Consider the following 56,299-nt stretch of genomic DNA (forward strand, 5'->3'; position numbering starts at 1 on the left):
GAAGAAGCGATGGCGATCGGCCTGCAGATCAATGCCGGCTCCGTGTTCATGCAGGATACCTTCCTGACCTTCGCCAAGAACCGCACGGTCGGCAGCAATGCCTTTGGCGCGTCCGGCGTGGGCGGGGGCTCGCGCACCGGCCCGGAGGCGATCCTGCGCTATGTGCGCCGCAAGGCTCTGCTCACCAATCATGGCGAGCCGGCCGATATCCAGAACGATCACCATCTTGGAAAACCGGGAGGACACTGACATGGCATGGGAACTGAGCGCACTCGACCGGCTCGAAATTCAGGAGCTTTATTCGCGCTACGCCTGGGGCATCGACCTCGCCGATGAAGAGACGGCGATGTCGACCTTCGCGCAGGACGCCTGGTTCGATCATCTCTGGCAGGGCCGGGTGCAGGGCCATGAGGCGATCCTGGAGAATCTGCGCTCGCTTTGGAACGACCGGCAGAGCTGGTGGTACGGGCGCCAGCACATCATGAACACGCTGATCATGGACCCACGCCCGGAGCAGGGCGAGGTGGACGTGCGCTGTTTCTTCCAGATCCTCCAGTTCCAGACCGATTACCACACCAACTTCGTGTTCGGCATCGGCACACGGCAGGACCATGTGACCAAGAAGGAAGGCGTGTGGCGGTTCCAGTCGCTGCACGTCAACGCCTGGACCGCCGCCGATCAGGTGCCGTGGAAAGGCGAGATCCTGCTCAAGAAAAAGCCGAGCCATCAGGCTCCGCCGGTCGCGGGGAAGAAGTGATGCAGATCACCGCTGCCGTCAGTCGCGGCAATCAGCCGGCGCCGGTGCTTGAAACGCTGGAGCTGGAAGCGCCGCGCGCGGGCGAGATGCTCGTGCGCATGGCCGCGGTCGGCATCTGCCACACCGATCTGCATGAGCATCCCGGCCGTCACGCGCCGCATCCCATCGTGCTGGGTCATGAGGGCGCGGGCGTGGTCGAGGCGCTGGGTGAGGGCGTGCGCGGGTTCGCCGTGGGCGACCATGTGCTCCTCTCGGGCAGCAGCTGCGGCGTGTGCCCCAGTTGCGTGGCCGGACGTCCGACCTATTGCGATCTGGCGATGCCGATGAACTTCGGCGGCAAGCGCCTCGATGGCTCGACGGCGCTGGCGTGCGGGGATGAGCGCATCCACTCGCATTTCTTCGGCCAGTCTTCGTTCGCGACGCACAGCATCGTGCCGGAGCGCACGGCGGTGAAGGTGGACAAGGATATTCCGCTGGAACTGCTGGCCCCGCTCGGCTGCGGAGTCATCACTGGCGCCGGATCGGTGATCGAGGCGCTGAAGGTGGGGGCAGGGGATACCATCGCCATCTTCGGGGTCGGTGGCGTCGGCCTCTCTGCGGTGATGGCCGCCAAGCTGGTGGGCGCGAAGCGGATCGTCGCGGTGGACATCAACCCAGGCCGGCTTGAGCTTGCGCGCGAACTGGGCGCGACCGATGCGATCCGCTCGGACGGCGAGGACGTCGCCAAGCAGATCCGCGCGGTTACCGGTCGCGGCGTGGATTTCACCTTCAACACCACCACCGTGCCGGCCGTCCACACCATGGCACTGGAATGCCTCGCCATGAACGGGACCGCCGGCTTCGTCGCGGCGCCTCGGGGGGAATGGGCGCCCGCCATGTTCCCCATGCTCGCGGGTGGCAAGCAGTTGCGCGGCATCCTCGGCGGCGACGCCAATCCGCGCACCTTCCTGCCGATGCTGATCGATTACTGGCGGCAAGGACGCTTCCCGTTCGATCGGCTGATCGAGACCTACGCCTTCGATGAGATCGGCAAGGCGTTTCATGATTGTGAGGCGGGCACGGTGATCAAGCCGGTGCTCAAGGTTGGAGATGCTGCATGACCCCCGAAATCCGCAAACAGCTTGAAGCGTTCGGCACGGAACTGACCCCGGACATGATGGGCGGCACGCAGGGAATCTACCGCGCCCTGCAGCCGGGCTTGCCGGCGGGCGCCAAGGTGACGCGCGACCATCAATATGGTCCCGATGCGCGCAATCGGCTGGATATCTTCACGCGGGACGGGCTTTCCGGCGCGCCGGTGCTGGTGTTCGTCCATGGCGGCGGCTTCGTGATGGGCGACAAGACCACCGAAGGCTCGCCCTTTTACGACAATATCGGCAGCTTCGCCGTGGATGAGGGCTATGTCGGCGTCACCATGACCTACCGGCTCGCCCCTGCCGCCACCTGGCCGGCCGGCGGCGAGGACGTGGCCAATGCCGTCATCTGGCTGCGCGAGAATGTGGCGCAATTCGGCGGCGATCCGGACCGCATCTTCGTGATGGGGCAGTCGGCGGGCGCGGTGCACGTGGCCGATTGCGTCGCGCGCTTCTCCCCACAGATCGCCGGCGCGCTGATGTGCTCGGGAATTTACGACGTGGCCGCGGCCGAGCCGAACCAGTTCCAGAAATCCTATTATGGCGAGGACCCGGCCGGCTGGGCGCAGGCGTCCACCGTGGCCGGCCTGCTCACCAGCAAGATCCCGCTATTCTTCTCGGTCTGCGAGTTCGATCCGGTGCCGTTCCAGCAGCAGGCCGCGAGCCTGGCTGCCCGCTACGCCATAACCAACAAGGCCTTTCCAAGGCTGCATTGGCTGGGAGGCCACAACCACCTGTCACCTGTGCTCGAGATCGGGACGCCAGACAGCGACCTTGAGCATCACATCATGAACTTCATCGCCACCGTCTGAGGCAGATTCTTCAGGAGGACCCCATGGTCGAACCCATTCAATTTCCGGACGTCGAGCTCTATCGCGGCTGGGGCGAGCCGATGCGCGCCAATATCGAGTTGCGCGGGCTGGAGCTGATCTCCGGCGCCATCCCCGATGGGCTGGAAGGCGGCCTGTACCGCGTCGGTGCCGACCGGCAATATCCCTCCGGCCGCACCGATGACATCTTCATCGATGGCGAAGGCCAGATGCACATGATCCGCTTCAAGGACAATCAGGCGGATTATGTCGTCAAATGGGTCGAGACGGATCGCTACAAGGCGCAGAAAGCCGCCCGTCGCGGGCTCTTCGGCAGCTACCGCAACCGCTATACGGCCGATGAAAGCGCGAAGGACATCCATCTCGGCACGGCCAACACCACGGCGATGTTCCATGCCGGCCATCTCTATGCGTTGAAGGAAGATGACCTCCCTTACGAGATCGACCCCGACACGCTGGAAACAAAGGGCCGCGTGGACTTCGACGGACAGATATTGTCCGAGACGTTTACGGCGCATCCGAAGGTGGACCCGATCACCAACGAACTGCTGGCGTTCGGCTATCAGGCCAAGGGCGATGCGACCAAGGATTTCGTGTTCTACGTCTTCGGGCCGGATCGCAAGATCAAGACCGAGATCTGGTTCGAGATGCCCTATGCAGCCTGCGTCCATGATTTCGCGATCACGGATGAATGGGTGGTCGTGCCGTTCTTCCCGCTCATCACCGATCTCGACGTGGTGAAGCAGGGCGGGCCTTATTATCAGTGGCATCCCGATCAGCCTGTGCATGTCGCGCTGGTGCCGCGTTATGGCAAGGCGGAGGATATTCGCTGGTTCAAGGGGCCAACCGGCAGCGCCGGTCACATGATGAATGCCTATCGCGAGGGCACGAAGGTCCACCTCGACCTGTGCTATTATGATGGCAATTGCTTCCCCTTCTTTACCACGCCGCACGGCGAGGAAACAGCGCCGGTTCCGCCTTTCCTGACGCGCATGACGTTCGACCTCGCCAGCAATGAGGACAGCTTCACCACGCAGCGTCTGCTGAACATTCCGGGCGAGATGCCGCGCACGGACGATCGCTATCAGGGGCGGCCCTATCGCTATGGCTTCCTGCTCGCACGCGCACAGGATGGATCGAGCGGCACGGCGCGGTTCGACAACCAGACAGGCGAGTTCCAGATCTGGAAGCCGGGCCCGGGCGATAGCGTGCAGGAGGCGCAGTTCGTGCCGCGCACGCCGGATGCGCCGGAAGGCGATGGATGGCTGCTCGTGCTGGTCGCACGTGGTGCGAAGAATCGTAGCGATCTGGCCATTCTCGACGCGCAGAATCTGGCGGCTGGGCCGGTTGCGCTGCTCAAGCTGCCCGTCCGCGTTCGCTCGACCTTCCACGGCACCTGGGTGCCGGAGGAGACGCTCAAGAGCGGCCAGTATAATATGAAGCTCAGCTCGGCAGCCTGATCGCTTACACCTATCGGCTGACCGGTTTCCTGTAGACCGGGCGGACCTCAAACAGAAAGGGCGGCCCTCGCATCATAGCGAGGCCGCCCTTTTCCTTGTCGCCCGACAACCGTCGAGCGCGTATATCAATGCGCGAGCGTGACGGGCTCTCTATCCTTCGCCTCTTCCTGGCGGCGGATATAGGCGAGGGCGAACATCAAGATCGCGGTGCCAAGCGGCAGCGCTGCCGTCAGCGCGAGGGTGAGTTGCAGCGAGTAGTGCTGGGCGAGTGCGAAGCCGCCGGCAATCGGCGCCACGATGCCGCCAATGCGCCCGGCGCCACCGGCCCAGCCCAATGCCGTGCTGCGCATCCGGGGCGGATAGACTTGGGCGATCATCGTGTTGAGGCCGGACTGTCCGCCGGTCTGGAAGAACTGCCAGGTGAGCAGCGCGACCACGAAGAAGGCGGAGTAGAAGGGCACCCAGCCCAGCAGGTTGATGGTCACGGCCAGCATGACATAGAAGCAGGCGATGAGCAGGGCAGGGCGCATCCGGTCCATCAGCCAGCCGATGGAGAGCGTGCCCGCGACCCCGCCGAGATAGCCGATCATGGCGACCTTCGCGAAATCCTGGATGGGGACGCCCGCCATTTCGAGGAAGAAGGTCGGCATCCAGGCGCTAAGCAGGGCCGTGTTGGTCATGCTGAGGGTGCAGGCAGCCCAGACCAGTGCCGTCATGGTCAGGCGACCCTCGGAGAACACGTCGGACAGCTTGGCCTTGCGCCCCTTGGCGCCACCGCTCTCGATCACGAACAGTTCGTCGCCCCGCAGGTCGACATTGCGGTCGATCTTGCGGATCGTGGTCGCGATCCGCTGGTCGGACGGGTTGCGCTCGGCCCGGAACTTGAGCGATTCCGGCACGATCAGGAAGAGCAGCACCGCGCAGGTAATCGGCACAAGGCCGCCGATCCAGAAGCCGCTTTCCCAGCCATAGCTGTCCAGCAGCCACGCCGCGACGACGCCGCTGGCGGCACTGCCGGTCGAGAAGCCGACAAGCGCCAGAGAGATCAGCGTCGAGCGTTTGCGTTTGGGGGTCAGCTCGGAGATCAGCGCCATGGCCATGGGCAGGCCCGCCGCCATGAACACGCCGGCAATGCCGCGCAGAACAGCCAGTTGCGTGAGCGTCTGGGCATGGATGCTGCCGATGGTGATCGTGCCGAAGATGAGGCAGGAGACCGTGAGCATGAACCGCCGTCCGAACCGGTCCGCCAGCGGGGCGATGCTGAAGGCGCCAATGGCGAGGCCGATCTGCTGGTAGACGAATACCTTGGTCATTGCCTCGGAGGTCTCTCCGAAATCCGCAGCGATGGCTGGCGCGATCTTACCGATCATGAAGATATCGAACCCGTCGATGAAGCAAACCAGAACGCAGACGAGCAGCGCCATGATCTGGGTGGCGCTGATCCGCGACCGATCGATGAAGTCTTCGACGTCAAACCTGTTCATATTCAGCCATCCCGCATCCATCCGGCCGACCAGCCGGGCTTTTTATCGGATCGCACCAAAACACGGTGTTGATGGGGAATCAACATCCTTATAGAGCAAAGTTGCAGATTAGCGGTTGTGACGGGCGGCGATGTCGCCCATGGGCGCCGCGTAAGAGCGGGCGCGACGCGGTTTCGACGGGATCGGAACAAGGGGCGCCATCGGTCCGCAGGCAATGGCCCATCGTGGCATGGATGCGACACTTTCTGACAAAGTCATCAGTATTTCCTGCTCGATGAGAAATTTTCTTGTTTTCTCATCGGTAGTCTCCCAATGGCGCAGGCTGGAGTATCGGGCAAAGTCAATATCTCGGAGTATTGGCGATGCTCGGCTGGTCTTATGCCAGCGGGAGAAGGATGCAATACAGGCGAAGCCCGGTGGCTTCGATCAGGCCCCTCATCGTGCCTGATCGGCTCACAGGCAAAGGCGATCTCGTTCGTCTTGGCGCATAAGTCCACTCCCTGCTGATCACTCCAATAACGCGGTGAAGCTGCGTGGTGTCCTCGCCTGTTCGCGGGCGGCGCTGTCTCCGGGCGGCGCGGGGATGCGGCGAGGCATTCACCCATCGATCAATGGGCCTGCGCCCGCGTTTTGGGAGATTTGGAATGTCGTTTTCGTTGAGGAACAAGCTTCTGGGGATGGCGGGTGCGTCCGTCTTTGCCATGAGCATCGCAGCGCCCGCACAGGCGCAGGACGATGCCGCTGCCCAGGCGCAGCCCCAGCGCGCCGGTGTCGAAGAGATCGTCGTGACCGCGACGCGCTCGGCCACCAACCTGCAGGAAACGCCGCTGGCCATCACCGCCGTAACCGCTAATGCGCTGACCGATCGGGCGATCAACAACATTCAGGACGTTGCGGCCATCGTGCCGAACGCCAGCTTTGCGGCAGCGAACGCCTCTTTTGGCCGCGCCGTGCAGGCCTATATCCGCGGCATCGGCCAGTATGACTTCAATCTGGCGTTCGAGCCGGGCGTGGCCTTTTATGTCGATGACCAATATTATGCGCTGCTCGCCGGCTCGACCTTCGATCTGCTCGACCTTGAGCGCGTCGAAGTGCTGCGCGGCCCGCAGGGCACGGTGTTCGGCCGCAACGCCATTGGTGGCGCCGTCAACCTGATCTCCAAGGCACCTGACGCGACGCCTTCGGCCTATGTCGAAGCGACCGTGGGCAGCTACAACCGCACCGACCTGCGCGCCGGCTTTAACGTGCCGCTGTCTGAGAACCTCTTCTTCCGCGTTTCGGGCGTGTCGAAGAAGCGCAAGGGCTACCAGAAGCTGCTCGACTTCCGTTGCGATATGGTGCGTCAGGGCACGCCTGGCCTCGCCGGCAGGTTCCCCTCGCTCGATCCCTCGGACGGCTTCCTCTCCGGCGCCTCGCAGACCGATTGCGAACTGGGCCGCTATGGCGGTGAAAGCGTCGTCGCCCTGCGCGGCGCGCTGCGTTACGCCGGCACCGGCATCGACCTGACGCTCTCGGCGGACTACACCAACGATGATTCCCCGGCGGTGGCGAACAAGCAGCTCCGCATCGTGCCGAGCGCAGCCACGCAGGCGCTTGATGCGGCCGTTTATCAGCCGCTTTGGGGGGTCAGCTATGACAGCCGCTTCCTCACGAACAGCCCTTACACCACCTATGCCACCTATTGCGATCCGATCCCGGCTGGTACCAACATCGCCGGCACTTATTATAACGGTGGGTCGGACCGTGGCGGCCAGTGCTTCGATCGCAAGGCTGTGATCGAGAATTACGGCTTCAGCGGCAAGGCCGTGGTCGATCTGACGCAGGACCTGACGCTCACCGTGCTGGGCAGCTATCGCAATGTCTTCACGACGGCCATCAACGATACCGACGGGTCGCCGCTGAGCCTGCAGACCACCAAGTCCATCATCACGCATGAGCAGTGGACGGTCGAACCGCGCCTCAACTACACCAGCCCGTTGTTCGATGTGACCGCCGGTCTGTTCTACTACAAGGGCAAGGGCCTCACGACGTCCAACGTCTCGATTCCGTTCCTCAACTTCCAGCAGAACGCCCGCATCAGCGTGGATAGCGAAGCCAAGGCGGCTTATGCCCAGGCGCAGGTTCGTCCGCTCGATCGCCTGCAGCTCACCGCTGGCCTGCGCTACTCGGAAGATACCAAGGACACGCTTTTCAATAACGGCCAGGGCGGCATCATTCGCCCCGTGCTCGTCAAGGACGACCGCATCGATTACCGCTTCGGCGCGGATTACAAGCTGACCGATTCCGTGATGGTCTATGGCTCGATCGCTTCGGGCTATCGTCCCGGTGCGTTCAACCCGCGTCCGTTCCAGGCCTCGCAGCTCGTGCCTGTCGCGGCCGAGGAAATGGTCGCCTACGAACTCGGCTTCAAGGGTGACTTCTTCGACCGTCGCCTGCGCCTGAACGTGGCCGGCTTCTATTCGGACTACTCCTCGCGCATCGTCTCGCAGAGCGGTTCGGAATGCATCAACAACGGCACGACCGGTGTCTGCACGCTCGCCGGGACGCAGGTCGATCCGGCTGTCACGGGTGGGAATGAACTGTGCCGTGCCTATAATCCGGCCACGGACGGTGCGGTCAACCTGGCGCAGGGCATTGGCGTGGCTTGCATTTCCAAGACCAACTACGTCAATTCGCCTGGTAAGGTGAAGGGCTTCGAGGTCGAGCTGGAGGCCCGTCCGGTCGATGGCCTGACGTTCAACCTCGCGGGCGGTTACACGCACTTCGATGCGCCGGAACTGCGCAACGATCCGCTCGTGGTGAACCAGACGCCGGTCTATGTGCCGCAGTGGACGGGGTCGGCTGGCATCCAGTACGAGATCCCGGTCGAGCAGCTGGGTGGCTCCATCACGCCGCGGATCGACGGCTTCTATCAGTCGAAGATCTCGTTCAACTCGCGCAGCCCGATCGCCCAGATCCCCGGCCGCGCCGTGTTCAACGGGCGGATCAGCTACCAGAACGATGCGGGCGACCTGACCGTGGCGGTCGGTGCGACCAACCTGTTCAACAAGCAGTATTACTACAACATCTTCGATCTGGTGCCCTTCGGCCAGCCCACCACGGAAGCCCAGCCGGGCCGTCCCCGCGAGTGGTATCTCTCGGTGCGCAAGAGCTTCTGACGCGCCTGACAGCGTCAGGCTGACATAAGGAAAGGCCGCCCCGGAGACATCCGGAGCGGCCTTTCTCTTTTGGTGCGTGTGGGGACAGGGGGGCAGGGCGGCCGCGCCGCCCCATCCTTGCGCCTCAGCGGCTGGCGACGGGCGTAACGCCCATTTCCTTGAGCAGCCGCTGCGCGCCGTCGACCTTGTCCATCGTCCAGAGCATGAAGCGGCTGTCGACATGGATCGTGCGATTGCGCTCGGCCACATAGGCCCAGTCGGAGATCACGCCTTCCAGCGTGCCGTCGAACGCCAGACCGACGAACTCTCCACGCGCATTCAGCGTCGAAGAACCCGAATTGCCATTGGTGATGTCCACATTGGACATGAAGTCCACCGGCAGCGTGCCCAGCTCTGGCGCGACATAGGGGCCGTAGTCCTTGGCCTTGATCGCATCGATCGCGCCCTGCGGGGCATTGAACTCGCCCTTGCCGGTCTGCTTGGCGAGAAGGCCCTCGGCGGTGGTGAAGGCGGTCCAGATCTGGCCGTCCTTCTCCTTGCCCATGACCTTGCCCCAGGTCAGGCGCAGCGAGCTGTTGGCATCGGGATAGAGGGGCAGGCCGGCCGCCTGCTTGTAAGCCATCAGACCCTTCATATAACCAGCCCGCGCGGCCTGCGTGCGACCCGAGCGAGCCTTGGCGGCCTGCTCGCTCTCCATGTCGCCGGCATAGAGCGCGATGGCGAGCTTGATGAACGGATCGTCCGAGGTCTCGAAGGCGGAGGCCGGCTTGTCCAGCCAGCCCAGCCGGGTCGGCGTGTCGCCCAGCTTGGTCTCGCCATAGAGCCGGTCGAAGCCGATCTGTGTGAGCGCGGCCTCGAACTTGGCATCGCGATCGGCGGCGTCGAGCTGGCGATATTCGGCGAGGGCAGCCTCGAACAATTGACGATCGATCTTGGGCAGGAAGCGGCGCTCGACCTGACGGAGCCGGTCCACGATGCTCTCGCGGTCGCGCTGCTGGAATCCGCTCTCGCGCTGGGCGTTGGGCTTTTCCTGCTCCTTGGCCCAGCGATACAGGGTGCGGGCTGCGCCGAGCAGTTGGGCGCGGTTGAGCAGGGACGTGCGCAGGCCGGTGAGCGACGCCTTGTTATTCTCGATGACCACCGCATCCAGCGCCGCAATGTCCGCGCCATAGCGCGCCTGACGGGTCGCGTCGGCAGCGACCCAGTCGCGGAAGGCCTTTTCCTCGGCCGGCTTGCGCTCATCAAGGCGGATGGCATCGGCACCGACGAGGTCGCCGGCGAGCTTCTTCTCGTAGTTCTCGGCCCCCGCAAGGATGGAGGCGTAGCGGATCTGCGCCTCCCGATCGCCTGCCGTGACCTTGTCGATCTGCGTCGCATAGTCGCTCAGCAGACGCTGCCAGAGCGGCTCATATTCCGCGAAGTTGAACAGCACTTCATCGCTGGTGCGCAGGCGGTTCGTGGTGCCGGGGAAGCCGGCGACCATCACGAAATCGCCTTCCTTCACGCCCTGCGAGGCAATGCGCAGCCAGGACTTCGGGCGGTAGGGGACGTTCTCCTTGGCGAAAGGCTTTGAGCTGCCGTCCGGCCCGACATAGGCGCGATAGAAGCCGAAGTCGCCGGTGTGGCGCGGCCACATCCAGTTGTCCGTCTCGCCGCCGAAATTGCCGAGCCCTTCGGCCGGCGCATAGACGAGGCGGACGTCCTGAATCTCGAGTTGCTGCTGGAGATAATAGGCCGCGCCGCCATAATAAGGCCGCACGTCGCAGCGGCGGTTGGCCTGCTTCTCGCATGCCGAGATCAGTGCCTTGCGATTGGCGTCCAGCTTCTCGTAGCGGGCGAGGCCATCCAGGCGGGGCGTCACGCCGCGCATCATCGCGCTGGTCACGTCGCGCAGATCCTCGATCACATAGATGCGCGATCCGGGCGCGGCGGGCAGTTCCTCGCCCAGCTCCTTGGCGAGAAAGCCATTGGTCAGATAATCCCGGCCTTCGCCGCTGTTATACTGGATGGACCCTTGCACGCAGTGATGGTTGGTCGCGACCAGCCCTTCGGGGCTGAGGAATGCAGCCGAGCAGCCGCCGAGCGACACGATGGCGTTAAGCGGCGCGGCATCCAGCCGTCCGAGCTGATCGGGTGAGAGTGCCAGGCCATCGGCCTTGAGCGCGGCGCCAATGTCCTTGATCTGGCCCGGCATCCACATGCCTTCATTGGCAGCGGCCGGAGCGGCAAGGGCGAGGAGGGCGGTGCAGCCCGCGAGAGAAACGATATGATGGACACGCCGAGGCATGAGGCAAGGCTCCTGCAAATTTTGAGGTTGCCCTGCCTATCGCGCCATGAATGGGTGAACGCAAGCCGGGGCAGCCCGTTCGACCGGGCCACCCTGAGCTGACGCTACGTCACCGGCAAGGTCGCCTCAGGCCTGCAGGCCGTTGTCCGCCTTAATCATGTCGGCTGCCTTCTCGCCGATCATGATGCTTGCGGCATTGGTGTTGCCGCCCACGATTCGCGGCATGATGGCGGCATCGGCCACGCGCAGGCCCTGGAGGCCGTGGACGCGCAGGCGCGGATCGACCACCGCCATGTCATCCTGCCCCATGGCGCAGGTGCCGACGGGGTGCAGGGCGGTGTTGATGGCGCTGCGCACCCAGGCATCGATCTCCGCATCGCTCTTCACATTCGGGCCGGGCATCACCTCGCCGCGCAAGACGTCGCTCAGCGGTGCGGTGGAGAATATCTCGCGCAGTTGCGGCACGAGGCGGCGGAAGAAGGCGCGATCGTTCTCGGTGGAGAGCACGTTGGAGAGGATGCGCGGCTTGTCCGTCGGGTCTGCCGAGCGCAGCTTCACCCAGCCGCGACCCTCGGGCCGTAGCAGCACGCAGGCCATCGCCACCACGTCCGCCTTGGGCTTGCGCCAGCCGGGGAACCACGTCTGCGCGCCGATCATCGTCGGCTGGAACAGGCACTGCGCATCCGGGCGCTCAAGCTCGGGCCGGGTCTTGATGAAGCCGTTGGCGGTCACCGGCATATCCGCGATCATGCCGCCGCGCGTCAGCAGCCACTGCAGCGCAGCAAGGGCGGAACGGTCGATGCGCAGGCTGTTGGTCAGCGTCACGCTGCGCGCCGCTGCATTGACCATCGCCACAGAAGGGTGGTCCTGCAGGTTCATACCGACGCCGGGAAGGTGATGCACTACATCGATGCCCTGCTCGGCGAGATGCTCGGCCGGGCCGATGCCCGAGAGCAGCAGCACCTGGGGCGAATTATAGGCACCGCCCGAAAGGATGATTTCCTGTCCGGCGACGACCCTCTTGTCCCGGCCTTCGCTGTCGCGATAATGGACCGCGACGGCGCGGCCGTTGGCGACTTCGATCCTCGTCACAAGCGCGCCGGTCTCAACCGTCAGATTGGGCCGCGCCATCGCCGGAATGAGGAAGCGGGCGGCGGTGCTGGCGCGCGTGCCCTCATGGATGTTCAGCGGCGGCGGTCCCCAGCCTTCCTGCTCGGCGCGGTGGAAGCTGTCGCGCTCGTCATAGCCGAGCGATTTTACGGTGCTGATGAACCGTTGGTAGAGATCGTTGGTCTTGGGCTGCTGCTTGACGCTCAGCGGGCCGCCCTTGCCATGCCAATGGTCCTCAGGGCCCCAATGATTTTCCGATTTTTTGAAGTAGGGCAGCACATCGTCATAGCTCCAGCCCTCGTTGCCGAGCTGGCGCCACTCGTCATAATCCCGCGCATGGCCGCGCGCGTAAAGCATGCCGTTGATCATCGACGAGCCGCCCAGCGCCTTGCCGCGCGGCTGGCGGATCTGGCGGTTGTCGGCGAACGGTTCCGGCTCGCCCATGTAGCTCCAGTTGAACTTGGGATCGGCCATGACGAACGGGAAGAGGATCGGCATGGTGAGGCGGATGTCGCGCTCGCGGCGTCCGGCCTCCAGCACGAGGACCTTGGCATTGGGGTCTTCCGACAGGCGGGCGGCGATGACCGCGCCGGCCGAGCCGGATCCGATGACGATGAAGTCGGGCGTGGAGCTGTTGGCCAAGACTCAGAGTTCCTTGAAGCGGGCGGATTTGATGTGCGTGAACTTGCCGTTCGCGATGCGGTACAGGATGATGCTCTCGATCTCGCGCACATCGCCCTTCTTGGTCGGCCACATTTCGAATTCGGGCCAATCCTTGATCGTCTCGAAGCGCGTGTGGACCCGCAGCGCTGCGCCGTCATCGGCGAGAATGAGGTCGAGGATCGTCAGCGTTTCCTCGAAATGCGCCTTCACGCCGCGATAGAAGTCGCCGATCTTCTCCCGGCCGACGATGTGCATCCGGTCCCCCAGCTGAAAGTCCACGTCATCTGCGTAGAAGCTGGTGAAGCCATCGAAATCATTGGCGTTGAAGGCGTTGATATAGCGCTCGAAATCCTCGCGGGTCATGCAGCATACTCTCCTGTTTGAACCAGTTCGTCAGCGGGCAGGACCTTGCCCTTGAGGATGTCCGCCGCGCGCTCGGCGAGCATGATGGTGGGGGCGTTGATGTTGCCGCCGGTCTCGTCCGGCATCACCGACGCGTCGATGACCCGCAAGCCCTCCATGCCGATCACCCGCAACTGCGGATCGACCACCGCCATCGGGCCGGTGCCCATCCGGCAGGTGCCGAGCGGATGCTGCGTGGTCGTTGTCGTAGCGCGGATATGCTCGTCCAACGCCTCGTCGCTCACCACATCGGCGCCGGGCGAGATTTCCTTGCCGGTGATCTCGGCCTGCGGCGAGGTGGCATAGATCTTCCGCGCAATGCGGATGCCCGCCCGCGCCGTCGCGAAATCGGCCGGCGCGCTGAACAGGTTGAGGAAAATGCCGACATGATCGTCGGCCTTGGGCGATTTGAGGAACACCCGGCCGCGGCTCTCCGGGTGGAGCAGGATGACGTCGGCGGTCAGCTTGTGCGGCGGACGCTTCTTGATGCCGGGGAACCACAGATGCGCGTCCAGCGTCACGGGGTTGCACCAGAGCTGAATGTCCGGCTGGGCGAGGCGCGGGTCTGTGCGCAGCACCGGGTTGGCGCTGTTCACCTGCCGCGCAAAGGGGCCGGTGCCCATGAAGTACCAGCGCAGCACGGAGAGCGTTGCCCTGTCGAAGCGCAACTCATTGACGAAGGTGACCGGGGCGGCTTCGAACAGCACCGGCGTGCGCGGATGCTCCGAGAGATTTTCGCCGACGCCGGGCAGGTCATGCACGACCGGGATATCCATCTCGCGCAGATGCTGCGCCGGGCCAATGCCGGAGAGCATGAGCAACTGGGGCGAATTGTAGCTGCCGCCCGAGAGGATGACCTCGCGTCGGGCAAGGGCGGTCTTGAGAATGCCGTCGTGGCGATACTCCACGCCCGTCGCCCGCTTGCCTTCGGTCAGCACGCGCTGGGTCATCGCGTTGGTCAGAACCGTCAGATTGGGCCGATCCATAGCGGGCTTGAGATAGGCGGCATAGGTCGAGGCCCGGCGGCCATTCTTGTCGATGGTCAGCTCGACGCGGCCTACGCCTTCCTCATCGCCATCGTGAATGTCGTCGGTGATCGGGAAGCCGGCGTTCTTCGCGGCGGCCATCAGTTCGTCATGCAGCAGCCATTTCGTCGCGTTCGGCGTGACGCTCAGCGGGCCGTCGGCGCCGTGCAGATCGGACGCGCCGCGCCAGCTGCGCTCCATCTTGCGGAAATAGGGGAGCACATCGGCATAACTCCAGCCCTTGCAGCCCATCTGCGCCCAGCGATCGAAATCGGCGCTGTGACCGCGCATAAACACCATGCCGTTGATCGAGCTGGAGCCGCCGAGCAACCGTCCACGCGGCAGGATCAGCTTGCGGTTGTTCATGTGCGGCTCCGGCTCGGTCCAATAGGGCCAGGTGTAGCCGGGCTTGAACAGCGCCTTGAGGAAGCCGAGCGGCATCCGAATCAGCCAGTCATCGCCACCGCCGCCTGCCTCCAGCAGCAGGACGCGCACATTCGGGTCCTCGGTGAGTCGCGCCGCGAGCACCGACCCGGCGGACCCCGCGCCGACAATCACATAATCAAAGGAATTTTCGGACAAAGTCACTCTCCATGGACTTCCGGCGCGCTAGAGTTGGCGTGGACGCATGTCTGCTGTTATTGAGGAGATCATGATGATTCAACATGATCTCTGCCGTCAGGGTACCGACGGCTGCTGGAAAGGATGTCTGTTTCGATGAATGCGCCTTATAATCCCGGTCTGCTTGAGCAACTGCGTATGCGCTACGCTAACGGCCCGGTCAAAATGTTGATCGGCGGGCAGTGGGTCGAGGCCGCATCCGGCGAAACCTTCGAAACGCTCAATCCCTCGACCGGCGAACTCATCGCTAATGTCGCCAGCGCCGGCGAGGTCGACGTGGACCGGGCCGTTGCCGCCGCGCGCAAGGCGTTCGAGGGTGCCTGGTCGGGCGTGAAGCCCACCGAGCGGACCAATCTGCTGCTCAAGCTCGCCGATCTGCTTGAAGCCAATGCCGAGGAACTGGCTCTGCTGGAGACGCTGGACGTAGGGCGGCCCATCCAGTTCTCGCGGATGATCGACGTCGCGGGCGCCGTTGGCCAGCTGCGCTACAATGCCGGCTGGGCGACCAAGATTTTCGGCGAGACCGCAGAGATCAGCGCACCGGGCGAATGGCTCTCCTATGTGCTGCGCGAGCCGGTCGGCGTGTGCGCGCAGATCGTGCCGTGGAATTTCCCGCTGGTCATGGCCATGGGTAAGCTGGCGCCGGCGATCGCGGCGGGCTGCACCGTGGTGCTCAAGCCAGCCGAACAGACTCCGCTCAGCACGCTGCGGCTGGGTGAGCTGGTGCTTGAGGCGGGTTTCCCCGAAGGCGTAATCAACATCGTCTCGGGCTTCGGCCGGACCGCTGGCGCGGCGCTGGCTGCGCACCGCGATGTCGACAAGGTCTCGTTCACCGGTTCGACGGTGACCGGCAAGGCGATCATCGAAGCCTCCAAGACGAACTTCAAGCGCGTGCAGCTCGAACTGGGCGGCAAGTCGCCGACCTATATTTTTGCAGATGCGGATCTTTCCAAAGCCATTCCGGCAGCGGCGATGGGTATCTTCTTCAATGCCGGTCAGGTCTGCGCGGCGGGATCGCGCCTGTTCGTGCATGAGAAGGTGGCCGATGCCGTGCTGGAAGGCGTGGTGAACATGGCGCGGGGCATGAAGGTCGGCCAGACCCTCGATGCCTCGACCATGATCGGCCCGCTGGTCAGCGCGGCGCAGCTTGACCGCGTGACCGGTTATATCGAGTCCGGCCGCCAGGAAGGCGCCAGCGTGCTTGCCGGCGGCGATCGCCTCTCCGGTGAGGGCTATGAGGGCGGCTATTTCGTCCAGCCCACCGTGCTGGTGGATACCAAGCCCGACATGCGCGTGCGCGCCGAGGAAATCTTCGGCCCGGTGCTCTGCGCGATGCGTTTCAATGATGAGGACGATGTCGCGGCGCTGGCCGCGCGGGGCAATGAGACGGAGTTCGGCCTGTCCGCATCCATCTATACCCAGAATATCTCCACCGCGCACAAGCTGGCCCGGCGCCTCAAATCCGGCACCATCCGCATCAACGGTTCGGGCGGTGTCGATCCCGCACTGCCGCTGGGCGGCTACAAGGCATCCGGCTGGGGCCGTGAGAATGGCAAGGCCGGCGTCGAGGCCTATACCGAGCTCAAGGCGGTCAGCGTCGCCCTCTGAGGGCGCGCTGCGAATTATAGTGCCGCCTCGGGTCTAACCGGGGCGGCCCGAGGAGAGGGGGAGCGCAATTGAGCGCAAAGGATAACAACAATGGGGCGGCGGGCCCTCTCGAAGAAGCCTGGCGCATCTTCGATTCCCGCCACCTTCCTTATCGTCTGCTGATGCTCGGCAAGATGCTGGACCGGCTTTCGGTCCAGCACATCCGGGACAATGCGGGTGTCTCGCTGGCGGAGTGGCGCGTATTGGCCCATCTCGCGGTGATGGGCACCAAAAGTGCCAGCGAAGTGTCGGCCGCGGCGCTGGTGGACCGGGCGGAAGTCAGCCGCGCGGTGCGGGTTCTGGAAGAAGAAGGCTTCCTGCGGCGCGAGGAAAACCCCCGAAACCGCAAGAGCAGCCTATTGGTGCTGACCGAAAAGGGGCAGGACAGCTACAAGCGGGTCCATATGGACCGGCGCAAGTTCTTCAGCATGTTGACGGCCGATTTCAGCGAGTCCGAACTGTCGGACCTGGACGGCATGTTGCTGCGCATGGCCAAACGGGCCGATCAAATGGGGCGTGAAGGCGTTCCTTCAGCGAGGAAAAAGCCTTGAATTACGACGATTATGTCGCCGACTTCAACGAAGGTCAGGATGATCGCCTTGTCGAGCGGTGGTTCGCGCCGGATTGTGTGATGTATAGCAGCACCCGCGTCTGCCGTGGGCGCGATGGCCTGCTCGATTTCCTCGACTGGGCCCATGACGGCGTACGCGAGATCATCCGGCCCAGGCTGGTGCTGCAGGAGGGCAACCGGCTGTTCGTGGATGTGGACATGGATTTCATCTGCCACGCGCCGCGCCCCGATTTCCCCTTCGCGCCCTTGCTGCCGGGCGATATTCTGACGGTGCGGTTCTTCGTGACCTATCTGTTGAACGAGGCCGGGCAAATCCAGGAACTGTGCTCCATGACCTGGCCGGCGGAGCAGGGCGTCACCAAGGCGCCGATGCTTTCATCCCATGCGGGCGGGCGGGCGGCCTATCATGCCTATGCGGCGGCGTTCAGTGCTGGCGATATGGAGCGGGCAGGGCGTTACTACACAGAGGACTGTGTGCTGCGGCTGCCATCCGTGCCTGTCATCAACGGGCGCGATGGCATCTGCGACTTCTATCGCACCATGTTCCAGACGGTACGCGAAGATCTCACCATCCATGGGCTGGTGATCGACGACAATGGGATTGCGGTGGACTGCACCAGCACGTTCACGGCGCAGCAGGACGCGCCCGATTTCGTGGTCGCGCCGCTCAAGCAAGGCGAGAGCGTTCAGGTGCGCGTTTTCGTCGTGTATGGATTGCGCAATGGGCAAATCGCGACGATCGACGTGGCGCGGGCAGGCGCCGTGGCACCGCCCGCGTCCATCTGATCGTCAGGTTATCGACGGCTGAAATGCCGGCGGGTCGCTGGCGGGAAAGGATTCGTCCGAGGCTTCGTCAATCTCGTCCCATTTGCCCGGGGCGGGCTTGTGCTTCATCGCATCCGGCCCGGCATCGCGGACCTCGGGGTTTTCGTCCGTCTCGGTTTTCGTTTTGGGATCTTCGGGCATCGACATCTCAAATCCTTTCGTGATTTCCTTGTCGTCTGATTGATGAACGCCTGCGTGCGCCAGCAGTTGCATGGCCCTGTCGGAAGCGGAACGCGTCCTGCCGCGTTAGGCAGCTATGAAGGCATCCGGTTTTTATCGCGCGATCCGCTGGCTCGTCTGGGCGGGCGTTGTGATTCTGGCAGCGTTGCTGGCGTTCGCGCTGTTCCGACCGGCCCCGCAGGATCTCCCTTGGACGCCGCTTTCGCTGGATCAGCCGATCGGCCTGTTCACGCGGCACAAGCTCTCAGGGTTGCGGGATGATGCGCCACAATGTCGCGCCTTGCTGCATCGTGCAGGCTTGGAGACGACGGCGGTCCCGGCTTTCGGTAATGAACAATGCCGGGTCACGACCGCCACCCGCCTTGCGGCTGGGCAGGACATGCTCGACCTTTCGCCGACGGACGTGGCCCCGGCCTGCACCGTTATGGCCGCTACCGCGCTCTGGACCTGGCAGATTGTCCAGCCTGCCGCGCAGCAAATCCTCGGCGCGTCTGTGGTGCGCATCGAGCATTTGGGCAGCTATAGTTGCCGGCGGATGTACGGGCGCGGCGAAGGCGCATGGAGCGAACATGCCACCGCCAATGCGCTGGACATCGCCGGCTTCATGCTGAGCGACGGCCGCCGGATCTCGGTGCTGCGGGATTGGGACGGGGAGGGCGAAGAGGCCGCCTTCCTGCGAACCGTGCGCGATGGCGCATGCCGCGTGTTTTCGACCGTGCTCTCGCCGGATTATAACCGCCAGCATGCCGATCACTTCCACTTCGATCAGGCGGATCGGGGCGGGGTCAGCTGGGGCGTTTGCCGCTGATCAGCCTGCCTCGACCTGCTGCTCTTCCAGCCAGGCGATCAGGCCGCGTTCGGGGCGGCTGAGCCATTTGGTCTGGCGCGGCAGGCGCGTCTGCTTGCGGAATTCGCTCGCCCCCTCGCGCGCAAGGGCGATGAGATTGGGGTGGATGTAGGATTTGCGAGCGATGGCTGGCGTATTGCCGAGATGTTCCGAGACATGGGTCAGCATCGCCGTGAGGGTGGAGACCTCCTGCTCGTGCAGAAGCCAGTCGAACGCGAGCACGCTCGCCCGCCATGTCCGGAAGTGCTTGGCGGTGAAGTCCGCGCCCATCGTCTCGCGCAGATAGCCGTTCACATCCGATGATGAGACCGGCGAGGCGGTGCCATCGTCGCGCAGATACTGGAAGAGGTGCTGGCCCGGCAGGTCCTGCATCTGGCGAACGAAGCGAATGAGGCGGCGGTCCGTCATGCTGACTTCGCTCAGCTTGCCCGACTTGGCCTTGAACCGCAGGGTGAGGCGGCTGCCGGTGACCTTGGCATGGCGCCGGCGCAGGGTGGTGGCGCCAAAGCTGCGATTGCTCTTGGCATAGGCCTCGTTGCCCACGCGGATGCGGCCGCTGTCGAGCAGCTGCACGACGGAGGCGATGGCCCGCTCGGCCGTCAGACTGCGCCCGGCCAGATCATCCTCCACCCGGCGGCGCAGCAATGGCAACAATGCGCCGAAAGCGGCGCAACCCTCATATTTGCGGGCGTCCCGCTCGGCTGTGAAATCCGGATGGTAGCGATATTGCTTGCGCCCGCGGGCATCGATGCCCGTTGCCAGAATATGGGCATGGGCATTGGGCGCGAACCAGGCATCCGTATAAGCCGGCGGCAGGCCGATGCGGTTGAGCCGGTCGATCTCTGCCCGCTCGGTGATGCGCGCGCCTTCCGCATCGAAATAGGCCCAGCCGCGTTTTCCACTCGGTCGGCGGCGGATGCCCGGCATGCTGTCGTCGACGAAAATCAGCGCGTGTATCATGCTCGGGGCCGCTCCTTGCCTATCCACGGGGCCTATCCACGGGACTTGTCCATGGGCATGGACGAGCGCACAACGCGCAAGCTGCGGGTTTGGAGCCAGCCGGCAGCGCACGCAGACAGGCCCGGCAGATGGCAGTGGAGAAACCGGTGACGAAGATGCGGGAAGAACGCGACAGCCTGGGTCCCATCGACGTGCCTGACGCGGCCTATTGGGGCGCCCAGACCCAGCGCAGCATCGAGAATTTCCCGTTCGGCCCGGCCGAGCGAATGCCGATCGGCATCGTCCATGCACTGGCCATCGTGAAAAGCGCCGCCGCGCATGTGAACCGCGCGCACGGACTGGCCCCGGACATCGCCGATGCCATCGAGACGGCAGCGGCGGAGATCGTGGCCGGCAAGCTGGACGATCAGTTCCCCCTGGTCATCTGGCAGACCGGCAGCGGCACCCAGACCAACATGAACGTGAACGAGGTGATCGCCGGCCGGGCCAACGAGGCGCTGACGGGCCAGCGTGGCGGCAAGGCACCGGTCCATCCCAACGATCATGTCAATATGAGCCAGTCGTCCAACGACAGCTTCCCGACGGCGCTGCACATCGCAGCCGCCCGCGCGCTGGTCGAACGGCTGCTGCCCGCGCTCGATCATCTTGCCGATCTGCTCGGCGCGATGGCGAAGGCTTGGTCCGGCATCGTCAAGATCGGCCGGACGCATCTGCAGGACGCGACACCGCTTACGCTCGGGCAGGAGTTTTCCGGCTATGCTCAGCAACTGCTCAACTGCCGCAACCGTCTCTCCCGCGCCCTAGAAGAGGAGCTGATGCCGTTGGCGCAGGGCGGCACGGCCGTCGGCACAGGCCTGAATGCGCCGCAAGGGTTCGGCGAGGCGGTGGCGAAGCAGATCGCGGCGTTGACCGATCTTCCGTTCAGGACCGCGCCCAACAAGTTCGAGGCCTTGGCCTCCAACGATCCGCTGGTCCAGCTCTCCGGGTCTCTGGCGACACTCGCTGTCGCGCTGACCAAGATCGCCAATGATATCCGCCTGCTCGGCTCGGGGCCGCGTTCGGGGCTGGGCGAACTGGAATTGCCGGCCAATGAGCCAGGCAGCTCGATCATGCCCGGCAAGGTCAACCCCACCCAGTGCGAGATGCTGACGATGGTTGCCGCGCAGGTGATCGGCAATCATCAGGCCGTGACGGTCGGCGGCTTGCAGGGGCATCTCGAACTTAACGTCTTCAAGCCGATGATCGGTGCGGCGATCCTGCGTTCCATCGATCTGCTGAGCACGGGAATGGAGAGCTTTGCCGAGCGCTGCGTGGAAGGCATCGTGCCCAATGAGGCGCGCATCGCGGACTTGGTCGAGCGCTCGCTGATGCTGGTCACCGCCCTCGCGCCTGAGGTCGGCTACGACAACGCCGCCAAGATTGCCAAATATGCCCATGAGCAGGGCCTGAGCCTGCGCGAGGCGGCCTCTGCGCTCGGGCTTGTCGATGCGGCGACCTTCGATCGTCTGGTGCAGCCGCAGTCCATGATCTGACCGAACCGGCCTTCTGGACGCCGATGCGACACGGCGTGACTCGCTATCGATCGGTTTGCCGCTTTACCCGGAACCCCTGCGCTATCTGGCCGTTGGTTTGGCAGATGGCGTCGCGCTGACGCGCCGCCTCAAGACCCAGGGCCGGCATAGTCCGGCATTGGCACCTTGGTCCCGGTTGGATCGGCAAACCCCTTCCGTGGATCGAGGCCTACCTTCAACAGGAAGAGGACCAGGCTCATGGCTACCGAAATCGCAATTGACGAAACTCAGCGCCTCATCTCCTCCGACAAGGTCGAGGGCACGACGGTGTACAACCGGCAGGGCGAGAAGCTCGGGACGGTGCGCAACTTCATGGTCGATAAGCGGAGCGGCAAGGCTGAATATGCCGTGATGTCGTTTGGCGGGCTGTTCGGCCTTGGTAGCGATTATTATCCGCTGCCGTGGGACATGCTCGATTATGATACCGAATATGGCGGCTATGTCGTCGATATCGAGAAATCCCGTCTCGAAGGCGCGCCGCGCTATGCGCAGGAAGACCCCATCTATGACCATGGCTACGGCCGGCAGGTCTACGGATATTGGGGCATCCCTTATCCCTTCGTCTGATCGACAGGCACAGGCCGCCCGGCACGAACGGGCGGCCTTTTAATTTGGAGGCTTACTCATGCCAGCCAAATCCAAAGCGCAGCAGAAAGCCGCCGGGGCAGCCTTGTCCGCCAAACGCGGTGACAGCGCCAAATCCGACCTCAAGGGGGCCTCACGCGAGATGTATGACTCGATGAGCAAGAGCCAGCTTGAGGATTTTGCCTCCGGCACCCGCAAGGGCAAGCCAGACCACGTCAAGTGACGTGCTGAACGGAAGAATGATCCATGACTGACACAATCGACATGATCCACGAAGACAATCTGCCTGGTGACGAGCACAAGCTCGATCCCCAGCCGGAGTTCATGCCGCGCTACCCCGGATCGGGCCGACTGAAAGGCAAGGTCGCGGTCGTGACCGGTGCGGATAGTGGTATCGGCCGGGCGGTCGCGGTGCTGTTCGCGCGTGAAGGCGCCGATGTCACCATCGCCTATTTGTGCGAGCATGAAGACGCCGCCAAGACGCAAAAGCTGGTCGAGCAGGAAGGCGCTCGCGCGCTGGTATTCGCTGGCGATCTGGGTGACAAGGCTGTCTGTCAGGACCTGATCGATCGCACAGTGGGCGCGTTCGGGCGTCTCGACATCATCGTCAACAATGCCGGCGAGCAGCACCCGGACAAGGCGATCGAGGACATCACCGAGGAACAGCTCAAGCGGACCTTCCAGACGAACATCTACTCGATGTTCTTCGTCGTGCAGGCGGCGATGCCGCATCTTTGCGAGGGCGCTGCAATCGTTAATTGCACGTCCGTCACGATGTATCAGGGCTCCAAGGAACTGCTCGATTATTCGAGCACCAAGGGCGCCATCACGGCGTTTACCCGCTCGCTCAGCGAAAACCTCATTGAGAAGGGCATTCGCGTCAACGCGGTGGCGCCGGGGCCGATCTGGACGCCGCTCAACCCGTTCGGCGGTGCCACCAAGGAGAAGCTCGCGCATTTCGGCGAGAGCACGCCGATGGGTCGCCCGGGCCAGCCGAACGAAGTCGCGCCGTGCTTCCTGTTCCTCGCCTGCGAGGATTCCAGCTATATGAGCGGGCAGGTGCTCCACCCCAATGGCGGGATGGTCGTCGGCTCCTGAGTTCAGCGCCTCTGCCTGTCCGTTCGCGCCGCTGTGAGCAAAGCCTTGTCCACAGCGTCGTGACGGCCGGCAGCGTCCTGCTCAAGGGCAGCACAATGGACGCTGCTGACTGCGCCGCATTCCAACCAGCCGTTCCGCACCTCGCATGCTGTCGAGATCGCTGCGGATGACCCGAACATGCCGGAAAAGCTGGCCGTTGATCGCTGACGTCGGGAAACCCGGCGCTGGTCTCTTGCCTTTGTCCGGCTTGACCCTAAGAACAGGCTCTTAGAACAGGCAAAGTCAATTTGGGTGTCGCGGGCTAGGCGCGCGATGTGCCCGATAAGAGAGGAATGCAGGCATGAAGATCGCAATCATGGGTGCCACTGGCAATGCAGGTCAGCGTCTGGTCGATGAGGCCGTGAGTCGCGGGCACAATGTCACGGGCATTTCGCGTAGCGCAGACATCCAGGCCCCGCGCGAGGGCGTGACGTGGGTGAAGGCCGACATCAATGATGTCGACGACATGGCGAGCAAGATTGCCGGCCATGATGCGGTCATTCTCTCCATGCCGTTCAAGTCGCTGGATGCGGACAATGTGTTCGCGGTGGCACGCAAAGCCGGGTGCTGGCTGCTGGTCGTCGGCGGCGCGGCGAGCCTGCAGACCGAGGACGGCGTGGTGCTGCTCGATACGCCGGGTTTCCCGGACTTCATCAAGGTCGAGGCCGCGCCGGCGCGCGATTTCCTTAACCAGTTGAAGGCCGGACCGGGCTTTGATTGGACGTTCCTGTCGCCGGCCATGATGTTCGGACCGGGCGAGCGCACCGGCACCTTTCGCCTCGGCACCGAGACGCTGCTGACGGCGCCGGATGGCAAAAGCTCGATCAGCTATGAGGATTTCGCCGTCGCGATGATCGACGAGATCGAGACGCCCAAGCACAAGAACATGCGGTTCACCGTTGGCTACTGACGGCGGTGTCTTCCATGAAGGGTGAGGGCCGGGGCGTTCAATATCTCTTTGGCATAGATGGACGCTTAGGCCGTTGGAAAGTCTCGACGACTGCTGTAAAGAGTCGCGGTGACTAGCTGCCAACAATGTGTCGTGCGGAACCGCGCGATCTGTTCATCTTTGGATACCTCCGAGCTGGAGGTGCTCAACAAGATCGGTCGTCGCGTGCCCGTGCATCGCGGGCAGACGCTGATGTGGGAAGGCGATGACAGCTTGCTGGTCGCCAATGTGATCGACGGGGTGCTCAAGCTGTCCACCTCGACAGCGGACGGCCGCGAACAGATCGTCGGCGTTGTCTATCCGTCCGATTTCATCGGGCGTCCGTTTGGCAGCACGACTCAGCACAGCGTCACTGCCCTGTGCGATGCGCAGGTGTGCCTGTTTACGCGCTCGTCCTTCGACGATTTCGCCCGCACGCATCCGGAGCTGGAGCACAAGCTGCTCCAACGGACCCTCACCGAATTGGATCGCGCGCGTCACTGGATGCTGCTGCTCGGGCGCAAGAGCGCCGGAGAGCGTGTCGCGACCTTCCTGCTCGAAATGGCGCAACGGCTTGCCGACGCGAGCTGTAGCGGCAGCGATCTTGTCGAGCGCTTCGAACTGCCGCTCACCCGCCAGCAGATGGCCGATCTGCTGGGCCTGACCATCGAGACTGTGAGTCGCCAGCTCACCCGGCTCCGCCAGGCCGGGATCATCGATCTGCCGGATCGGCGGACTGTCGTCATCCTAGATCATGACGCCATGGAGGCCGAAGCCGGCAACGGCTGAGCACCGCGCTCCTCATCGGCGCGCATCGTGGCGCGCCGGCCACCCCGCAGACCGCATTCTTCCCGTTGACCCATGTCAATGATGCCGAGCCCCCGCTGATCCACAGCGACAGCACAGTCCCAGGACTGTGCTGCTCAAGGGGTTTCTATGACCGGTCTAACAATGAAGGCGGGAGGCTGGCTCCTGCTTGCCATTCTCGCGATGCTCGCCTCCGCGCTCGCCGTGGATTCCGGATTTGCCATCCACATGGTCATTGCGTCGCTCGCGGCGCTGCTCGCCATGATGGGGACGCTTCGCTCCGCCGATTGGGGCGGCATGGCGCGCGGCATTTTGCGCATGCCCGATCAGGGGCATTATGATGACGATCCGGTGCGCTGGGGCGTTATCGCCACCGTGTTCTGGGGCATGGCCGGTTTTCTCGCCGGGCTCTACATTGCCTTGCAGCTTGCCTTCCCGGCGCTCAACCTGGGGCTGGAATATACCAGCTTCGGGCGCTTGCGGCCGCTGCACACCTCGGCAGTCATCTTCGCCTTCGGTGGCAATGCCCTGATCGCGACGAGCTTCTATGTCGTGCAGCGCACCTGCCGCGCCCGGCTTGCCTTTCCCTCGCTCGCGCGCTTCGTCTTCTGGGGCTACCAGCTGTTCATCGTGCTCGCCGCGACCGGCTATCTCCTCGGCATCACCGAGGCGAAGGAATATGCCGAGCCCGAATGGTATGTCGACCTGTGGCTCACCATCGTTTGGGTCGCCTATCTCGCGGTCTTCGTCGGGACGATCGTCAAGCGCAGCGAGCCGCATATCTATGTGGCGAACTGGTTTTACCTGAGCTTCATCCTCACCATCGCGATGCTCCACATCGTCAACAACCTGTCGATGCCGGTCAGCCTGCTGGGCTCCAAGAGCTATAGCGCCTTTGCTGGCGTGCAGGATGCGCTGACCCAGTGGTGGTACGGCCATAACGCCGTGGGCTTCTTCCTCACCGCCGGCTTCCTGGCGATGATGTACTATTTCGTGCCCAAGCAGGCCGAGCGGCCGATCTACAGCTATCGCCTGTCGATCATCCACTTCTGGTCGCTGATCTTCCTCTACATCTGGGCCGGCCCACACCACCTCCACTACACCGCGCTGCCCGACTGGGCGCAGACGCTGGGCATGGTCTTCTCGGTCATGCTGTGGATGCCGAGCTGGGGCGGCATGATCAACGGCCTGATGACGCTGAACGGGGCATGGGACAAGGTGCGCACCGATCCGATCATCCGCATGATGGTGATGGCGCTCGCCTTCTACGGCATGAGCACCTTCGAGGGGCCGATGCTCTCGATCAAAAGCGTGAACAGCCTCTCGCACTATACGGACTGGACCATCGGCCACGTTCACTCGGGCGCGCTCGGCTGGAACGGCATGATCACCTTCGCGGCGATCTACTATCTCACCCCGCGCCTGTGGGGCCGCAACCGGCTCTACTCGCTGCGCATGGTCAACTGGCACTTCTGGCTCGCGACCGTCGGCATCGTCTTCTACGCCTCGGCCATGTGGGTCGCCGGCATCATGCAGGGGCTGATGTGGCGGGAATATGGCGCGGACGGCTACCTCGTCTACGCCTTCTCGGACACCGTCCGTGCGATGTTCCCGATGTACGTACTGCGCGCCTTTGGCGGACTGCTCTACCTCTCGGGCGCCGTGTGCATGACCATCAATGTGTGGCGCACCATCCTCGGCCACCAGCGCGTCGAAGCGCCCATGAGCGACGCTGCCTATGACGCCGCCAAGGACCGGCCGATCACCCACAAACCTGCTGCGGTTCCCGCGGAATAAGGACGGAAAACCATGTCGAGCTTTGCACAGAAGCACAAGAAGCTGGAGCGCAACGTCACGCTCCTTGCCGTCGCTGCCTTCGCCGCGGTTACCGTGGGCGGCATCGTGGAGATCGCACCGCTCTTCTGGATCGACAACACGATCGAGAAGGTGGAGGGAATGCGTCCCTACACGCCTCTGGAGCTGGCGGGCCGGAACATCTACATGCGGGAGGGCTGCTACAACTGCCACTCGCAGATGATCCGCCCATTCCGCGACGAGGTGGAGCGCTACGGCCATTACAGCCTCGCCGCCGAGAGCATGTATGATCACCCATTCCAGTGGGGCTCCAAGCGGACCGGGCCGGACCTGGCGCGCGTCGGCAAGCGCTACTCGGATGAGTGGCACGTCCAGCACCTCATCGATCCGCGTAGTGTCGTGCCGGAATCGATCATGCCGACCTATGCCTTCCTCACCAAGCGTGAGCTGAAGGCAGGCGACATGACGGCCCATCTCACGGCGCAGCGCCGGGTGGGGGTGCCCTATAGCGATGAGGACATCAAGAAGGCGAATGCCGATCTGATGGCGCAGGCCGATCCCGAGGCCGACACCGCCGATCTCCTCAAGCGCTACCCCAAGGCGCAGGCTCGCGATTTCGACGGCAACCCGTCCAAGCTGACCGAGATGGATGCGCTCGTCGCCTATCTCCAGATGCTCGGCACGCTTGTCGATCTGGAGAGCGCCGCCCCGCAGGAGGTGGAGCGATGAGCTATAACGATCTGCGCCATTTCGCCGACAGCTACGGGCTGACGGCGATGGTGATCCTCTACTTCGCTTTGTGCGCATGGGCGTTCCGCCCCGGCTCGCGCGGGCGCAACCAGGACGCCGCGCACCTGATCTTCGCCGAAGATGGCGAGGCCGCAGCCCATGACAGGAAGAACAACCATGGCTGAGAAGAAACGCATCGACGCGCCGACCGGCACCCAGACCGTCGGCCATGAATGGGACGGGATCGAGGAACTCGATACCCCCATGCCGCGCTGGTGGGTCTGGACTTTCTACGCAACGATCGTGTTCGCGATCGGCTATGTGGTGGTTTATCCCGCTATTCCCTTCGCGCATGAAGCCAGCAAGGGGCTGTTCGGATGGTCCAGCCGTGGGCAGCTCCAGCAGGTGATGGATGCCGAGACCGCGCGCCGGACGCCGATCCTCTCGGCCATCGCTGCCACGCCCATCGAGAAGCTGGTCGCCCAGCCAAAGCTGATGGAAGCGGCGATGCAGGGCGGTGCTGCCGCGTTCAAGGTGCATTGCGTGCAGTGCCATGGCTCGGGCGCAGCCGGCGCCAAGGGCTATCCGAATCTGGTGGATGACGACTGGCTGTGGGGCGGCGACCTGCAATCGATCGAGTATACGATCACCCATGGCGTCCGGAACCCGGATGAAGCGCAGACCCGCACGAGCCTGATGCCGGCTTTCGGCAAGGACGGCATCCTCACCAGCACGCAGGTTCAGGATGTAGTGAGCCATGTCCGGGTGATCAGCGGGCAGGAGAAGGCCAGCGCTTCCTCACGGCGCGGAGACGTGCTGTTCCAGCAGAACTGCGCGGTGTGCCATGGCCCGGCGGGCAAGGGACTGCGTGAATTCGGTGCGCCGAATCTGACCGACCCGATCTGGCTCTATGGTGGCGATCGCGAGACGCTGACCCAGACGGTGACGAACAGCCGCCGGGGTGTGATGCCCGCCTGGGGCCATGCCCTCGACAAGGCGACGATCCGAATGCTCGCCGTCTACGTCCACGGCCTTGGCGGTGGCGAGGCGACGCCGGTCGCGGCGAAGGTTGCTGCTGCAACGGAAGCGCAAGCGCTGGGCAACGCCGTAAATCCCTAAGATGCCGCCGGCCCTTCCTCCGTCCACCGGGGGAGGGCCGGCTGCCATTCATTTCGTTGATCCTGCTCAATGTCGATTGAGCTGACTGCGCCTAAGCGAAGATCGATCGGAGGCAATCTGATGCCGAAGACGCCAACAACGGACGCTGCCATGTCCCCCGTGAATGATGTTACCGCGCCAGCGGAAAGCCTCTACGCCAAGCGCAAGTCGGTCTTCCCCAAGCAGGTCGATGGGCCGTTCCGCCGCTTCAAGTGGCTGGTGATGGCCGTCACCCTGACGATCTATTGGGCCACGCCCTGGATCCGTTGGGATCGCGGCCCGCACGCGCCCAATCAGGCGGTGCTGGTCGACCTCGCCAATCGCCGCTTCTTCATGTTCGGCATCGAGATCTGGCCGCACGAATTCTATTATGTCGCCGGGCTGCTCATCATGGCGGGCGTCGGCCTGTTTCTGGTGACCTCGGCCGTCGGCCGCGCCTGGTGCGGCTATGCCTGCCCGCAGACGGTCTGGACCGATCTGTTCCAGCATGTCGAGCGCTTCCTCGATGGGGATCGCAACGCGCAGATCAGGCTGGAGAAAGCGCCCTGGACCCCGATGAAGGTCTGGAAGCGGCTGCGCAAATGGGCGGTCTGGCTGGCCATCTCGTTCCTCACCGGTGGCGCGTGGATCTTCTACTTTGCCGATGCGCCGACGCTGCAACACCAGTTCTGGACCGGGCAGGCGCCGTTCGTTGCCTATGGCACCACCTTCGTGCTGACCATGACGACCTTCATCTTCGGCGGCTTCATGCGCGAGCAGGTGTGCATCTACATGTGCCCCTGGCCGCGCATCCAGACTGCGATGACGGACGAGAAATCGCTCATCGTCACCTACAAGCACTGGCGCGGCGAGCCCCGCACCAAGGGGCTGAAGAAGGCGCAGGATGAAGGGCTGCCGACCGGTGACTGCATCGACTGTCTGCAATGCGTGCAGGTCTGCCCCACCGGGATCGACATCCGCGAGGGGCCGCAGATCGGGTGCATCACCTGCGCTTTGTGCATCGATGCCTGCGACAAGGTGATGGCGCAGATCGGCCGTCCGCGCGGCCTGATCGACTATGCGACAGAGATCGACTGCGAGGCCGAGATGAAGGGTGAGGCGCCAGCGCCCGTGCGCAAGCGCCTTTTCCGTCCGCGCACAATTGCCTATTTCGCGATCTGGGCGAGCATTGGCCTCGCCATGCTGTTCGCGCTGGGCGTGCGTTCGCGCATCGACATCGCGGCCAATGCGGAGCGCAATCCGGTCTATGTCCGCCTGTCCGACGGGTCGATCCGCAACAGCTATCTGATCAAGGTGCGCAACATGCAGAGCCGCGCGCGCCCGATGGCCATCGGCCTCGATGGGCTGGACGGCGCGCTGATGTGGCGTGAGGGGCAGACCCGCGATCAGGCGAGCCGGACCCTGCAAATCGACGTGCCGCCTGATCAGGTGCTCAAGGAGCGGGTGCATGTCGTCGCGCCGGCGGAGGGCATTGCCCGCCAGGATTTCGCCTTCACGCTGCGCACGCTCGACGAGCAGAAAGAGGCAGCGCAGGATGATGAGAGCTTTGTTCGACCGGAGGTAGGCCAATGACCCGCAAGTTCACCGGACGGCACATCACCGTCATTCTCGTCAGCTTTTTCGGCGTGGTCATGGCCGTCAACTTCACCATGGCCTTCCTCGCCAGTTCCACCTTTGGCGGGCTGGTCGTGCAGAACAGTTATGTTGCCAGCCAGGAGTTCAACAAATGGCTGGCGCAGGCCCGCGCCGAAAATGCGCTGGGCTGGGCGCTCACCCTGAATCGAACCGCAGAGACACGGCTGAGCGCGACGCTGCGCAGTGCAAACGCGCCCATGAACGATGTCGCGCTGACCGCCACCGCCCGTCACCCGCTCGGCCGCAAGCCGGATATCGCGCTGCAGTTCCGGGCGCTCGGCGATGGCGTGTATGAGAGCCTGCAGCCTTTGCCGCAGGGCCGCTGGATCGTTCATGTGCGGGCCCGCGCCCATGGGCGGGAGATCAACCGGGTGGTCGATCTGTCATGACCTATGTGGCGCCAAGGCCCGATTGGTCGGCGGACGCGGTGGAAACCCGCCTCGCCGTGCCGGACATGCATTGCGCCGGCTGCATTTCCAAGATCGAGCGGCTGTTGCCATTGCAGCCAGGAGTCCACGCCGCCCGCGTGAACTTCTCGGCCAAGACGGTGATCGTCTCGCATGCCGCCGATCTGGCCCAGCCTGACCTGCTGCGCGCCTTCGACGCGATCGGGTTCGAGGCGCAACCGCTCCACAGCGCGGCGGCGCATGAGCGCAGCCAGGCGCTGCGTAAGTTGATCCGCGCCCTTGCCGTGGCAGCCTTTGCGGCGATGAACGTCATGCTGCTCTCGGTCTCGGTCTGGTCCGGGGCGGATGGCAGCGCGCGCGAATTGTTCCACTGGATCTCGGCGCTGATCGCCATCCCGGCGGTCAGCTATGCGGGACAGCCCTTCTTCCGGTCGGCCTTCAAGGCGCTGCGGGCGGGCACGACCAATATGGATGTGCCGATCTCCATCGGCGTCATTCTCGCCACCTCGATGAGCCTCTATGAGACGATCATCGGCGGTCGCCATGCCTGGTTCGATGGCGCGTTGATGCTGCTCACCTTCCTGCTTGCGGGTCGGGTGCTGGACGAGATGATGCGCGCGCGCGCCGCCAGCGGAGCTGAAGCGCTGGTACGCCGCACCGCGCCCGGTGCCATGCGGCTGGCCGAGGATGGCGCGAGCCAATGGGTCGCGGCCGATGCGCTGGCCGTGGGCGACCGCGTTCTGGTCGCCGCCGGCGAGCGGCTCGCTGCGGACGGCGTGATCGAGCAGGGCAGCAGCCGGTTCGATCTTTCCTTGCTCACCGGGGAAAGCGCGCCGGTGACGCTGCGTGCGGGGGACGTTGCGACCGCCGGCACGCTCAATCTCGACGGCCCGGTGACGCTGCGCGTGACAGCCGTAGGCGAGGGGCGGGCGATTGCCGAGATTGCCCGGCTGATGGAAAGCGCCGGCCAGGCCAAGTCCCGCTATGTCCGCCTCGCCGACAAATGCTCGCGGCTTTACGCGCCGGTGGTGCATCTGCTCGCTGCCATCACCTTTGCCGGCTGGATGATCGCCGGGGCGGGCTGGCACCAATCGCTGCTGGTCGCCATCGCCGTGCTCATAATTACCTGCCCCTGCGCGCTCGGCCTCGCCGTGCCGGTGGCGCAGGTGGTGGTCTGCGGCGCGATGATGCGGGCCGGGCTACTGGTCAAGGATGGCAGCGCGCTTGAGCGCCTCGCGCAGGCCGATCAGGCGCTGTTCGACAAGACCGGCACCCTCACGCTCGGTCGCCCGCGCGCCTTCGGTGTCGAGGCGCTGGACGAGGAGGAGCGGAGCATTGCCCGCGCGCTGGCCATGACCAGCCGCCACCCCCTCGCGGTGGCGCTCCGGCAGGCGCTGGGCGGCGAGCATGTCGGCCCGGCGGTTCTCACCGACGTCGAGGATATCCCGGGCGAGGGCGTGCGCGCGCTCTGGCAGGGGCAACCCGTGGCGATGGGCAAGCCGACGCCAGAGGATCTGAGAGATCAAGCCGGAACAAGCGACGACCCGACCATGACTGTCGCATTGGATCTGGGGAATGGGCGGCGCCATATCATCCGCTTTGCCGACGCATTGCGCCCGGATGCGGCGCGGGCGCTGGCGGACCTGCGCGGCCTCGGTCTGCCGCCGGCAATCATGTCGGGCGATCGGGAGGAGGCGGTCCGGTCGCTGGCCGATCAGCTCGGCGTGCCGGCCGAGGGCGGGATGCGCCCGGCCGACAAGCTGGCGCGGCTGCAGGCGCTGGCCGAGGCGGGGCACAAGCCGCTGATGGTGGGCGACGGACTGAATGACGGTCCGGCGCTCGCTGCGGCCCATGTCTCCATGGCACCCGGCTCGGCGAGCGATGTCGGCCAGCAGGCGGCGGACATCGTGTTTCTGGGCGACAGCCTCTCCGGCATCCCCAAGTCCGTGCGGGCCTCACGCGCCACCATGCGCATCGTGCGGCAGAATATCGGTCTGGCGATCGGCTATAATGCGCTCGCCGTGCCGCTGGCGATTGCCGGCTATGTCACACCGCTGATTGCTGCCGTCGCGATGTCGAGCAGTTCGCTCATCGTGGTGGCCAATTCCCTCCGTCTGCGCTGGGCTGTCAAATGAACGGATTGATCTTCCTCATCCCCGTCGCCCTGCTGCTCGGCCTGACCGGCTTGGTCGCGTTCATGTGGTCGCTGCGTAACGGCCAGTTCGACGACCCGGACGGCGCTGCCATGCGCATTCTGATCGAGGATCAGGATAAGCCGGCGTCGTAGCGAACCTGTGGCATTACGGACAGTGACCGCCGTTCGTCCTGAGTAGCTGCTGAGTTTGTCGAAGCGGCGTATCGAAGGATTGGCCCCTGCGCTGCGATGCTTCGATACGGCTCTTCGATATGCGCCTGCGGCGCACCTCAGATCCTACTCAGCACGAACGGTCGGGATTCGAACACCAAAAAAACGGGCCTGCTCCGGGAGAGGGAGGAGCAGACCCGCCTTGCCGGCGCGTGCCGGTAACTGGGCTTAGAAGCGGTAGCTGACGCCGCCGCTGACCACCCAGGGATCGAGTTCGTGCCGCGTCGCCAGCACGGTGGCGCCGGAGGCATTGTAGAATTCGGCAGTCGGCCGGACGAAGTAGCGCTTGGCGTCGAACGAGATACCAAGGCCCGTATCATTCACCGGAATGTCGATGCCGGCCTGCAGCGCGAAGCCCACCTTGCTCTTGAGCTTGGCGCTCGCGGCGCCCAGCGCGGCAGTGCCGCCCGCGCCCACCTTGGAGTCTACCACCCAGAAGTAGCTCGGCCCGGCGCCGATATAGGGTTTGATGGGGCCGGCATTGAGGTGATATTTCAGCGTCACCGTCGCCGGCACGATCTTGATGTCATCGAGCAGCCGGTTGACGCCCTTGATCGCGCCCGCGCCATCCACATGATGCGCGGTCATGCAGCAGATCGTCTCTACCGAGACGGCATCGCTCAGGAAATATTCGATTGCGGCGGTCGGCACCCAATTGTCGCTGGCGGCGGTGTCCGTGCCCGCAGGCAGCATCACCGTGGCGGATTTGACCGTATCGATCTTGCCATTCGGCAGCACGCCGGTTGCCATCAGCTTGACCTGCACCTTGCCTTGCTGCGCCTGCGCGACCCCGGGGGCAGCGAGCATCGCAAGACCGGCGACACAGCTGAGTAAACGAGCATTCATGGGTTCTTTCCTTTCTTTCCCTGAACCTGCATCGCTCATTAGGATCGGGGTGGGCGCCGCTCATTGACCCAGCGCAAGACTTGGCTTGATCGAGGTCAAGGGCAGCCAAGGCTCGACAAAGTAGAGCCATTTCCATGTGGTCCTATTATCCCGATCTGCTCGCCCGGCCGGTGCCGCGCTACACCAGCTATCCGACGGCGGCCGAATTCACGGACCGGGTGGGGGAGGCCTATCTCGGCCATGCGCTGGATGCGGTGCAGCCGGGGCAACCCGTCTCGCTTTATGTGCACATCCCCTTTTGCGAGGAGATCTGCTGGTATTGCGGGTGCAACACCGGGCGTTCCAACAAGGCGCAGCGGCTGACCAGCTATCTCGATGCGCTTCATGCCGAAATTCGCACTGTCGCCCAGCGCCTCGGCGGACGCGCCCGCGTCGAGCGCATCGCCTTTGGGGGCGGCAGCCCCAATGCCATCCCGCCGCTGGAGTTTGCCCGGCTGGTCGATGAGATGATGCTGGCCTTCAACTGCGGCGCGCCGGTGCTCTCGGTCGAGATCGATCCGCGCGGGTTCGACCAGCGCTGGGCCATGACGCTGGGCGTCTCCGGCACCAAACGCGCCAGCCTTGGCGTGCAGACCTTCGATCCCGCCATCCAGGCCGCAATCGGGCGGGTCCAGCCGCGCGATCTCATCGTCAGCGCGGTTGATCGCCTGCGCAGCAACGGCGTGCGGTCCATCAATTTCGATCTGATGTACGGCCTGCCGGGGCAGGATCGCGCGTTGCTCGAGCAGACGCTGGACGAGGCCATCGCCATGCGTCCAGACCGGATCGCCCTGTTCGGCTATGCGCATGTGCCGCATATGCTGCCCCGCCAGAAGCGGATCGATGCCACCCATCTGCCTGATCAGGCCGAGCGTTTCGCCATGGCGGCGCTGGGGCATGATCAGCTCGTTGCGGCTGGCTATGTGCCGGTGGGCTTCGATCATTTCGCGCTGCCCCATGACGATCTCGCCAAGGCGCAGCTGCAGGGCACGCTGCGCCGCAATTTTCAGGGCTTCACCGAGGATCGGGCCGATGTGCTGATCGGCATCGGCGCGACGGCCATCGGCCAGTTTCCGCATCTCATCGTGCAGAATGACAAGAATAGCGGCCGCTACCGGATGCGCGCCGGCGCCGGCCGCCTGACCGGCGAGCGCGGCATCCTGCGCGACGCGGATGATCAGCGGCGCGGCGCGATCATCGAGGATCTGCTCTGTGGCCGGGCCGCTAACGTCGGCACCGATCTGCACCGGACGGACCTGCGTGCCGGACTTGCGCCTTTCCTGGAGCGCGGCCTCGCTACGCTGGAGGGCAATAGCCTGCGCATCACCGAAGAGGGGCGGCCTTATGGACGCGCCGTCGCGGTGCTCTTCGACCGCCATCGCGCCCTGTCCCAGCAGCGGTTCAGCAGCGCGATCTGAGCGATGGCCGATCCGTGGACCTTCGGCGGCGGATTTCTGCTCGGCTTTGCCTCCAGCCTGCATTGCGTGGGCATGTGCGGCGGCATCGCGCTGCTGCTCGACCAAGCGCGGGGAGAGGGGGACCATCCCGCAGCCTTTGCGGCCCGGCTCCATGCCGGTCGTATCGGGGCCTATATGGTGATGGGCGGCGCGGCGGGCGCGCTTGGTGCACTGGCGCTCGGCGGATTGGATGCGACACTCGGCCATCTGCTGCTGCGCTGGGCCGCGGCGATGAGTCTCGCCTGGGTCGGCTTCTCGATGCTGGGCCTCATGCCGAGCCCCGCCGTGGTCGGTCACGCGATCCGGGGGCAGGTGCATGTGCCGGCTTCCGTCGCAGGCGCGGCGCGATCGATGCTGCCGCCGCGCCTGCGCATGGTCGCCACCGGCTTTGGCTGGGGCATGATGCCGTGCGGAATGGTCTACGGCGCGTTGCTTTATGCGGCCTTTGCCGGATCGCTCGTCGGCGGACTGCTGGTCATGGCCGGCTTTGGCATCGGCACGCTGCCGGCGCTGCTGGCGGTGCAGGGCGGCGCCACGATGCTGGCCGGGCTGGCCCGCAAGCCCGGCGTGCGGACGCTCGCAGCCCTCGCGATCCTGCTCTGCGCGCTGCTCAGCCTCGGTGCCGGGGAGGCCGGCCTGCTGGCCCTGTGCCGCGCGAAATAAGCGTTCGACCGGCTTGGGCGGGGTTGCAAGAATCAGTCTCAGGTTCCAACAAGCGGCAACTGGCGCGCGAGCGCCGTTCCTTGCTGGAGAGATGGGGCATGAAAACGCGGGCTGCGGTAGCATTTGAGGCGAAGAAGCCGCTTGAGATCGTCGAGCTGGATCTGGAAGGGCCCAAGGCGGGCGAAGTTCTGGTCGAGATCATGGCGACGGGCATCTGCCATACCGACGCGTACACGCTCGACGGCCTCGACAGCGAAGGCATTTTCCCCAGCGTGCTCGGCCATGAAGGCGCGGGCATCGTACGCGAGGTCGGCGCGGGCGTCACTTCCGTGGTGCCGGGTAACCATGTCATCCCGCTCTACACGCCGGAATGCCGCCAGTGTAAGTCCTGCCTCTCGGGCAAGACCAACCTGTGCACCGCGATCCGCGCGACGCAGGGCAAGGGCCTGATGCCGGACGGCACGACGCGCTTTTCCTACAAGGGCCAGCCGATCTACCATTATATGGGCTGCTCGACCTTCTCGAACTTCACCGTTCTGCCCGAGATCGCGGTCGCCAAAATCCGCGAGGACGCGCCGTTCAAGACGAGCTGCTACATCGGCTGCGGCGTGACGACGGGCGTGGGCGCGGTTATCAACACCGCCAAGGTTCAGGTCGGCGACAATGTCGTGATCTTTGGCCTCGGCGGCATCGGCCTCAACGTCATCCAGGGCGCGCGCCTGGCTGGCGCCAACAAGATCATCGGCGTCGACATCAACCCCGATCGCGAGGAATGGGGCCGCAAGTTCGGCATGACCGACTTCCTCAATTCCAAGGGCATGAGCCGCGAGGATGTGGTGGCGAAGATCGTGGCGATGACCGACGGCGGCGCGGACTATACCTTCGACGCGACCGGTAACACCGAAGTGATGCGCACGGCGCTGGAAGCCTGCCATCGCGGCTGGGGCACCAGCATCATCATCGGCGTAGCGGAAGCGGGCAAGGAGATCGCGACGCGGCCATTCCAGCTCGTTACCGGACGCAACTGGCGCGGCACCGCGTTTGGCGGCGCCAAGGGCCGCACGGACGTGCCCAAGATCGTCGACATGTATATGACCGGCAAGATCGAGATCGATCCGATGATCACCCACGTCATGGGCCTTGAAGAGATCAACACCGCCTTCGACCTGATGCATGCCGGCAAGAGCATCCGCTCCGTGGTGGTGTTCTAAGGTTATCAGGGCGGCGGTTGCGCTCGGGAGCGGCACCCATGTTCAGGCATCTGGTCCTCGGCACCAACGACATCGAGCGCGCGCGCATCTTCTATGATGCGACGTTCGCGGCGATGGGCATCGCGCCGGCGCAGGCCGACGCGAAGGGGCGGCTGCTCTATCGGGATGGTGGTGGTTTGTTCATCGTTGGCCACCCCATCGATGGCCAACCGGCCTCCCATGCCAATGGCGGGACTGTCGGCTTTCTGGCGCCGTCACCGGAGGCGGTGAAGGCCTGGCATGCCGCCGGCCTGGCGCATGGCGGCCAAGCGTGCGAGGGAGAGCCGGAGAACCGGATTTCGCCCGCCACGGGGCGGGGCATCTGGGTCGCATATCTGCGCGATCCGGATGGCAACAAGCTTTGCGCGGCCTGGGACGAACCCCAGTGATGCTCCGGCGCGCGCAGGATTTTTGAGTAACCAAGAGGAGAGTTACAATGTTTACGCATATCATGGTTGGCGCGAAGGACCTCGCGCAGAGCGCGAAATTCTATGACGCCGTGCTCGGCGCACTGGGCGCTGGCGCTGGCCACAACATCGGCGATCGCGCTTTCTATTCGCACAATGGTGGCACCTTCGGCATCATCTCGCCGATCAATGGCGAGCCGGCCACCCATGCCAATGGCGGCACCATCGGCTTTGCCGCTGCCGACAAGGATCAGGTCGACGCGTTCCATGCTGCCGGTGTGGCCAATGGCGGCACCAGTGAAGGCGAGCCGGGCAAGCGCCCGCAGGCGCCGGGCAATGCCTATGGCGCCTATCTGCGCGATCCGACCGGCAACAAGATCTGCGTCTTCTGCCAGCTGCCTGAAGGCGCCTGATCGATGACGCTGGAGACGCTCTCGACGAACAAGGCCTATGGCGGCGTCCAGGGCGTCTACCGGCACCAGTCTTCGGAGACGGGGACGGCGATGACATTCGCCGTCTTCGTCCCCGAGCATGAGCCGGGCGAAACCTTGCCCGTGCTCTTCTACCTCTCCGGCCTCACCTGCACCCATGCGAACGTCATGGAAAAGGGCGAGTATCGCGCGGCCTGTGCGGCGGAGAAGATCGTCTTCGTGGCGCCGGACACCAGTCCGCGGGGCGAAGATGTGCCCGACGATGCGGAGGGCAAATATGATTTCGGCCTGGGCGCGGGCTTCTATGTCGACGCGACCCAGGCGCCCTTCGCGACCCATTATCGCATGAAGAGCTATATCGAGCAGGAATTGCCGGCGCTGATCGCCGCAAATTTCCCTGTCGATATGGCGCGGCAGGGCATCACCGGGCACAGCATGGGCGGCCATGGTGCGCTGACCATCGCGCTGCGCAATCCCGAGCGCTTCCGGTCCGTCTCCGCCTTCGCGCCCATCGTCGCGCCGAGCCAGGTGCCGTGGGGCCAGAAGGCGCTCGGTGGCTATCTGGGAGACGATGCATCGGCCTGGGCGCGGCATGATGCCGTGGCGCTGATCGAAAGCGGTGCCCGACTGCCAGACCTGCTGGTCGATCAGGGCGGTGCGGACAATTTCCTCGAGCAGGAGCTGCGTACGCATCTGCTGGAAGAGGCCTGCGCCAAGGCCGCTCAGCCCGCGACAATCCGCATGCAGCCGGGCTATGACCACAGCTATTATTTCATCTCGACCTTCATGGCCGAGCATATCCGCTGGCACGCCGAACGCCTCAAGGCCTGATCTTCGCGGCCTCTTCGGCGCGCAGGCTTAGACGGAGCGTGCGCGCCCCTGGGTGAGGGCGGCCTCTTGCCGCTTGAGATAGGGATCGTTGAGGAACGTGCCGAACGGGAAGAACGCCGCCAGCGTCGTCCGCAGCCAGCCTATGACACCAAAGCCCTTGCCCGGCAGCACGAACAGCATCGCGCCGATGTAGAGCAGGAACGCGATGCCATGGGTCATCCCGACCGGACGGATCAGCGCCGGATTGTCGAAGCCATATTTGAGCGGCATCGCGATCAGGAACAGCGCGAGGGTCGTGATGCCTTCCACCAGGGCGATATAACGGAAAATCCTGAGCATGGTGTCTCCTGAGCGGTCGATGACCTGTCGCGTCGCGATCACAGCTCTGTCGCAAGACTCACACGATATCGTCGCGCCGGTTGCCTGATCGGGTTCGATGGGCTTTATCATGCAGATGACAGCATGCCAGGGGCGAGGAGCAAAAATATCGTGACGCAAGAGGCGGATATCGGTCCCGCCCAGCTCGATGCCGGGCTTCTGGGGATGCGCCTCATGCTGCTCATGCGCGCGATCCGCGAGGGCGGCCTGCCGCTGTTCGAGGCGGAGGTGGGCTATAAGGAAATCCATCGCCATTTGCTGCTGCTGCTCGGGCTCTCCGGCGGCATGACCTCTCAGGACATCGTCGGTTTCGCCGGCTACGAGAAGGCGCAGGTCAGCCGCGCGATCAAGCCGCTGGAGCGGGACGGACTGATCGTGCGTGAGAAGCTGCGCGCCAAGCTCACCCTCTCCCCGGCGGGGCGGGTGCTCTTCGAAAAGATCCGCGCCATCGTCCGCGCCCGTGACGGCCAGTTGGTAAGCGGTCTGGGGCGGGATGAGCTCGAACGCTTCGGCCTGCTCACCGACCAGTTGGCGCAAAAGGCCGCCCGTATCTACAATCAGGAGCGCTGCCTGAGTGTCCAGGCCGGGATCATCGGCGCGTCACCGGGCGGGGCGGGCACGCCCTCATGGCCTGTGGGACCGGAGGGCAAGAAGATCGAGCCGCCGCCGGACCTCATCGCGCCCAAGCTGGTCGGACTGGTCGCCTATCTCAAGCGTAGCGCCATGCTTTCCTGCCAGCGGATGCACGGCCTGTCGAACTTTCAGGGTCAGGTTCTCGCGCTCATCGGCCTGTACGCGCCGCTGCCGATGGCGCAGCTGATCAAGGCGATGGGGCGGGACAAGAGCCAGATCGGGCGGACGGTCTCGGCGCTGGAAGAGAGCGGGCTGATCGAGCGATTCAGGCCGACCCGCCGCCGCGATATCGTCCTGCAACCGACCGAGGCCGGTGCCGTGGTGTACAAGGCGCTCCACCACGAGGCCTCCGTGCGCGATGCCAGCCTCTGGAGCGAGGCAAGCGCCGAGGATCGGGCATTCTATCAGGGCATTGTGAGCCGCCTCATGGTCCGCGCTCGGGCATTGAGCGGCGAGAGTTCGGCTGCGGCGTGAACGCTGGTCTGCTATCCCAGCATGTCAAGCGAGGCCTGTTCCTGATCGAGATATAATCCGAACGGATCGAGGCACGGGACGCCGAGCGCGGCCTCAAACTCATCCTGCGATGAGGCGCCGGCGCGGGATCCAGCCTCCGCATCGGCGAGATTGGAGCGAAAGATGCCGGCGGCACTGACCGGCAGGAAGTCCTCATAGGTGATCGGGCTCGCTTCCAGCCAGCCATCGGCGACCAGCTCGTCCGGCGCGCCGGATGGCAGCTGGCGTCCCGCAGAAAGCATAGCGGCCTTGGGCGTCGGCGTATAAGTGAAATAGGCCAGCCCCTGTTCGCGGATCGCATCCAGATCGTCGGGAAAGCGCTGGAAGATCTCCGCCAGGTGTGCTTCATAGCCTTTGCCGCCCAGGCCGCGGGCCTGCTCGGCTTCCGCGAGGATTGCATCGTAAAGCGCGCGGCCATGTGGCGTCAGCGCAATCCCGCGCTGCTCGATCTCGCCGAAGCGCGCGGTGTGGACGCCGGCCACGCTCTCGTCGCCATCGCGGAACAGGATGGCCTCTTCCAGCGCCTGAAAGCTCGTCTGGCGCAGCAGGATCGGGACAGACCGGCGTGGCGGGCCTTCGATCACGGCCTTGGCCTTGATGCCGCGCGCGATCATCTCGGCCTGAACCGCATCGATGTCGAGCGCGCGGGGCGTCAGGTGATTGATGTGCGGACCACGGAAGCACACAATATCGGCGATCAGCCGGTGTGCGCGACTGAAGGCTTCATAGGTTGCATGGTCCACCAGCGCTTCGCCATGCCAGCGGAAGGTTTCCAACGCCTCCAGCACGAAGGCTTCTGCCTCTTCGGTACCCAGACCGCCCTCCCGCTCGAAGCGGTCGATCAGCGCCAGCGCGCCATCGGTGACGATGCTGCGTCGGGCGAGCAGCGCCTGGGCCTGTTCGCGCAACGCAACATCCTCGATCAGCTCAAGCCGCAGCAGCGAGCAGAAGATACGGAAGGCGCAGCGGTTCAGCGATGCCGTGTCGATCGGCCGAAATGCAGTCGAATGCACCGGCAGCCCGGCTACGCCCAGATCATAATAGCCCACCGGCACCATGCCCATCACGGCGAACAATCGCCGCATGAGATGCAGTTCTTCTGGCGTGCCGACCCGGATGGCGCCGTGGCGCTCGACACCGAGCCGGTCGAGTTCGCCCTGCGCTGCGAGCCGTTCGTTCAGCGCGGGATTGTCCTGCAGCACGCGGGCATTGCTCGTGGCGACGATCTCCAGCAGCGTGCCGTATAGCGGCACCTCGGCCCGGTACATCGCGGACATCGCCTCCGAAAAGGCGAGGCGAATGTCAGCAGGATCGACGAAGCGGGTCATGGCAGGGCTTGCTCCAATGCATGGCGCAAGGCCGTCCGCGCCGCCTGTGCCTGCGCCCAGAGGTCGGGCAGGCCGAGATCGGACGGGGCGAGGCGCTCGGGCCAGTGATTGCCGACAATGGTCTCCAGGCGGTCCAGTCCGCGCTCGTCGAGCAGATGGGCAGGGTGAACCGCCAGTTCCGCCTCACGCGAGAGCAGCACGCGCAGGCGCAGGCAGGCAGGGCCACCGCCATTGTGCATGGATTCGCGCACATCAACGAAATGAGCCGCGTGGATCGGGCCGTTGGCGCCGACATTGCTGTCCAGCCAGGCTTTGACGGCGGGGGTTTCCCGGCACTCCATCGGGAGAATCAGCGCTCGCTGCCCGTCCGGCAGTGTCACCAATTGGGAATTGAACAAATAGGAGGCGATGGCGGCTTCCAGCGAGACTTCGCTGGCCGGCACCTCCAGGATGATCAGATCCGGGCAGCGCTGCGCTAGCCCGGCATAAAAGGCCGCCTTGTCCGCAAAGGCTTGTTCATGCGCAAAGAGGATGTTCTCGTGCGCGAGGGCGACGACATCATTGTGAAACGCGCCCGCTGCGATGGCGTCGGCGGATTGCTGTACGGTCAGGCCGTCCTCAATGCCGTGCCGACGGAAGATCGCGCGGCAGGCTTCGGCCGATTGGCGGGCAGGAAAGCGCCCGCCCGGTTCGCCATAGACCATGACCTCGACGCCGGGGCCGTTCACGGGGGAGGCCAGCCGCATGAAGTTCGCGGCGCCCTCATCGCCGAAGCGAGCGGGGACCGGATCATGGACCGCGAAATAGCGTTCGTCCGCGAAGATGTGCCGCAACTGCCGCAGCGTTTCGGGCCATTCATGGCTGCGGTGCGCCATGGTCGCGAGATTGGCGACGGTGAAGTGCGTCCGCCCGTCCGCCGTATCCGGGGCAGGGGAGACCGTCGCCGCATTGGCTGCCCACATCGCCGATGCGCTGGTGGCTTGAGCGAACAGCAGCGGTTCTTCCGCCCATGCGCGGGCATAGACCTGCGCATCCGAACCGTCGAAGCCGAATTGACGCAGCCAGCCCGCGTTCGGGCGATCGTGCGGCAGGAAGATGCCCTGTCCCAGCCCCAGCCCGTGCAGAGTGCGCATCTTGGCGATGCCTTGCAGGGCTGCCTTGCGGGGCTGTGAGACCTCGCCCGCGTGGTGCGTGGCGGCAAGATTGCCGAGGCTGAGGCCCGCATAATTGTGGGTCGGGCCGATCAGACCATCGAAATTGACCTCGCGAAAGGCGGGCGCGGTGCTCATGCGTGCAGCCCGGTGGAAAGCGCGCCGTCCAGTGCCGGGGCCTCCATGCCCGCGACGGGGAAGGCGCAATAATCGGCGGCATAATAAGCGCTGGGGCGCAGATTGCCGCTGTCGCCGATGCCGCCAAAGGGCATGGCGGAACTGGCGCCGTTGGTGGGCCGGTTCCAGTTGACGACGCCGGCGCGCGTGGCTGCGCGAAACTGCTCGAACTGTGCCCGGCTCCCACCCAGCATAGCGGCGGACAGGCCAAAGCGCGTGGCGTTGGCGCGGGCGATGGCGCGGTCGAAATGCGTCTCGCGCCAGAGCTGGACCACCGGGCCGAAAATCTCCTCGTCAGGGGCAATCTCGATACCGGTCATGTCGATCAGCGCCGGGGAGAGGAAGGGCAAGCCGGAATCCCTCCGGACCAGCGGACGGATCGGGCGTCCGCCGAGCGCAAGCAGATCCGCGACGCGCGCCTCGACCAGATCGGCCGCGCGATTATCCACCACCGGCCCCATGAAGGGCTGCGGATCGTCAAAGGGCGCGCCGACGATCAGCCTGTCCAGTGTCGCCGCGACCCGCTCGGTGAGCGCGTCGGCGATCTCGTCCTGCACGATCAGCCGACGCGCACAGGTGCAGCGTTGCCCGGCGGAAAGCCAGCCGGACTGGACGATGAGCGCAACGGCAGCGTCCATGTCCGCCTCAGCTATCTCCCAGGCGAGCAGCGGATTGTTGCCGCCCATTTCCAGCGCGAGAATACGCCCCGGCGTATCGGCGAATGCGCGGGCGAGGAGTTTGCCGGTGGTGGAACTGCCGGTAAACAGCAGGCCATCCGTGCCGGAATTCGCGGCTACTGCCTTGCCGGTTTCGCCACCGCCCTGCACGATCTGCAGCACGTCGTCGGGCAGGCCAGCCTCCCGCCACAGCTGGCCCATCAATTCCGCCGTGGCAGGCGCCAGTTCGCTGGGCTTGAAGACGACCGCATTGCCCGCCAGCAGCGCCGGAACGATGTGCCCGTTGGGCAGATGCGCCGGGAAATTATAAGGCCCGAGCACCGCCAGCACGCCATGGGGCCGGTGACGCAGCGCCAGCGCGAATCCGTCTCCATCCCGCAGCGTCTCGCCCGCCCGCTCCGCCTGCGCAGCGATGGAAATCTCCACCTTGGCAGCGACGCTGGCCGCCTCGGTCCTGGTTTCCCAGAAGGGCTTGCCCGTCTCGCGCGAGATCACCCGCGCGACCTCATCGGCATGGGCCTTCACCGCCGCGGCATAGGCGCGCAGGATGGCGATGCGCTCTTCCAGCGCCGTGCGCTCCCAGCCCGGTTGGGCGGCGCGGGCCTGCGCGACGGCGGCATCGACGGCAGCGGCATCCGCAGCAACGCCCCGCCAGACGACGTCTCCCGTGCACGGGTCGGTGGAAATCAGGTCGGTCATGGCTCTTCCGCTCGTTTCGTCTTTGGTCTGTTCGGTCAGTCGGTCGTCAGATAACGGGCCGTTGCGCCCTCGCTCAGGCGGCCGAGCGCCATCGCATCCGCTGGTAGGGTCAGGCGCTCTGCTTCAGCATCGATCTGTCCGGCGGCGCGCCAGGCGCGAAAATCGAGCAAATCTCCGGCGGCCAGCAACATCGGGCGGGCCTGGGTCTGAGATGGAGGTGCATCGCTGAAGGCAGCCGCCTCGCGGCTTTCTTTCACCGCCCGCAAATCATCGACATCGGCCTGCATGGTTGGCCCGGCGTCGAACAGATCGACATAGCCATCATAGCGGAAGCCCTCGGCCGCGAGCAGCTTCATGGCTGCGGCGCCGCTCGCGTGCGGCTTGCCGATAGCTGCCTGCGCCTCGGGTGGCAGCAGCGTGGTGTAGATCGGGTGTTTGGGCATCAGGTCGGCGATGAACTGGTTGCCGTTGAGGGCGTGGAAGCGGTCGGCATCGGCAAACTCCAGGTCGAAGAAGCGCCGGGTCAGCCCTTCCCAAAATGGCGAGACGCCTTCGGGCTCCTGCCAGCCCCGCAATTCGGTGAGCACCTGCTGGCCGAAGCGGGTGCGGTGCATCGCCATGAACAGATAGCGGCTGCGCGCGAGTAGCACGCCAAGCCCGCTGCGCCGCAGTTCGGGCACCAGAAACAGGCCGCCGACCTCGCTCGCGCCGGCAAAGTCGTTGACCAGATTGAGCACGCTCGTCGTCACGATCCGGTCCAGCTGGCGCGAGTGCTGAGAGAGGCGGGTGAGCTTATAGGAATAAAAGGGCTTCTTGGTGCCGACGCTGGAGAAGATGAGCGCCGTCCCGCCGATCCGCCCGGTGCCGGCTTCTTCCAGCGCGAACATGTAAAGCTCGTCATCGGGCTGGCTCAACTGCGCCTCAAAGCTGCGCTGGGATCGTTCCAGGCGTGCGAACAGGGCCTCGCGATCATGGGGCAGATTGGTGAAGCCCGGCCCGGTCTGGCCGGCGAGCGTGTAGATGGCGTCGATATCCGCGGTCGTTGCAGGGCGGACGAACCAGTTGTTGAAAGAGCCGTCAGTCATGGGCGACCCCTGCCATATCCGGCGCGGAACCGAGGGCGTGGTCGAGCCGTCCTTGCGCGATCCGCAGCATGGTGATGGCGGCAAGCGCGGCGCGTTCGCTCAGTGAACTCAGGATCATGAACTCCTCATCGGTATGGATGGCGCCCCCGCGCACGCCCATCGTGTCCACCACCGCGACATTCTGGGCGGCGATGTTATTGCCATCGCAAACGCCGCCGCTTGGCTGCCAGTCGATGGCGAGGCCCATGTCCGCGCCGGTTTCCCGGACCAGCCCGAACAGCGCCTGATGCTTCGCGTCGAAGGGCTTGGGCGGTCGCGCAAAGCTGCCCGAGAGCGCGATCGTCACGCCATGATCCGCACTGACCTGCGCAATGATCCGGGCGATGGCCTGCTCGGCGGCCTGCTGGCCGGCCAGGTCCACGGGCCGCATGTTCCAGCTCAGCAGCGCCCGATCGGGCACAACATTGTTGGCGCCGCCGCCGGAGAGGCGCGCGACATTGACGGAAAGCCCCTCGATCTCATGCTTAAGTGCGTCCAGCCGCACCGCGAGATCGGCTGCGGTCACCACGGCATTGCGGCCATCCAGCGGATTGCGGCCGGCATGGGCGGATCGGCCGGTCAAGGCGGCGGTGAAATTGCCGCTGCCCCGCCGGGCGCTCGCCAGCGTGCCATCCACCGTGACGGAAGGCTCGAAGGTCATGCCGGTCTGGCAGCGCCGCGCCGTCTCGCGCAGCAGCGCTGCCGACCCCAGCGAGGACACTTCCTCATCGGCATTGACCACCACGTCCCAGCCGAAATCGGGAATGGCATTCGCCGCCTCCAGCGCAGCCAGCGCCTCGATCATCACGAGGAGCCCGCCTTTCATATCGGCGGTGCCGGGGCCGTTGAGGCGGTCGTCATCGATCAGGCGGCAGGTCTGGAAGGGGTGATCGGGCGGGAAGACCGTGTCCATATGCCCGGTGAGGATCATGCGGCGGGCGCAGGCGACACGCTTGCGGGCGAGTAGATTGGCGCCATGGGCGAGTGCAACGGTGCGGCCTGCCTCATCCAGCGTTTCAGCGGGCTCTGGCGCAAGGGTTGCGACGGTATCGGCGATCTCCGTCAGACGAGCCCCGATATGCTGGCGCATCTGTTCCAGCCCGGCGAGGTTGCGGCTGCCTGAGTTGACCTGCGCCCAGTCGACGACTTGCGCCGCCATGTCCGCCTGTCGTCTCCTAAGATGCTCCACGATCCCGATTTCGGTCGGTGAGAGTCCTGTCATGGCCCGATGCTAGACCAACTGGCCGCCCGGGGCTAGGGGCGCGCCCGATTGAGAGTTAGAGGACGTCGCCGAACATCAACCACAGCATGACCAGCCAGGCGATCAGACCGCCCGTGCCGATGACGATATGCAGCCGTTCGCGTAGCCAGTGGAGAAGGCCGCCGGGCGTCTCGTCGTCCGGATTCATGCAGCGAACCCCATAGCTCAGCGCCCCTCCGGCCGATCGACGCCGAATGTCGCCCATTCGGTATCGCCACCCGGCTCAGGCAAGGTATCCCGCACGCCGTCCATCGGCTGCACGTCGGTATTGGTGCGCTGCCGGTGCAGATGCGCCTTGGCAATGAGGTTGGCGGACACCGGCGCCGTGATGAACAGGAACAGGGTGATGAGCAGTTCGTGGGCGGACCAGGTGCCGTCCCGGAACGGAAAGTAGATCATGGATGCCACGAGGCAGCTTCCGACGCCGAGGGTGGTTGCCTTGGTCGGGCCGTGCAGCCGCGTCATCAGGCTAGGCAGCCGGGCAAGGCCCCAGCTTCCGATCAGCGCGAAGGCGCCACCGAGAATGATGAGAGCGGCGATCAGGATTTCTGCGATCACTGCCATGGCTTACTCCACAATGTCGCCGCGCAGGAGGAACTTGCAATACGCCACCGTGCCGACGAAGCCGACCATTGCGAGCAGCAGCGCCGCCTCGAAATAGGTGGTGCTGGTTTCGTGGATGCCGAACAGCACGATCAGCGCGATGGCGTTGATGACCATGGTATCCAGCGCCAATATTCGGTCGCACCGCGTCGGGCCGCGCAGCAGCCGGTAGAGGTTGAGCAGCACGGCCAGCGCAATGCAGGCGGAGGCGAAGGTCAGCGCGAGCGCGATCATCGGAAAATCCTCTGCAGCCGGGCCTCATAGCGCGCCTTGATATGAGCAATCTCGTGCGCGACATCGCCCGTGTCGAGCGTGTGGACGAGCAGATAGCGCCCGTCCGCCGACACGTCGGCAGAGACGGTGCCGGGCGTGAGGCTGATGGTGCCGGCCAGCACGGTGATGGCTTCTGCCGAATGCAGGTCGAGCGGGATGGTCATCCAGCGGGAATTGAGGTCGCGGTTGCGCCGGAACAAGATGAGCTTGGCGACATGGAAGTTCGCGATGATGATATCGTAGAGCACGATCCCGAGATAATCGAGCATCGCCCAGCCAAAGCGCAGGCGTGGGCGATTGGGCCAGAATGGCGCGGTAAAGACCGGAATGACGGTGGCCAGAAGAAGGCCGAGAAGGAAGCCGCCGGCCGTCAGACTGTTCTGGATCAGGATCCAGACGATGAGCAGCATCACCGTCAGGCCGGGATGCGGGAAGAGCTTGGTCAGCATTGCCTCACCTTCCAGCTGCTGGGCCGAGAACGGCCTCGATGGTGTGCGTCGGCGCGAAGAGCTGCTGGGCCGTTGCGTCCATGTAGCGCGTGACCGGCCCCGCCGCGACGGTGAGCACGACCAGCGTCGCGAGCAAGGCGCAGGCAGGCAACATCTCCACCAGACGGGCATCGGGCTTTGCCGTCGCGGCATCTTTGTGGGGATTGTCGGGGTGCGCTGCGCTCTTCCAGAAGATGGCGCTGCCGGCCCGGGCGAGGCCGAGAATGGCGAGGAGCGTGGTGCCGAGAATGACTGCCCAAATCCACGCCGCCCACGGGTCCGCCAATGTCGCCTGCAGGATCAGCAATTTACCGATGAAGCCGGAGAGTGGCGGGAGGCCCGCCAGGGCCATGGCCGCCAGCAGGTAGAGCGCAGACAGCGGCTCGATGCCGGCAAAGCGTGGGGAGGGGACGATCGTGTCGCCGTAACGACCGCGCCGCAGCCGGATGAGATCGACGACGAGGAAGAGCAAGGCCGCAGCCAATGTGGTGTGCGCCAGATAATAAAGTCCCGCCGTCAGCACCGTGCGGTCGAACGCGGCAATGGCGACCAACAATGTCGCAGTGGAGCCGAGCAGGCCGAATGCGGCAAGATCGCGCAGGGAGCGCGCCGCCAGCAGGCCGGCAAAACCGATCGCCATCGTCGCCAGTGCGGCCGGCATCATCCATACCTCCGGCGCCCAGGCCGCCGCGCCGGCCTGATCGCCGAAGATCAGCGAGGATGTGCGGATGATTGCATAAGCGCCGACCTTGGTCATGATGGCGAACAAAGCCGCCACGGGCGCGGAGGTGCCGGCATAGGTGCGCGGCAGCCAGAGTTGCAGCGGCAGCAGCGCGGCCTTGAGCGCAAAGACCAGCGTCAGCAGATGCGCGCCGGCCCGCAGCAGGCCCTGATCGGCCGCCGGCAGGGCCGGGATGCGGGCGGTCATGTCTGCCATGTTGAGCGTGCCGGTGATGCCGTAGAGCAGCCCGATCGCGAAAAGGAACAGCGTCGAGCCGATGAGATTGACGATCACATATTGCACGCCGGCCTTCAGGCGCTCTGCGCCCTGGCCGTGCAGCATCAGGCCGTAGGAGGCGATCAGCAACACCTCGAAAAAGACGAAGAGGTTGAACAGGTCGCCCGTCAGGAACGCGCCGTTGATGCCCAGCAACTGGAACTGGAAGAGCGGGTGGAAATGCCAGCCCTTGCGGTCCAGCCCGGTCAGCACTGCGTGGCACAAGACGGGCAGGGCGAGCAGGGCCGTAATCAGCAGCATCATCGCCGAGAGGCGGTCAAGCACCAGCACGATGCCGAAGGGCGCGGCCCAGTCACCCAGCGCGTAGACGGAGATCGTGCCGCGGCTGGCGACGCTCAGCAGATACACAGCGAGGGCGAGAAGGCCGGTCGCGCCGGCAATGGAAATGGCGGCGCCGATCCAGCGGTGGCGGCGCATGAAGATCAGCGTGGCTGCGGCCATGAGGGCGGGCAATAGCAGGGGCGCGGCGATCAGCGCGGTCATGGCACGATGTCCTCCGGCTCGTCATCCGGTTTGCCGTCGACCTGGTCCGTGCCCGTCTCGAGGAAGCTGCGCAGGGAAAGGACCACCACCAGCGCGGTCATGCCAAAGGCGATGACGATGGCGGTGAGGACCAGCGCCTGCGGCAGCGGGTCCGTATAATCCGTAATGCCTTTCTCGTAGATCGGCGGGCGGTCCACGACCAGCCGCCCCATCGCGAAGAGAAACACGTTGATGGCGTAGGACAGCATGGCAAGGCCGAGCACCACCGGGAAGGTCCGCCCGCGCAGGCACAGATAGATGCCGGCCGCGGTAAGGATGCCGATGGCGCTGGCGACGAGCATTTCCATGCTGATCATGCCTTGGCCTCCAGGTTGCGCGCGGGGTCGACATCCATGGGCGCGTCGTCGCTGTGATCTTCCTTATCGGCACGCTGGGCGATGTGGCTGAGTTCGGCCAGCGCGAGCATGACGGCGCCGATCACGGTCATCGCCACGCCGATGTCGAACAGCATGGCGGTCGCCAGCTCGAACGTGCCGATGACGGGCAGGGTGACATAGCCAAAGGCACTGGTGAACAACGGCGCGCCGAAGACGAGCGAGCCAATGCCCGTGAGCGCGGCGATGATCACGCCGAGGCCGATCATCAGATGCTCGTCAAACTTGCGGCGCTGTTCGGCCCATTCGAAGCCCGACGCCATATATTGCATCAGCACGGCAATGGAGATGATCAGCCCGGCGATGAAGCCGCCCCCCGGCAGATTATGCCCGCGCAGGAAGATGTAGATGCCGACCATCATCGCAAGCGGCAGCAGCAGCCGGGTGGCGACGACGAACATCATCGGGTGCCGTTCGGGTGAGCGGATGAGGTCCGGCAGCCAGGCCCGCAACCGCGCGCCGGCCGCGCCGCGCGTCGCGGGCTGCAGCAGGGCGAAGATGGTCAGCGCGGCAATGCCGAGCACGATGATCTCGCCGAAGGTGTCGAAGGCGCGGAAATCCACCAGCGTCACGTTCACGACATTGGTGCCGCCACCGCCCGAATAGCTGTTCTCCCAGTGGAAGGTCGAGATGGGCTGATTGGGCTCGCGGGTGAGCACGGCCCACGCCCCGAGCCCGGCCACGGTGCCCCCCACCAGGCCGAGCAAGCCGTCCCGCAGCCGCAGTCCATTGCTGGAGAGCCGGGCGGGCTTCTTGGGCAGCAGGTTGAGCGCCAGCAGCAGCAGTAGGATCGTGACCGTCTCGACGGAAATCTGGGTCAGGGCGAGATCGGGCGCGGAGAGATAGACGAAACCGAACGAGACGATGAGGCCGATGACGCTGATAAAGACAAGCGTGAGGTAACGCTCGCGCTGGGAGATGACGACCGCCACCGTCGCGCCGACCAGCAGCAGCCAGCCGATGATAGCGAGCGGCGAGGCCGGCAGCGTTGCGCGCGGACCGGTGCCGTTGCCGCCGCCGACCAGCACCCCCTCAATCGCCAGCGCAATGGCAAGCACGAAGATCAGCGCAAGCTGCCGCTGCAGCGAACCATTGTGCACGGCATGGATGAAGCCGCGGGCGGCGTCCACCAGCGTCGCAATCCCGCTGTCGAACAGGCGCTTGGCTTCCGGCAGCGGGAGCGCTTGCCAGATGCGCTCGGCGAGGCCGAACCGCCAGAGCATCAGCGCGCCCACCGCCAAGGCAAACAGGCTCATCAGCAGAGCAGCATTCACGCCATGCCAGAGGGCGGGCGCGAATGTCCCGGCGGTGCCTGCGGTGACGGTATCGGCGACCGGTTGCACGAGCCATGTCGTCAGCGTGGCGGGGAACAGGCCGACGAGGATGACCAGAAGGACGAGCAGCCCAGAGGGCGCCCAAAGGCCGAAGGGCGGATCATGCGGCGCATGGGGATAGTCATCGCGCTGGCGGCCCAGATAGACCTGGAAAGCGTAGCGCAGCGCATAAGCGACCGAGAGCGTCGCGGCGACCACCGCGATGGCTGGCACCAGCCAGCCCATCCCCAGCCAGGCGGTATGCGCCGCCTCGTCGAGCATCATTTCCTTGGATAGGAAGCCGTTGAAGGGAGGCAGGCCGGCCATCGATCCCGCCGCGATCATGCCCAGCGTCGCGGTGATCGGCATCAGCGTGGCGAGGCCGCCCAGCCGCCGAATATCCCGCGTGCCGGCCTCATGGTCGACAATGCCGGCATTCATGAACAGCGCCGCCTTGAAGATCGCGTGGTTCAGGATGTGGAAAACGCCGACCATCGCCGCCGTGCCGGTGCCAAAGCCGAAGAGCATGGTCAGCAATCCGAGATGGCTGACGGTCGAATAAGCGAGGATGGCCTTGAGGTCGGTCTTGAACAGCGCGATGGCGGCGCCGATCAGCATGGTGACGAGGCCGGTCGTCGCGACGAGATAGAACCACAGATCCGTACCCGCCAGCGCCGGCCACAGGCGCGCGATCAGGAAGATGCCGGCCTTCACCATCGTCGCGGAGTGGAGATAGGCACTGACGGGCGTGGGCGCGGCCATGGCGTGCGGCAGCCAGAAGTGGAACGGGAATTGCGCCGACTTGGTGAAGCAACCGAGCAGGATCAGCACCAGCGCGACCGGATAGAGTGGGGACGCCTGAATGAGCGCGCCGCTGGCCATTATGGTGCGAATATCGGTGGAGCCGGCAATGTTGCCCAGCAGCAACAGCCCGGCGATGAGCGCCAGCCCACCGCCGCCCGTCACCACCAGCGCCATGCGGGCGCCCTGCCGGGCCTCGGCTCTATCGCGCCAGAAGCCAATCAGCAGGAAGGAGGAAAGGCTGGTCATCTCCCAGAAGACGAGCAGCAGCAGCACATTGTCGGAGAGGGCGATCCCCAGCATGGCGCCCTGAAACAGCAGCAGAAAGGCCAGAAAGCGCCCCATGGGGTCTTCTGCGGCCAGATAGAAACGGGCGTAGATGATGATGAGCAGGCCGATGCCGAGGATCAGCCCCGCGAACATCGCGCCCAATGGATCGAGAAAGAACCCCAAGGACAGGCCGAGGGCTGGCACCCAGTCGATCTGCATCGTCGGCGTCTGCCCGGCGAGAGCGGCCGGCATGAGCGCGATGAGGATCGCGAGCGCCGCGCCGGTCGTGCCGGCAGCAATCCACGCCTGAAGGTTTCGGCTGGTGCCGCTGAGTATCGCCAACAGCAACGCGCCAAGAAATGGCAGCAAGGCGAGTATCAGCAACAAAAATCCGCAGCTCCCGTGATGCGTCGGCAGGTGATGGGCGATCCGATGGCGATCAGGCCGATGGTGATCAGGATCGAACGATCCTCAAATGGTCTGCCCACCTTATCCAGACATTGCGGCATGAGGACAACCCGAAAGCGCCTAATTTTCGGCCTTCGCTGCCGATTTATAGCTGTCGGAGCGCGGGGCTGACCATCGGTCGGAGCATCTTCAGTCAGGCGCCGTGGCCATCAAAAAGGCGCCAGCCCGTGCGAGAGCTGGCGCCTTTTGTCAGGTTTGTGAGTGGATCAACGTTCGACGCACATGGCGATGCCCATGCCACCACCGATGCAGAGCGTTGCGAGCCCCTTCTTGCCGTCGCGGCGGGCGAGTTCGTAGAGCAGCGTGGTGAGCACGCGCGCGCCCGAGGCACCGATGGGGTGACCAAGCGCGATCGCGCCGCCGTTCACGTTCACGATGTCCGGGTTCCAGCCCAGTTCCTTGCCGACCGAGAGCGCCTGTGCCGCAAAGGCCTCGTTCGCCTCGATCAGGTCGAGGTCGGCAAGCGACCAGCCGGCCTTGTCCAGTGCAATGCGGCTGGCCGGGGCCGGGCCGATGCCCATGATCGAGGGATCGACACCGCAGGTCGCCCAGCTGGCGATGCGCGCCAGCACCGGCGCGCCGCGACGGGCGGCCTCCTCGGCCGTCATCAGCACCAGCGCCGCGGCGCCATCGTTCACGCCGCTGGCATTGCCGGCGGTGACTGTGCCGTCCTTCTTGAACGCAGCGCGCAGTCCCGCCATCGCCTCAACGGTGGCGCCGGCGCGGATATACTCGTCGGCATCGACGATGGTGTCGCCCTTGCGGCCCTTGACCGTGACAGGCGCGATCTCGTCGGCAAAGCGACCCGCGGCGCGGGCGGCTTCCGCCTTGTTCTGGCTGGCCGCTGCGAACGCGTCCTGCTCTTCGCGGGTGATGCCGTACTTTTCGGCAAGATTCTCCGCCGTGATGCCCATGTGGTAGCCATTGAAGGCATCGGTCAGGCCGTCATTCACCATGGTGTCGATCAGCGTAATCGGTCCCATCTTGGTGCCCGCGCGCATCATCTGGGCGTGGGGCGAGAGGGACATATTCTCCTGACCGCCGGCCACCATGATGCTGGCATCGCCGCAGCGGATCGCCTGCGCGGCGAGCGCGACGGCGCGCAGGCCCGAGCCGCAGACCTGATTGATGGTGATCGCCGTGCGGTCGATCGGGATGCCGGCGTTCACGGCCGCCTGCCGCGCGGGGTTCTGGCCCTGGGCGGTGGTGAGCACCTGGCCGAAGATCAGCTCGTTCACCTCGTCGGGCGAGACGCCGGCCTGCTCTAGTGCTGCGACGATGGCGACGCGACCGAGTTCATGCGCGGGGGTGTTGGCGAAGCTGCCCAGAAAGCTGCCGACCGGCGTGCGCTTGGCGGCGGTGATGACGATATCGGTCATGGATTGGCAAGTCCCTCGATTGCGGCGCCAGGGGCGCAGGTTGCTCTCTCGTGCGGGGCCTCTAGCATCAGCCGCCACAGCACGAAAGCCAGTCGCTCAATCCTCTCCAAAGTTGCGCTTCCGCACGGCTGCCGATCATCATGCCGACATGGCCGAGCGCAAGGTTGATCCGTTCCGCCGCAGGTGGCACGGCGGCGGCGGGCACGATCCGGTCCGTGGTCGAGGCGATGGCGAGCGTCGGGCAATCCAGCGCTTGCGGGTCCGCGACGGTGCCGTGGATGGACCATTGGCCGCTCGCTGTCATATTGGCGCCATAGCACCGCTCGGCAAGGTCTCGTCCGCTCGCCAGCGTGAGCGGCGCGCCTTCATTGGCCCAGTCCTCCAGCGCGGTGAAGGCCTCGAAGGACGGACTGTCAGCCTCCATTTCGGCGAAGGCGGCATATTTGCGAATGGTGCGATCGGGATCGAGCGACCAGAAGCCGGCCTGGAATACTTCCATGGGAACAAGTCCCAGCGCCTCGCAACCGGGCTTGGCCTTGGCCCAGATTTCGGCAAGCTGGGACTGAAAGGGGCCGTCATAGGCGGAAAAGTCCCAGGGCGCGGCGATGGTCGCGACGCCGGCGACCGGCTTGACCAGCGCCTGCAGCCGCGAAGCCGCGCCGATGGCGAGCGTCCCGCCCAGGCAATAGCCGACGAGCAGGGGCGGGCGATCCAGTTGCTGCAACAGGGGTAGCAGCAGGCGCTCGACATGATCGGCCAGATCGACGTCGCGCTCGCCTTCATCCGGCGTCCCCCAGTCCAGCAGCAGGGCATTATGGCCTTGCTGTCCAAGATAGCGCAGCAACGAGCGTTGTTCGGAGAGGTCGAGGACGTGGGGCGGGTTGATCAGCGACGGGATGAGGATGACCGGCGCCCGGTCTCCGCCGGCCCCCCTCATGCTGCGTTGTGCATTGCCGTTTCGCGTGAGCAAAGCCGCGCGGCCATTTTGCGCAGCAATTTCCGGCACGTCACCTTGCGCGGGTCGCGACGCTGTCTGAAAACGGCGTAATCCTGCCAATGCCTTGCGCCGTAATTGGGCATCCTGTGCCGTCACCTGCCACAATATGGAAAGAAACAGCGGCAGCGGGCGCGGCCCATGTTGCGGTGCAGAAAGAAACGATGCTATGTTGCGCCCAACGGAGGGTGGAGCATCATCTATGGCACGATCGAAATCAGGTGGCGAATCAGGGACCATTGTCATCAAGAAGTACGCCAATCGGCGTCTCTATGACACGGAAACCTCCAGCTATATCACACTTGAATTGCTCTCGCAGATGACGCGCGAGGGGCGCGATTTCGTGGTGGTCGATGCCAAGTCCGGCGAAGACATCACGCACAATGTTCTCACCCAGATCATCATGGAAGAAGAGCAGCGCGGCGAGAACATGCTGCCGGTCAGCTTCCTGCGCCAGCTCATTTCGCTCTACGGCGACTCGATGCAGTCCATGGTGCCGCAATATCTTGAGGCGAGCATGGAAGCGTTCCGCAAGAACCAGCAGCAATTCCAGGAAGCCATGCAGGGCGCATTCGCCGGCGGACCCTTTGCCGAGATCGCCAAGCGCAACATGGAAATGCTCAACGCCGCAGCGAACGCCTTCAAGCCCGCTGCACCTGCCGCGCCCGCGAAGGCTGGCGACTCTACTGACGAGGTTTCCGAGCTGAAGGCGCAGCTTGCCGCGCTCAACGCCAAGATCGACAAGCTGGGCGGCTGAGCCGCGCCAGAGTGACGCGCGCGTCTGGGCTCCGGCCTTATATGATAAAGGGGCGG

General features: G+C 64.8%; 55 protein-coding genes (1 of these 55 only partly in view). 32 read left to right on the plus strand and 23 right to left on the minus strand.

Features of this window, described 5'->3' with window-relative positions:
* The 5 genes in view from M2342_RS07520 to M2342_RS07540 are tightly spaced (at most 23 nt apart) and all read left to right on the plus strand, a layout consistent with a single transcriptional unit that may run on beyond the window.
* Positions 1-249 carry the end of an aldehyde dehydrogenase family protein gene (locus tag M2342_RS07520; protein WP_264578632.1) on the plus strand. Its footprint begins 1,215 nt before the window's first position, so 249 of the gene's 1,464 nt are visible here — the last part of the coding sequence; the start codon falls outside the window, past its left edge; its stop codon occupies positions 247-249.
* Between the two features lies 1 nt (position 250).
* Positions 251-757, plus strand: a complete 507-nt coding sequence (locus M2342_RS07525) for a nuclear transport factor 2 family protein (protein ID WP_181559312.1) — start codon at positions 251-253, stop codon at positions 755-757.
* Positions 757-1,857 carry an NAD(P)-dependent alcohol dehydrogenase gene (locus tag M2342_RS07530; protein ID WP_264578633.1) on the plus strand — a complete coding sequence of 367 codons (1,101 nt, stop codon included), beginning with the start codon at positions 757-759 and terminating at the stop codon, positions 1,855-1,857. The genes M2342_RS07525 and M2342_RS07530 overlap by 1 nt, the downstream gene beginning before the upstream one ends.
* Positions 1,854-2,702: an alpha/beta hydrolase gene (locus M2342_RS07535; protein WP_264578634.1), complete on the plus strand. Its 849-nt coding sequence runs from the start codon at positions 1,854-1,856 to the stop codon at positions 2,700-2,702. The genes M2342_RS07530 and M2342_RS07535 overlap by 4 nt, the downstream gene beginning before the upstream one ends.
* A gap of 23 nt (positions 2,703-2,725) precedes the next feature.
* Positions 2,726-4,180 (plus strand): carotenoid oxygenase family protein, encoded by a 1,455-nt coding sequence (locus M2342_RS07540; RefSeq protein WP_264578635.1) that lies wholly within the window; start codon positions 2,726-2,728, stop codon positions 4,178-4,180.
* A 125-nt stretch (positions 4,181-4,305) separates the two neighbouring features.
* On the opposite strand, the gene M2342_RS07545 is transcribed toward M2342_RS07540, so the two are convergent.
* A complete protein-coding gene (locus M2342_RS07545) occupies positions 4,306-5,664 on the minus strand; it encodes an MFS transporter (protein WP_264578636.1) in 1,359 nt (452 codons plus the stop codon).
* A gap of 644 nt (positions 5,665-6,308) precedes the next feature.
* On the opposite strand from M2342_RS07545, the gene M2342_RS07550 reads away from it, so the two are divergent.
* On the plus strand, positions 6,309-8,822 hold the full coding sequence (locus M2342_RS07550; RefSeq protein WP_264578637.1) for a TonB-dependent receptor: 2,514 nt from the start codon (positions 6,309-6,311) through the stop codon (positions 8,820-8,822).
* A gap of 124 nt (positions 8,823-8,946) precedes the next feature.
* Here M2342_RS07550 and M2342_RS07555 read toward each other — a convergent pair whose 3' ends face one another.
* The 4 genes from M2342_RS07555 to M2342_RS07570 form a co-directional block, all read right to left on the minus strand.
* Positions 8,947-11,109, minus strand: coding sequence for a S46 family peptidase (locus M2342_RS07555; RefSeq protein WP_264578638.1), 2,163 nt, complete (start codon positions 11,107-11,109; stop codon positions 8,947-8,949).
* A 126-nt stretch (positions 11,110-11,235) separates the two neighbouring features.
* The gene (locus tag M2342_RS07560) at positions 11,236-12,861 is read right to left on the minus strand and encodes a GMC family oxidoreductase (protein WP_264578639.1); all 1,626 of its coding nucleotides are present in this window, start codon (positions 12,859-12,861) and stop codon (positions 11,236-11,238) included.
* A gap of 3 nt (positions 12,862-12,864) precedes the next feature.
* On the minus strand, positions 12,865-13,245 hold the full coding sequence (locus tag M2342_RS07565; RefSeq protein WP_181559320.1) for a nuclear transport factor 2 family protein: 381 nt from the start codon (positions 13,243-13,245) through the stop codon (positions 12,865-12,867).
* Positions 13,242-14,891, minus strand: coding sequence for a GMC family oxidoreductase (locus M2342_RS07570; protein ID WP_264578640.1), 1,650 nt, complete (start codon positions 14,889-14,891; stop codon positions 13,242-13,244). Before M2342_RS07570 ends, M2342_RS07565 begins: the two co-directional genes overlap by 4 nt.
* 135 nt (positions 14,892-15,026) lie before the next feature.
* Between M2342_RS07570 and M2342_RS07575 the strand changes: the two genes are divergently transcribed.
* The 3 genes from M2342_RS07575 to M2342_RS07585 all read left to right on the plus strand — a co-directional run bounded on the left by M2342_RS07575 (position 15,027) and on the right by M2342_RS07585 (position 17,934).
* Positions 15,027-16,538, plus strand: coding sequence for an aldehyde dehydrogenase family protein (locus M2342_RS07575; protein WP_319799394.1), 1,512 nt, complete (start codon positions 15,027-15,029; stop codon positions 16,536-16,538).
* Positions 16,539-16,699: 161 nt separating this feature from the next.
* Positions 16,700-17,128, plus strand: a complete 429-nt coding sequence (locus M2342_RS07580; protein ID WP_264572545.1) for a MarR family winged helix-turn-helix transcriptional regulator — start codon at positions 16,700-16,702, stop codon at positions 17,126-17,128.
* Positions 17,125-17,934, plus strand: a complete 810-nt coding sequence (locus tag M2342_RS07585; RefSeq protein ID WP_264578641.1) for a nuclear transport factor 2 family protein — start codon at positions 17,125-17,127, stop codon at positions 17,932-17,934. The genes M2342_RS07580 and M2342_RS07585 overlap by 4 nt, the downstream gene beginning before the upstream one ends.
* A 3-nt stretch (positions 17,935-17,937) precedes the next feature.
* Here the strand turns inward: M2342_RS07585 and M2342_RS07590 are convergent, their stop codons facing one another.
* Positions 17,938-18,120, minus strand: coding sequence for a hypothetical protein (locus M2342_RS07590; protein WP_264572224.1), 183 nt, complete (start codon positions 18,118-18,120; stop codon positions 17,938-17,940).
* A 109-nt stretch (positions 18,121-18,229) separates the two neighbouring features.
* Between M2342_RS07590 and M2342_RS07595 the strand changes: the two genes are divergently transcribed.
* Positions 18,230-18,961: an extensin family protein gene (locus M2342_RS07595; protein ID WP_264578642.1), complete on the plus strand. Its 732-nt coding sequence runs from the start codon at positions 18,230-18,232 to the stop codon at positions 18,959-18,961.
* On the opposite strand, the gene M2342_RS07600 is transcribed toward M2342_RS07595, so the two are convergent.
* A complete protein-coding gene (locus M2342_RS07600) occupies positions 18,962-19,960 on the minus strand; it encodes a DNA topoisomerase IB (protein WP_264578643.1) in 999 nt (332 codons plus the stop codon).
* Positions 19,961-20,115: 155 nt separating this feature from the next.
* On the opposite strand from M2342_RS07600, the gene fumC reads away from it, so the two are divergent.
* The 14 genes from fumC to ccoS all read left to right on the plus strand — a co-directional run bounded on the left by fumC (position 20,116) and on the right by ccoS (position 33,019).
* Positions 20,116-21,492: a class II fumarate hydratase gene (gene fumC, locus M2342_RS07605; protein WP_413715160.1), complete on the plus strand. Its 1,377-nt coding sequence runs from the start codon at positions 20,116-20,118 to the stop codon at positions 21,490-21,492.
* Positions 21,493-21,729: 237 nt separating this feature from the next.
* Positions 21,730-22,098, plus strand: a complete 369-nt coding sequence (locus M2342_RS07610) for a PRC-barrel domain-containing protein (protein WP_264578645.1) — start codon at positions 21,730-21,732, stop codon at positions 22,096-22,098.
* Between the two features lie 58 nt (positions 22,099-22,156).
* Positions 22,157-22,339: a DUF3008 family protein gene (locus M2342_RS07615; protein ID WP_181559328.1), complete on the plus strand. Its 183-nt coding sequence runs from the start codon at positions 22,157-22,159 to the stop codon at positions 22,337-22,339.
* Positions 22,340-22,362: 23 nt separating this feature from the next.
* The gene (locus tag M2342_RS07620; RefSeq protein WP_264578646.1) at positions 22,363-23,214 is read left to right on the plus strand and encodes an SDR family oxidoreductase; all 852 of its coding nucleotides are present in this window, start codon (positions 22,363-22,365) and stop codon (positions 23,212-23,214) included.
* A 340-nt stretch (positions 23,215-23,554) separates the two neighbouring features.
* Complete coding sequence (locus M2342_RS07625) at positions 23,555-24,163, plus strand: NAD(P)-dependent oxidoreductase (protein WP_264578647.1); 609 nt, start codon at positions 23,555-23,557, stop codon at positions 24,161-24,163.
* Positions 24,164-24,271: 108 nt separating this feature from the next.
* Complete coding sequence (locus tag M2342_RS07630; protein ID WP_181559335.1) at positions 24,272-24,970, plus strand: Crp/Fnr family transcriptional regulator; 699 nt, start codon at positions 24,272-24,274, stop codon at positions 24,968-24,970.
* A gap of 147 nt (positions 24,971-25,117) precedes the next feature.
* Positions 25,118-26,785: a cytochrome-c oxidase, cbb3-type subunit I gene (ccoN, locus tag M2342_RS07635; RefSeq protein WP_264572558.1), complete on the plus strand. Its 1,668-nt coding sequence runs from the start codon at positions 25,118-25,120 to the stop codon at positions 26,783-26,785.
* 12 nt (positions 26,786-26,797) lie between these two features.
* A complete protein-coding gene (ccoO, locus tag M2342_RS07640) occupies positions 26,798-27,532 on the plus strand; it encodes a cytochrome-c oxidase, cbb3-type subunit II (protein ID WP_264578648.1) in 735 nt (244 codons plus the stop codon).
* Positions 27,529-27,717, plus strand: a complete 189-nt coding sequence (locus M2342_RS07645; protein ID WP_264578649.1) for a cbb3-type cytochrome oxidase subunit 3 — start codon at positions 27,529-27,531, stop codon at positions 27,715-27,717. Before ccoO ends, M2342_RS07645 begins: the two co-directional genes overlap by 4 nt.
* The gene (gene ccoP, locus M2342_RS07650) at positions 27,710-28,651 is read left to right on the plus strand and encodes a cytochrome-c oxidase, cbb3-type subunit III (RefSeq protein WP_264578650.1); all 942 of its coding nucleotides are present in this window, start codon (positions 27,710-27,712) and stop codon (positions 28,649-28,651) included. The genes M2342_RS07645 and ccoP overlap by 8 nt, the downstream gene beginning before the upstream one ends.
* Positions 28,652-28,801: 150 nt before the next feature.
* Positions 28,802-30,262 carry a cytochrome c oxidase accessory protein CcoG gene (ccoG, locus tag M2342_RS07655; protein WP_264580009.1) on the plus strand — a complete coding sequence of 487 codons (1,461 nt, stop codon included), beginning with the start codon at positions 28,802-28,804 and terminating at the stop codon, positions 30,260-30,262.
* Positions 30,259-30,714, plus strand: coding sequence for a FixH family protein (locus tag M2342_RS07660; RefSeq protein WP_264570021.1), 456 nt, complete (start codon positions 30,259-30,261; stop codon positions 30,712-30,714). Before ccoG ends, M2342_RS07660 begins: the two co-directional genes overlap by 4 nt.
* The gene (locus M2342_RS07665; RefSeq protein WP_264578651.1) at positions 30,711-32,867 is read left to right on the plus strand and encodes a heavy metal translocating P-type ATPase; all 2,157 of its coding nucleotides are present in this window, start codon (positions 30,711-30,713) and stop codon (positions 32,865-32,867) included. The genes M2342_RS07660 and M2342_RS07665 overlap by 4 nt, the downstream gene beginning before the upstream one ends.
* A complete protein-coding gene (ccoS, locus tag M2342_RS07670; RefSeq protein ID WP_181559343.1) occupies positions 32,864-33,019 on the plus strand; it encodes a cbb3-type cytochrome oxidase assembly protein CcoS in 156 nt (51 codons plus the stop codon). Before M2342_RS07665 ends, ccoS begins: the two co-directional genes overlap by 4 nt.
* Before the next feature lie 246 nt (positions 33,020-33,265).
* Here ccoS and M2342_RS07675 read toward each other — a convergent pair whose 3' ends face one another.
* Entirely contained in the window at positions 33,266-33,943 is a 678-nt protein-coding gene (locus M2342_RS07675) for an OmpW/AlkL family protein (protein WP_264578652.1), read from the minus strand.
* A gap of 134 nt (positions 33,944-34,077) precedes the next feature.
* On the opposite strand from M2342_RS07675, the gene hemN reads away from it, so the two are divergent.
* From hemN to fghA, 6 genes are all read left to right on the plus strand, one after another.
* A complete protein-coding gene (gene hemN, locus M2342_RS07680) occupies positions 34,078-35,400 on the plus strand; it encodes an oxygen-independent coproporphyrinogen III oxidase (protein ID WP_264572564.1) in 1,323 nt (440 codons plus the stop codon).
* Positions 35,401-35,403: 3 nt separating this feature from the next.
* Entirely contained in the window at positions 35,404-36,102 is a 699-nt protein-coding gene (locus tag M2342_RS07685; RefSeq protein WP_264578653.1) for a sulfite exporter TauE/SafE family protein, read from the plus strand.
* A 98-nt stretch (positions 36,103-36,200) separates the two neighbouring features.
* On the plus strand, positions 36,201-37,313 hold the full coding sequence (locus tag M2342_RS07690; RefSeq protein ID WP_264578654.1) for an S-(hydroxymethyl)glutathione dehydrogenase/class III alcohol dehydrogenase: 1,113 nt from the start codon (positions 36,201-36,203) through the stop codon (positions 37,311-37,313).
* A 38-nt stretch (positions 37,314-37,351) separates the two neighbouring features.
* Complete coding sequence (locus M2342_RS07695) at positions 37,352-37,741, plus strand: VOC family protein (RefSeq protein ID WP_181559348.1); 390 nt, start codon at positions 37,352-37,354, stop codon at positions 37,739-37,741.
* A 47-nt stretch (positions 37,742-37,788) separates the two neighbouring features.
* Positions 37,789-38,172, plus strand: coding sequence for a VOC family protein (locus M2342_RS07700; protein ID WP_181559349.1), 384 nt, complete (start codon positions 37,789-37,791; stop codon positions 38,170-38,172).
* Positions 38,173-38,175: 3 nt separating this feature from the next.
* Positions 38,176-39,021: an S-formylglutathione hydrolase gene (gene fghA / locus M2342_RS07705; RefSeq protein WP_319801085.1), complete on the plus strand. Its 846-nt coding sequence runs from the start codon at positions 38,176-38,178 to the stop codon at positions 39,019-39,021.
* A 27-nt stretch (positions 39,022-39,048) separates the two neighbouring features.
* Here fghA and M2342_RS07710 read toward each other — a convergent pair whose 3' ends face one another.
* Positions 39,049-39,360 carry a DUF3817 domain-containing protein gene (locus M2342_RS07710; protein WP_264578655.1) on the minus strand — a complete coding sequence of 104 codons (312 nt, stop codon included), beginning with the start codon at positions 39,358-39,360 and terminating at the stop codon, positions 39,049-39,051.
* A gap of 150 nt (positions 39,361-39,510) precedes the next feature.
* Here M2342_RS07710 and M2342_RS07715 point away from each other — a divergent pair, with 150 nt between their 5' ends.
* Positions 39,511-40,506, plus strand: a complete 996-nt coding sequence (locus M2342_RS07715) for a MarR family winged helix-turn-helix transcriptional regulator (RefSeq protein WP_264578656.1) — start codon at positions 39,511-39,513, stop codon at positions 40,504-40,506.
* Positions 40,507-40,517: 11 nt separating this feature from the next.
* Here M2342_RS07715 and M2342_RS07720 read toward each other — a convergent pair whose 3' ends face one another.
* From M2342_RS07720 to M2342_RS07785, 14 genes are all read right to left on the minus strand, one after another.
* Positions 40,518-41,873, minus strand: coding sequence for a VOC family protein (locus tag M2342_RS07720; RefSeq protein WP_264578657.1), 1,356 nt, complete (start codon positions 41,871-41,873; stop codon positions 40,518-40,520).
* Positions 41,870-43,162, minus strand: coding sequence for an N-succinylarginine dihydrolase (locus M2342_RS07725; protein WP_264578658.1), 1,293 nt, complete (start codon positions 43,160-43,162; stop codon positions 41,870-41,872). The genes M2342_RS07720 and M2342_RS07725 overlap by 4 nt, the downstream gene beginning before the upstream one ends.
* The gene (astD, locus tag M2342_RS07730; RefSeq protein ID WP_264578659.1) at positions 43,159-44,577 is read right to left on the minus strand and encodes a succinylglutamate-semialdehyde dehydrogenase; all 1,419 of its coding nucleotides are present in this window, start codon (positions 44,575-44,577) and stop codon (positions 43,159-43,161) included. Before astD ends, M2342_RS07725 begins: the two co-directional genes overlap by 4 nt.
* Positions 44,578-44,612: 35 nt before the next feature.
* Entirely contained in the window at positions 44,613-45,662 is a 1,050-nt protein-coding gene (locus tag M2342_RS07735; RefSeq protein WP_264578660.1) for an arginine N-succinyltransferase, read from the minus strand.
* Positions 45,655-46,923, minus strand: coding sequence for a hydrolase (locus M2342_RS07740; RefSeq protein WP_264578661.1), 1,269 nt, complete (start codon positions 46,921-46,923; stop codon positions 45,655-45,657). Before M2342_RS07740 ends, M2342_RS07735 begins: the two co-directional genes overlap by 8 nt.
* 55 nt (positions 46,924-46,978) lie before the next feature.
* Entirely contained in the window at positions 46,979-47,110 is a 132-nt protein-coding gene (locus M2342_RS07745) for a hypothetical protein (protein WP_264576023.1), read from the minus strand.
* Between the two features lie 17 nt (positions 47,111-47,127).
* Positions 47,128-47,526 carry a Na+/H+ antiporter subunit G gene (locus tag M2342_RS07750; RefSeq protein WP_264578662.1) on the minus strand — a complete coding sequence of 133 codons (399 nt, stop codon included), beginning with the start codon at positions 47,524-47,526 and terminating at the stop codon, positions 47,128-47,130.
* A 3-nt stretch (positions 47,527-47,529) separates the two neighbouring features.
* Entirely contained in the window at positions 47,530-47,799 is a 270-nt protein-coding gene (locus M2342_RS07755) for a K+/H+ antiporter subunit F (RefSeq protein ID WP_264578663.1), read from the minus strand.
* Positions 47,796-48,287, minus strand: coding sequence for a Na+/H+ antiporter subunit E (locus tag M2342_RS07760; protein ID WP_264578664.1), 492 nt, complete (start codon positions 48,285-48,287; stop codon positions 47,796-47,798). The genes M2342_RS07755 and M2342_RS07760 overlap by 4 nt, the downstream gene beginning before the upstream one ends.
* Positions 48,288-48,291: 4 nt before the next feature.
* Entirely contained in the window at positions 48,292-49,827 is a 1,536-nt protein-coding gene (locus M2342_RS07765) for a monovalent cation/H+ antiporter subunit D (protein WP_264578665.1), read from the minus strand.
* Positions 49,824-50,174 carry a Na+/H+ antiporter subunit C gene (locus M2342_RS07770; protein WP_181561385.1) on the minus strand — a complete coding sequence of 117 codons (351 nt, stop codon included), beginning with the start codon at positions 50,172-50,174 and terminating at the stop codon, positions 49,824-49,826. The genes M2342_RS07765 and M2342_RS07770 overlap by 4 nt, the downstream gene beginning before the upstream one ends.
* 5 nt (positions 50,175-50,179) lie before the next feature.
* Positions 50,180-53,032 carry a monovalent cation/H+ antiporter subunit A gene (locus M2342_RS07775; protein ID WP_264578666.1) on the minus strand — a complete coding sequence of 951 codons (2,853 nt, stop codon included), beginning with the start codon at positions 53,030-53,032 and terminating at the stop codon, positions 50,180-50,182.
* A 287-nt stretch (positions 53,033-53,319) separates the two neighbouring features.
* Positions 53,320-54,492, minus strand: coding sequence for an acetyl-CoA C-acetyltransferase (locus M2342_RS07780; RefSeq protein ID WP_264570043.1), 1,173 nt, complete (start codon positions 54,490-54,492; stop codon positions 53,320-53,322).
* 67 nt (positions 54,493-54,559) lie between these two features.
* Positions 54,560-55,429 carry an alpha/beta fold hydrolase gene (locus M2342_RS07785; RefSeq protein WP_319801086.1) on the minus strand — a complete coding sequence of 290 codons (870 nt, stop codon included), beginning with the start codon at positions 55,427-55,429 and terminating at the stop codon, positions 54,560-54,562.
* Positions 55,430-55,688: 259 nt separating this feature from the next.
* Between M2342_RS07785 and phaR the strand changes: the two genes are divergently transcribed.
* Positions 55,689-56,243, plus strand: a complete 555-nt coding sequence (phaR, locus tag M2342_RS07790; RefSeq protein WP_264576018.1) for a polyhydroxyalkanoate synthesis repressor PhaR — start codon at positions 55,689-55,691, stop codon at positions 56,241-56,243.
* The last annotated feature ends 56 nt before the right edge of the window (positions 56,244-56,299 follow it).

Origin of the sequence: Sphingobium sp. B8D3A (assembly GCF_025961995.1) — a bacterium.
Taxonomy (GTDB): Bacteria; Pseudomonadota; Alphaproteobacteria; order Sphingomonadales; family Sphingomonadaceae; genus Sphingobium.

Bases quoted from the DNA above. Each gene is read 5' to 3' on its own strand.
- M2342_RS07740 (WP_264578661.1), bottom strand. From the start codon at position 46,923: ATGACAGGACTCTCACCGACCGAAATCGGGATCGTGGAGCATCTTAGG.
- M2342_RS07590 (WP_264572224.1), bottom strand. From the start codon at position 18,120: ATGTCGATGCCCGAAGATCCCAAAACGAAAACCGAGACGGACGAAAAC.
- ccoN (WP_264572558.1), top strand. From the start codon at position 25,118: ATGACCGGTCTAACAATGAAGGCGGGAGGCTGGCTCCTGCTTGCCATT.
- M2342_RS07690 (WP_264578654.1), top strand. From the start codon at position 36,201: ATGAAAACGCGGGCTGCGGTAGCATTTGAGGCGAAGAAGCCGCTTGAG.
- phaR (WP_264576018.1), top strand. From the start codon at position 55,689: ATGGCACGATCGAAATCAGGTGGCGAATCAGGGACCATTGTCATCAAG.
- M2342_RS07725 (WP_264578658.1), bottom strand. From the start codon at position 43,162: ATGAGCACCGCGCCCGCCTTTCGCGAGGTCAATTTCGATGGTCTGATC.
- M2342_RS07780 (WP_264570043.1), bottom strand. From the start codon at position 54,492: ATGACCGATATCGTCATCACCGCCGCCAAGCGCACGCCGGTCGGCAGC.
- M2342_RS07610 (WP_264578645.1), top strand. From the start codon at position 21,730: ATGGCTACCGAAATCGCAATTGACGAAACTCAGCGCCTCATCTCCTCC.
- M2342_RS07720 (WP_264578657.1), bottom strand. From the start codon at position 41,873: ATGACCCGCTTCGTCGATCCTGCTGACATTCGCCTCGCCTTTTCGGAG.
- M2342_RS07545 (WP_264578636.1), bottom strand. From the start codon at position 5,664: ATGAACAGGTTTGACGTCGAAGACTTCATCGATCGGTCGCGGATCAGC.
- M2342_RS07535 (WP_264578634.1), top strand. From the start codon at position 1,854: ATGACCCCCGAAATCCGCAAACAGCTTGAAGCGTTCGGCACGGAACTG.
- astD (WP_264578659.1), bottom strand. From the start codon at position 44,577: ATGACCGACCTGATTTCCACCGACCCGTGCACGGGAGACGTCGTCTGG.
- M2342_RS07575 (WP_319799394.1), top strand. From the start codon at position 15,027: ATGAATGCGCCTTATAATCCCGGTCTGCTTGAGCAACTGCGTATGCGC.
- M2342_RS07565 (WP_181559320.1), bottom strand. From the start codon at position 13,245: ATGACCCGCGAGGATTTCGAGCGCTATATCAACGCCTTCAACGCCAAT.
- M2342_RS07765 (WP_264578665.1), bottom strand. From the start codon at position 49,827: ATGACCGCGCTGATCGCCGCGCCCCTGCTATTGCCCGCCCTCATGGCC.
- ccoG (WP_264580009.1), top strand. From the start codon at position 28,802: ATGTCCCCCGTGAATGATGTTACCGCGCCAGCGGAAAGCCTCTACGCC.
- M2342_RS07625 (WP_264578647.1), top strand. From the start codon at position 23,555: ATGAAGATCGCAATCATGGGTGCCACTGGCAATGCAGGTCAGCGTCTG.
- M2342_RS07665 (WP_264578651.1), top strand. From the start codon at position 30,711: ATGACCTATGTGGCGCCAAGGCCCGATTGGTCGGCGGACGCGGTGGAA.
- M2342_RS07785 (WP_319801086.1), bottom strand. From the start codon at position 55,429: ATGAGGGGGGCCGGCGGAGACCGGGCGCCGGTCATCCTCATCCCGTCG.
- M2342_RS07595 (WP_264578642.1), top strand. From the start codon at position 18,230: ATGAAGGCATCCGGTTTTTATCGCGCGATCCGCTGGCTCGTCTGGGCG.
- M2342_RS07700 (WP_181559349.1), top strand. From the start codon at position 37,789: ATGTTTACGCATATCATGGTTGGCGCGAAGGACCTCGCGCAGAGCGCG.
- M2342_RS07735 (WP_264578660.1), bottom strand. From the start codon at position 45,662: ATGACTGACGGCTCTTTCAACAACTGGTTCGTCCGCCCTGCAACGACC.
- ccoO (WP_264578648.1), top strand. From the start codon at position 26,798: ATGTCGAGCTTTGCACAGAAGCACAAGAAGCTGGAGCGCAACGTCACG.
- M2342_RS07770 (WP_181561385.1), bottom strand. From the start codon at position 50,174: ATGGAAATGCTCGTCGCCAGCGCCATCGGCATCCTTACCGCGGCCGGC.
- fumC (WP_413715160.1), top strand. From the start codon at position 20,116: ATGCGGGAAGAACGCGACAGCCTGGGTCCCATCGACGTGCCTGACGCG.
- M2342_RS07615 (WP_181559328.1), top strand. From the start codon at position 22,157: ATGCCAGCCAAATCCAAAGCGCAGCAGAAAGCCGCCGGGGCAGCCTTG.
- ccoS (WP_181559343.1), top strand. From the start codon at position 32,864: ATGAACGGATTGATCTTCCTCATCCCCGTCGCCCTGCTGCTCGGCCTG.
- M2342_RS07660 (WP_264570021.1), top strand. From the start codon at position 30,259: ATGACCCGCAAGTTCACCGGACGGCACATCACCGTCATTCTCGTCAGC.
- M2342_RS07695 (WP_181559348.1), top strand. From the start codon at position 37,352: ATGTTCAGGCATCTGGTCCTCGGCACCAACGACATCGAGCGCGCGCGC.
- hemN (WP_264572564.1), top strand. From the start codon at position 34,078: ATGTGGTCCTATTATCCCGATCTGCTCGCCCGGCCGGTGCCGCGCTAC.
- M2342_RS07550 (WP_264578637.1), top strand. From the start codon at position 6,309: ATGTCGTTTTCGTTGAGGAACAAGCTTCTGGGGATGGCGGGTGCGTCC.
- M2342_RS07710 (WP_264578655.1), bottom strand. From the start codon at position 39,360: ATGCTCAGGATTTTCCGTTATATCGCCCTGGTGGAAGGCATCACGACC.
- M2342_RS07760 (WP_264578664.1), bottom strand. From the start codon at position 48,287: ATGCTGACCAAGCTCTTCCCGCATCCCGGCCTGACGGTGATGCTGCTC.
- M2342_RS07675 (WP_264578652.1), bottom strand. From the start codon at position 33,943: ATGAATGCTCGTTTACTCAGCTGTGTCGCCGGTCTTGCGATGCTCGCT.
- fghA (WP_319801085.1), top strand. From the start codon at position 38,176: ATGACGCTGGAGACGCTCTCGACGAACAAGGCCTATGGCGGCGTCCAG.
- M2342_RS07645 (WP_264578649.1), top strand. From the start codon at position 27,529: ATGAGCTATAACGATCTGCGCCATTTCGCCGACAGCTACGGGCTGACG.
- M2342_RS07540 (WP_264578635.1), top strand. From the start codon at position 2,726: ATGGTCGAACCCATTCAATTTCCGGACGTCGAGCTCTATCGCGGCTGG.
- M2342_RS07745 (WP_264576023.1), bottom strand. From the start codon at position 47,110: ATGAATCCGGACGACGAGACGCCCGGCGGCCTTCTCCACTGGCTACGC.
- M2342_RS07620 (WP_264578646.1), top strand. From the start codon at position 22,363: ATGACTGACACAATCGACATGATCCACGAAGACAATCTGCCTGGTGAC.
- M2342_RS07580 (WP_264572545.1), top strand. From the start codon at position 16,700: ATGCTCGGCAAGATGCTGGACCGGCTTTCGGTCCAGCACATCCGGGAC.
- M2342_RS07755 (WP_264578663.1), bottom strand. From the start codon at position 47,799: ATGATCGCGCTCGCGCTGACCTTCGCCTCCGCCTGCATTGCGCTGGCC.
- M2342_RS07685 (WP_264578653.1), top strand. From the start codon at position 35,404: ATGGCCGATCCGTGGACCTTCGGCGGCGGATTTCTGCTCGGCTTTGCC.
- M2342_RS07530 (WP_264578633.1), top strand. From the start codon at position 757: ATGCAGATCACCGCTGCCGTCAGTCGCGGCAATCAGCCGGCGCCGGTG.
- M2342_RS07555 (WP_264578638.1), bottom strand. From the start codon at position 11,109: ATGCCTCGGCGTGTCCATCATATCGTTTCTCTCGCGGGCTGCACCGCC.
- M2342_RS07600 (WP_264578643.1), bottom strand. From the start codon at position 19,960: ATGATACACGCGCTGATTTTCGTCGACGACAGCATGCCGGGCATCCGC.
- M2342_RS07750 (WP_264578662.1), bottom strand. From the start codon at position 47,526: ATGGCAGTGATCGCAGAAATCCTGATCGCCGCTCTCATCATTCTCGGT.
- M2342_RS07525 (WP_181559312.1), top strand. From the start codon at position 251: ATGGCATGGGAACTGAGCGCACTCGACCGGCTCGAAATTCAGGAGCTT.
- ccoP (WP_264578650.1), top strand. From the start codon at position 27,710: ATGGCTGAGAAGAAACGCATCGACGCGCCGACCGGCACCCAGACCGTC.